A 57,671-nucleotide genomic window follows, 5' to 3' on the forward strand; every position below is an offset into this window, starting at 1 on the left:
ATCATCAGCTCCTGAATCAAACCCATTTATTTTGTCTTTGAGCGTGCCAAGTGCCGTGAGCATCAAAATGGGGGTCGTTATGTTTTCTTTGCGCAACAAAGCCGCGAGCTCAAACCCGTTTATTTTGGGTAAGTTGACGTCGAGCACAATCACATCATAATGATTTGACAACGCAAAACTGCTGCCTACTTGTCCATCATAAGCTACTTCTACTTCCCAAGACTGTTCCTCAAGACCTTTCTTGATAAACCCTGCGAGCTTAGGCTCATCTTCAACGACTAAAACTTTCATAGACAATATGTTGCGTGGAATTACTCACTTGATTGATGCTCAATGTTAAAGATAAGTATTTTTTTATTGAAATATCCTCGATGATTTTAACTAGGATTTAATTCGTATTCTTCGGTAATAAAACGCCACTCGTCGGCAACTTAGTGTTTTTTATCTATTGTACCCCGTTGATACAAAGAATGAAAAGTACATTTGGTGGTATAAGTTCAACTTTCTATAAAAATAATTACAAGACTAGCCTTTTTTCGATGAAGCAACTTTCCTACCTATCCCGTCTCTCTGCCGTGGGGTTGATTGCGAGTGCCGTTGTCATAACCGCACAAGCCCAACAGCCTACTCCTCCCGACGAAAATCGTTTCACCAAAAGCGTATTGACCGAAAAGCTCGACGAGCCGATGGAAATAACGTTTCTGCCCGACAAGCGGATTTTGTTTGTGGAGCGAAAAGGGAATTTAAAAGCGTATGACCCTAAAACGAAGGAAGTGAGTGTCTTGGCCACGATTCCTGTCAACACCAAATATACCAACCGACAAGGACAAGTGCGTGAGGCAGAAGAAGGGCTAATGGGGCTCATTGCCGATCCAAATTATGCCAAAAACAACTGGATATATATGTACTATGCTGATCCCAGTGAGAAAAAACACGTGTTGGCGCGCTGGGAGTTGAAAGGCAATGAACTGGTGGAAGCCTCTAAAAAGATAGTGCTGGAAGTACCTACGCAGCGCGAAGAATGCTGCCATACGGGTGGTGGAATGGTGTTTGACAAAGCGGGAAATTTATACTTAACGACAGGAAACAACACAAGTAATAGCAATTCTGATGGCTACGCACCCATTGATGAACGTCCCAACCAAAGTACTTGGGATGACCAACGGGGCGCTGCCAACACCAACGACCTTCGCGGAAAAATTTTGCGTATCAAACCGCTAGCCGATGGCAAATATACGATTCCAGAAGGCAATCTATTTCCCAAAGGTACTCCTCAGGCTCGTCCCGAGATTTATACAATGGGGCACCGCAATCCTTGGCGTCCAACGCTCGATAGTAAAACGGGCTTTTTGTATTGGGGAGAAGTAGGGCCTGATGCCTCCAAAGACTCGGAACGTGGGCCGCGTGGGTACGACGAACTAAACCAAGCCAAAGGGCCAGGGTTCTTCGGTTGGCCTTATTTTATTGGGGATAATAAAGTATATGGCGATTGGGATTTTGAAACCAATAAACTGAAAGCAGATTCAAAATTTGATCCAGCCAAACCCATCAATGACTCGCCCAACAACACGGGCTTGCGCGAGTTGCCATCTGCCCAAAAAGCATTTATTTGGTATCCTTATGCTAACTCGCCCGAATTTCCACTGGTGGGTAGCTCGGGACGAAGTGCCACGGGTGGGCCTGTATTTCGCAAAGCTGATTTCAAAAATGCGCCTCGTCCTTTCCCCGATTATTACGAAGGAAAATGGCTCGCGGTTGACTTTATGCGCGGCTGGATTATGGCGATTACCATGGACGAAAAAGGCGATTATAAATCAATGGAGCGTTTTATGCCCAGCGAAAACTTCAGCAGCGCCATCGACATGGATTTTAGCCCCGACGGAGATTTGTACGTACTCGAATACGGAAGTGCTTGGTTTAGAGGAAATGACAATGCACGCCTAGTAAAAGTACAGTACAACGCAGGCAACCGCACGCCTGTTGTTCAAGCTACTGCCGATCGCAAAGCAGGCGCGGTACCATTCAAAGTGGCATTCTCATCCGAAGGTACCAAAGACGCCGATAACGATAAACTCAACTACGAATGGAAAATTACCTCAAAAGCAGGGGTGTTGAAGACGTTAACGGAAGCCAATCCCACTGTTACTTTCGACAAACCAGGTACTTACAAAGCTACCTTGACAGTTACGGATGCCAAAGGAGCTAAAAATAGCCGTTCGATTGAAATCAAGGCAGGAAACGAAGCCCCAGAAGTGGTGTTTGAAGTAACAAAGGGCAATAAATCGTTTTTCTTTCCCAACGAACCCATTGAATACGAAGTAAAGGTCAATGACAAAGAGGATGGTAGCTTGGAAAACGGAAAGATTTCCTCCAATCAAGTCGCGGTAAACTTGGATTATATGCCAGATACCTTTGACCCCGTAGAAATCGCAGCCAATTACCATACCACCGACGCCTCCGTTCGATTTAACACAGGTTATAAACTGATGAACGCCAGCGATTGTAAGTCGTGCCATATTGTGGATAAAAAATCGGTGGGGCCGAGCTACCGAGACATTGCCCAAAAATACAAAGGTGATGCGGCTGCCGTAGAGAAGTTGGCCCAGAAAGTTATATCGGGTGGGGGAGGCGTATGGGGCGACCACGCCATGAGTGCGCACCCGCAAATTTCGCCCAATGATGCCACAACGATGGTGAATTATATCATGAGTTTAGGAGAAAAACCGCTCCAAGCCCCGTCGTTTGCGACCAAAGGAGCACACACGCCATCCGTTCCCAAAGGGGAAAACGGCCGTGGTAGTTATGTATTACGGGCTGCTTATACCGATCGGGGCACAAAGTTACTTTCGCCGTTGATGTCAGAAGATATTGTTCATTTACGCAATTCGTCGCTCGACCCTGCCAAGGCAGACAAAACCAAAGGTTCTGAGCTTTTGATTACGCCAAATAAATCGTTTAACCTCATTGGGACGGATTCGTACATTGCTTATAACCACCTCGACTTGACGGGTATCAAGCAAATCGAAGTTTTGGCCCAAGCAACGACCCGCGTTGGAGCAGTAGGCGGAACGATAGAAGTGCGTTTGGGCTCACCTACGGGAAAGCTAATTGGGAAATCTACGCCAGTTGTGGTAAAAGATCCAGTGATGGGGCCACCACCTGCCGCCACCAACAATGCCACGACTGCGGCGGGCGGAGCCAATGCCCAGCGCCGTCAAGCACAAGGAGCAGGTGGTTTTGATATGAGCGCCATGATTCGTCGAGGTGCTCAACAGGCTGTGGCCAAAATTGAGCCCACAGAAGGTTTTCAAGACGTGTATTTTGTCTTCAAAAATCCTGACGCAATGCCCCATCAAATTTTGATGTCGGTCATTATGATTCAATTTCAAAACGCAATACCTAACCAATAACCCCCACCATCGTTAAGCATTTCTCACACTACCTATGAATTTTGTTTGTCAAGCGCTTCGGCGTTGAATCGGTACACAAAAGGGGGTTTATGGGCTTTGCCTGTAAACTTCTTTTTGACCCGTTCCAAAATTCCCAAATTCAACATCTTGCGCTGAAAATTTGCCCGTAACAACTTCTTATCAAGCACGGTTTCGTACAAAGACTGTAACTCGTTCATGGTAAATGTCTCCGAAAGCAAGTTGAAGCCCACCAATTTATGATCAATGGTGAGCTGTAACGTTTCGAGGGCTTTGGCAACAATATGATTATGGTCTAAAATCAAGGGGGGAGTGTCGTGTACATCGTACCAATCACCCACGTCCGAAAAAATATCGGGGGTGGGTTTTACTTTAGAAAAGTCCACCAAGGCATAATAACCAACCGTAATAAAACGCTGCAATAACCAGTGCTCTTTCGTTAAATCAAATCCGTGGGAGGCCATGGTTGCTTTGTGTACATCCCAGTTGCCGCGATTGGGCTCTCCAAACGTGTAAAATTGTTCCAAATAAATATCTTTTACCCCTGTACGTTCCCACAAAATTCGTTTGGCAGCCTCGGCGGTGCTTTCATTTTTAAACACAAACCCGCCAGGTAGGGCATGGGCTTTGGTTTTTTTAAATTCGAGTAAAAGCACCTTTAGCTGTTGTTCGTGAAACCCAAAAATGACGCAGTCAACCGACACACTTGGGAGGTATTCGGGACCTTGGTCTAAAAAATCTTTTATGTTTTCGCTAGGAAGCATACGTGTAAATTTTGCACAAAAAAAAGAAAAAATTTGGAATATCGACGGTAACCCAATAAGTTTGTATCATAATGATATATACCAGTAAGCTGAATTCTTTACAATAACGTTTCAAAACTCTAAATCAAACAAAGACGCTCATTTTTCTTTCTTAGAATAATCCATTTTAGAGGTAAATAATACTTTCCTCCGAATAGCAATCGATAAAATTAAGAAAAATAAATGCACTAATTATCAATATGATACTTAGTAAAAATGTGTTTGATTTAGCCAAAAACAAAGATTTTTATTTTTTGGTAAGTATATAGTCATTTATAAACTCTTTTTGGTTGGATTAGCAGAGTTGTTCGTTTGTTAGTACCTATTAGTTGGCCATGAGGCCTTTCTCCACACGTTCGTTATCTATTTACTGAGTACGTTTCTAGAAGCAACCCAAGAGGTAGCTTTTGGGTGTTGCACAATTTCCCACGCATTATTGTCAATTTTTGAAACATAAACTGCTTACGTATGTAGCGTATTCTTATGTTTTTTTGCGCCTAGAAAATTTGTATTTTTTTTATATTTTTTGTTCACTTTTTAACCTATCAGTTTTTTCTTATGAGAACAAAGTTCTACTCACTGTTGACGTGTGTGGTGGCATGGATGTTCCTACTCCTCCTTGCACCCGACCCAGCACACGCCCAAGAACGTAAAGTTTCGGGGAAAGTAATGGCTTCTGATGGCCCTATTCCAGGAGCCACCGTGTTGTTGAAAGGTAGTAATGTCGGAACGTCAGCAGATGCTGATGGCGCTTTTACTATCAGTGTCAAAGGTGCCAATCCTGTCTTAGTCATTTCGGCGATTGGTTACAAATCGCTGGAAGTGCCAGTTGGGAATCAAACAACTATTAACGCTAAACTTGAAGATGAAGCGAATGCTTTGACTGAAGTGGTTGTCACTGGTTATACTGTAGATAAGCGCCGTGAGTCAACGGGGGCTATTTCTACCGTAAAAACCAAAGACCTTACCACTGTTCCTTCTTCAAGCGTTGAGCAACAATTACAAGGGCGCGTAGCAGGTGTGACCGTTGTGACTACCAGCCAACCAGGGTCAGGAAGCCAGATTCGGGTTCGTGGTTTTGGGGCATTTGGAGGTAACGAACCGCTCGTTATTGTGGATGGATACCCAGTTGGTAACGTAAACTTCTTAAATCCAGAAGACATTGAATCAACAACGGTATTGAAAGATGCCTCGGCTGCATCTATCTACGGAGCAAGAGCGGCCAACGGGGTAATTGTATATACGACCAAAAGAGGTAAAAAAGCAGCGAAGAAATTGAGCGTTACTTACGACGGCGTATATGGTCTTACTGACCCAGGTAAGGGACAAAAAATGATGAATCCACAAGACCAAGCAGATTGGACGTGGACGGCTCTTAAAAACTCAGGCTCGCCTCTTTCGCACCCGCAGTATGGTTCAGGTTCAACACCAGTGTTGCCAGATTACCTTAAAGTAGGCAGTAGAAGTGGTGTAATTGGAACTGTTGATTTGGCCGCAGAAAAACTAAAATATAACATTACTGGGCCAACTATCGGTGATTTTTACCAAGTTATCAAGGCAAATAAAGCAGGAACTGACTGGTATAAAGCATTGACCCAAACAGGAACAATTAGCCGTCACAGCTTAGGTTTTGAAGGTGGTGGAGATGCTTCTCGCTTCTATGTGGGCTTATCTATGCAAGATCAACAAGGTATTTTGCCAAGCCAGCGCGCAAAGCGTTATGCCATGCGTGTTAATACGGAATTTGATATTTTCAAAAACGTAAGAATTGGTGAAAACATCCAACTTACCTACCTCCAAATCTTAGGTCGTCAGGGAGGTAACGAAGGATTACAATCATCACAAGATGAAAACGATATTTTAGGGGCGTTTAGATCTCCTACCATTATCCCTGTTTATGACGAATTTGGTGGATATGCGGGTACTACGGCCTTAGGTTTCGGTCAAGGTTCAAACCCTGTTGCTAACCAACAGGCTAATAAACTCAATAAAAACTATAATGCTTTGGCATCAGGTAACTTCTACATCGAAGTTGATCCTATCAAAGATTTGACGTTGCGTTCATCAATTGGTGGAAATTTTGTGAATTTCTACGGCTGGGGATACGGTCGCCCAATTTATGAAACCCTTGAAAACAAAGGTGTAAACTGGTCTTACAACGAAAGTGGTGGATTCAGATTAGGCTGGACTTTCACAAACACTATTTCTTACAAGAAGAAGTTCGGTATCCATAATTTGGATTTATTGGTTGGACAAGAAGCACTTAACACAGGCTTTGGAAAAGAGTTACGCGCCGATGGTCGTAATCCATTCTCTGGTGATCCTAACTATATTACCATCTCTACGTTGGATATTAGAAACCCAGCAACCAGTGTTAAAGACAACGGGATTACGTTTAACTCCTATTTTGGTAGAGCGATCTACAACTTGAAAGATAAGTATATCATTACTGGGGTACTTCGTCGTGACGGTTCTTCTCGATTTGGTGCCAACACAAGATACGGGGTGTTCCCAGCGGTGTCTGCGGCATGGAGACTTTCGGATGAGCCATTCATGAAACAATTTGCTTGGGTGACTGATTTGAAAATTCGGGGAGGTTATGGTTTGATGGGTAACTCTAATAACGTTGCTCCTACCAACCAATTTAACCTTTATGCACAAAGTGTAGAAAACTCATCGTATGACATCAACGGTACAAATGGTGGCGTAGTAGGAGGTTTCAGACAATCACGCATCGGTAACCCTGACGCAAGATGGGAAACAAGTATTACCAAAAACATTGGTATTGATGGTTCGTTCCTCAACGGAAAATTGGATGTTATCCTTGATTTGTGGCAAAAAGATACCAAAGACTTGTTGTATCGCTTACCAATTACTCAGACTGTGGGTGGTGCTACACCTCCTTCGGTTAACGTAGGTACAATGGTCAATAAAGGTATTGATATTCAGTTGATTACGCGTGGTAAATTTGCGGGAAAAGTAGGCTACGAGTTTGACGTTACGGGTAGTTTCCTTAATAACAAAATTACCGAAATCGGTGGCGGTCTTACTTATTTGCAAGACGTAAACCCAGGCTTTAGAGGTGTAAACCCTATTCGTAACCAATTGGGCTATTCTCTTTCTTCTTTCTATGGATACAAAGTACAGGGACTTTTCCAAAGCCAAGAAGAAATCAAGAATGCTCCTACCCAAGACGGAGCTGGCGTAGGTCGTTTCAGATATGTTGATGTGGATGGAGATGGTAAAATAACTGCCTCAGACCGTACGTATTTGGGTAGTCCAGTGCCTAAGTTTACGGGTGGTTTGAACTTCCGACTTACTTACAAAAACTTTGAAGTATTGTCTTACTTCTATACTTCAGTCGGAAATAAAATCTTTAATATCTCAAAAAGATTTACTGATTTCTATCCATTGTTTGCAGGTTCTGCTATCTCAGAGCGCGTAAAACAATCTTGGACGCCGCAGAACACAGGTGCTACAATTCCAATCTTTGAAGCAAATGATGGTTTCAGTACTGGTTCTCAATCTAGCGACTTTTACGTAGAAGATGGTTCTTATTTGAGATTCCAGAACCTTTCATTTGCTTATAACTTCCCAATGGAAGTGGCAAATAAACTAAGATTGAGCAGACTTCGGGTTCATGCCGCTGTCAATAACTTATTTACAATTACCAAATATGGTGGGTTAGATCCTCAAGTAGCAGGTGCTGCGGATACTAACTTTGGGGTGGATTTAGGAAACTTCCCAATGACGCGTCAATTCACTTTCGGTATAAATGTTGGATTTTAATAGATGAACAACAAAATGAAAAAAATAATCTTTTCAATAGCAAGCATCATTCTTTTATTAGCGGGATATGCCTGTAAAGATAGCTTTTTAGAGGTGCCTCCAACGGGCTCACTTGCGAAAGAACAACTTACCAGTAAAGCTGGTTTGGACGGAAGTTTAATTTCTGCGTACGCTCAATTGAGCGCATTAGGTCAAACCCACTCAGGGCCTTCAAACTGGCTGATTGGAAGTATCAGAGGGGGAGATGCCAACAAAGGTACTGACCCAGGGGATGGTTCTGAAATGAACCCTATCCAAACATTCCAATACAACTCGACGGATCCTGTAGCCGCCAACGTGTATGCAAGTTATTTTGAAGGTGTTTCGCGCGCTAATGCTGTGTTGGCTTTGTTGAAAGAAGCACAGCCAAGCGTAAAAGCGGAAGATATCAAGTTGATATCTGCGGAAGCACGTTTCTTGAGAGGCCATTTCTATTTCCAATTGAAAAGAAACTTCAACTTAGTACCTTATGTTGATGAAACTAAGAATCTTTCAAACGGAATCGACAAAGTGAAAAACGATGTTGAGCTATGGCCAAAAATTGAGGATGATTTCAAAACTGCTTACAACGATTTGCCAGAAACATCATCTGCGGTTGGACGTGCCAACAAATGGGCCGCGGCTTCTTACTTGGCAAAAGTGTATTTGTATCAAAAGAAATATGCAGAAGCCAAAGCGTTGTTTGATTTAATCATTGCCAACGGTAAAACAACAGGTGGCAAAAAATATGCTTTGCTTCCTAAGTATTCAGATCTTTATCGTGTAGCAAATGACAACAATGCAGAGTCGGTGTTTGCAGTTCAGGCAACTGTTAAATCAGGAAATGGAAACAATGCCAACGCTGATTTGCAATTGAACTTTATTCAGGGGTCTGACCCAGGTACTTGCTGCGGGTTCTTCCAACCGTCGTTTGAATTCGTAAACTCGTTCCGTACCGATGCAAAAGGACTTCCACTTTTAGATGGTACTTACAATGCGCCAGCCAATGCGGTTAAAACGGACATGGGTATTAAGTCTGACGTGGCTTTCACGCCAGATGCTGGAACATTAGATCCACGCTTAGACCACACAGTAGGCCGTAGAGGTATTCCATTCTTGGATTGGGGCCCACACACTGGTTTTAGCATGATTCGTAACCAACCAAACGGTGGACCATACTCTCCTAAAAAATACTTGTTTACCAAAGCTGAAAAAGCAGCGGGCTTGACTGAAACAGGAGGTTGGGGACACCAAACTTACAATGCTTACAACGTTACTATTATTCGTTTTGCTGACGTACTTTTAATGGCGGCTGAAGCTGAAATTGAAGTAGGATCTTTGGCTAAAGCACTCGAATATACCAACATGGTAAGAGGTAGAGCAACCAATGCGTCTGACTACGTAATGATTGATGGCAAACCTGCCGCTAATTATAAAATTGCGTTGTACGATGCTTTCCCAACAAAAGAATATGCTCGGTCAGCAGTTCGCTTTGAAAGAAGAATTGAGCTAGGAATGGAAGGATACCGTTTCTATGACTTGGTTCGTTGGGGCGAAGATGTAGCGGCTATTAATAAGTATCTCCAATACGATCAGGTATTGTTGCCTGGCGCATTAGGCGGTGCTAAATATGACGCTAAATATGCTTTGTTCCCTATACCTCAAGGCCAAATGGACTTGTTGAATAGCAAAGAACAAATCTTAAAACAAAACCCTGGCTACTAATCCTCGGTTATTTCTTGCAACTCAAAATCGGCAAGTCGTTCGACTTGCCGATTTTGTTTAAATAGAACAGTCGTAATCTTGTATTTTTATCCAATCATTCACATAAAATCTGAGCGTATGGTTGTCGCACGCCTTGCTGTTATTAGTTTGTTGGGTCTCTTCTTGTTGAGCTCTTGTAAAGACAAACCCCTCTTTTCGAAATTAGAAGTCAGTGATACAGGCATCGACTTCTCGAACCGAATCGTTGAAAACGATACCCTGAATATTCTTGACTTTGAGTATGTCTATAATGGTGGGGGAGTTGGGATTGCGGATATGAACGGCGATAGCTTACCCGATATTGTTTTTTCGGGAAACCAAGCCGATAGCCGTATTTACCTCAACAAAGGCAATATGAAGTTTGAGGATGTTAGTAAAAAAGCAGCATTTTCAAATCTAGGACGCTGGTGTTCGGGGGCAAGTTTGGTGGACATAAACGCCGATGGCCGCATGGATATTTATCTTACTGCCACCACAAAAGGCGTAGAATCCCAACGTACTAATTTACTCTTTGTGAATCAGGGAAATGACAGCGACGGTGTACCTACATTCAAAGAAATGGCGCATGAGTACGGCATCGATGACCGTGGACATTCGATGAATGCCGCTTTCTTTGATTATGACAATGATGGAGACTTGGATTTGTACGTTTTGACGAATACCATCGAGAGCAATCCCAATAAGTTTCACGAAAAACGCCGCGATGGCTCGTCGCCCACTACCGACCGCCTATACCGCTGCGATTGGCCTGAGGGCTCCAATCACCCTGTTTATACCAACGTGTCGAAAGAAGCGGGTATTCAAATCGAAGGGTATGGGCTGGGGATTAACATTTGCGATTTTAACCGTGATGGATTCAAGGATATTTATATTACGAATGATTACCTGACCGACGACTTGCTGTACATCAATAACGGAAACGGTACTTTTACCGACAAAGCGGCAGATTATTTTAAGCATACCAGCAACTCAGCCATGGGAAATGACGTGGCTGATATCAACAATGATGGTCTCGTTGACATTGTGGCGGTGGATATGTTGCCCAAAGACAATGCCCGCAAAAAACGCCTCATGGGGCCCAATAGTTACCAAACGTACCTTAACAACGATTTGTTTGGTTTTACGCATCAATATGTTCGCAATACACTTCAACTTAATCTGGGAAATAAACCCAATAGCAATGAGCCTGCTTTTGCCGAAATAAGTATGCTTTCTGACGTGGCAGAAACGGACTGGAGCTGGACACCTATGCTTGCTGATTTTGACCACGACGGTTTTCGTGACCTCATTATTACCAACGGTTTCCCAAGGGATGTGACCGACCGTGATTTTGGGCAGTTCAGGGCAGAAAGCAGTTCTATTGCGCCTAAAAGCTATTTGTTGGGGGAAATTCCCATTGTTAAAATTCCTAATTACGCTTTTAAAAACAACGGTGATCTTACCTTCAAAGATGTTTCAGAAACATGGGGGCTAAACCAAGCATCGTTTAGTAACGGTGCCGCTTATGCTGACCTCGACCGCGACGGTGACCTCGACCTCGTGAGCAACAACATCAATGATTCTGCTTTTGTATATCGTAACAATTTGGTGGAATCTACACCCGAAAAAGCCCATTATTTGCGGGTCGTTTTCAAAGGGGAGGGATACAATCTCAACGGGCTTGGTGCTAAAATGACGCTTTATTACGACGGGAATCATACCCAAGTGTATGAACATTCTCCGTACCGTGGTTATTTGTCAACGGTAGAGCCCGTAGCTCATTTTGGTTTGGGCGATTACCAAACGATTGATTCTGCTACGGTCGTGTGGCCTAATGGAAAACAACAAGTGTTGAAAAACATTAAGGCTGACCAAGTTTTGACCGTATCGCAGTCGAACGCAACGCAAAACTATGTGGCGCCTGTGCGGAATCAGAGGTATTATTTTACGGATTTAAACGATTCTTTACACCTCAACTGGAAGCACGAAGAAGTAGAGTACATTGACTTTAACGTTCAAAAACTACTGCCTCATAAGCTTTCTCAATACCCACCAGCCGTATCGGCGGGCGATATTAACGGTGATGGCCTTGACGATTTCTTTGTGGGCGGTTCGCGCCAGTACAAAGGGCGTTTCTTTTTACAAAATCCTTCGGGTAGCTTTGCCCTTGCCGACCTTTTGCCCGACAAAGAAGGAATAGACAAAATATCAGAAGATTTGGGTACGTTGCTTTTTGATGCCGATGGCGACGGCGACAATGATTTATACATTGCAAGTGGTGGAAATGAATTACGTCCCAATGACTTGGGTTATCAAGACCGCCTCTACATCAACGACGGCAAAGGCCATTTTTCGCTTGCGCAAGGTGCGCTACCTGCATTACTAACCAGCAAGTCTTGCGTACGTGCGGCCGACTATGACCGTGATGGCGATTTGGACATGTTTGTTGCGGGGCGGGTCATTCCTGATCAGTATCCCGCGCCTACAAGTAGTTATATTTTACGTAATGATACCAAAGAAGGCTCGGTGAAGTTTACTGACGTGACAGCCCAAATTGCGCCTGCGCTGCAAAACCTTGGTCTTGCCTGTGATGCTCTTTGGACTGATGCAGACAATGACGGCTGGCTTGATTTGTTGATTGCGGGAGAATGGATGCCGTTGACTTTACTCAAAAACCAAAAAGGTAAATTCGACATCTTACACTCCGAACTCGACACTAAAAAAGGATTTTGGGGAAGCTTAGTAGGCGCTGATTTCGACCACGATGGTGATACCGACTACATCGCAGGAAACCTTGGGCTGAATACCCTCAACAAAGCCTCTGACACCCATCCGTTGAGTATATTGGCGGGCGATTTTAACCAAGATGGTAGCTACGACGCCATTCCATTTGTGTATTTCCCAAATCCCGAAAACCAGCTTGTCCGCGTGCCTTTTCATGGACGCGAAGACCTTATCAAGCAGTTTATTCAAACAAGAATGCGCTTTCAGAAATACGCTGATTTTGTCAATGCAACGTTTGATAATATACTGACGGAAGAAGAACGTAAAAAAGCGCTGCAATTGGATGTTACCTATTGCCAATCTGTCTATATCGAAAATACAGGGAATGGAACATTCAAAACCAAGCCTCTACCAATATTAGCCCAAATCGCTCCAATTAACGGAATGATTGTTGAAGATTTTGATACCGATGGTTTCTTGGATGTTTTGTTGGTGGCCAACGATTTTGGAAATGAGACAAGCTCTGGCCGATACGATGCGTCTAATGGACTGTTGCTCAAAGGAAATGGTAAAGGCGATTTTACGCCAGTACTTCAAACTCAAACGGGCTTTTATGTACCGGGCAATGCCAAAGGATTGGCGCAGTTGACCAACAAAGCAGGGCGTAGAATTTTGATTGCTACGCAAAACCGTGGTTCATTGCGGAGTTTTGGCCAAAACGGTGCTTCGCTTAAATGGGTAGCACTACAACCCCACGATGCGTACGCGCTCATTCGTGACAAAAAAGGAACGGTACGCCGCCAAGAACTTTATTATGGCGCTTCGTTTTTATCACAATCGGCGCGTAAGTTGGCACTAACGACACATGATGCTTCCGTCGAAATTGTTGATTTTCAAGGGAAGAAGCGGAAGGCTTTGTAGAAGAATTTCCGTCGGTTAATCGTTCAAGATTAACTGACGGAAATAACTATACGTCAACCAGATAAACTTTGTTAGGCAGCCAACGAAAGAGGCTGTTCAAATGCTTTTTCACGTACTTCAGTGCCGTGCTGCGACGCCCAAAGTTGATAATAGGCTTCTCTTTTTGCGAGTAACTCAAGGTGGCGTCCTTCTTCAATTACTTTGCCAGACTCTACCACCACAATTTTATTGGCGTTCATAATGGTACTGAGGCGATGGGCAATAATGATAACCGTTCTTTCTTCTTGGCGTAGCCGCTGCACCATCGCTTGAACTGAACGCTCCGAAAGAGAATCCAAAGAAGAAGTAGCTTCATCTAAAATGAGTATTTCTGGATTTCGTGTTGAGGCACAACGCTCACCAATTGCCGAAGGCTTTGATTACTAATGTGTTTGATGTCATAGTCACCAATAAAAATCGCACCCGACTGGAGCGGGTAAATATTTTGCAAAAGCGATAACATCGTCGATTTACCCGAACCACTTTCGCCCACAATCGCCGTAATACTTCCTTTGGGAATCGTGAGATCAAGTTGGTCAAACACTTGGACGCGTGTCCCGTAACGAAACGACACCTGTTGAAACCGAATGTCACTGACCATCGTGGGAGTGAGGTCAATTTTATTTTCAGAAACTTCACGTTCCAAATCCAAGATTTCAAAAAGGCGGTCGGCGGCGATAAGCGCATCCTGTACAACCCGATTGGTACCAATAAGGCTACTCGCAGGACCTGTAAAATAGCCAATAAGCGCATAAAAAGACAACAATTCGCCAGGGGTGAGTTCTTTGTCTAATACAAATCCCGACCCCGCCCAAAGCAAAAGAATCGTAAACAAACGAGACACCAATTCCGAAGCTGTACCCGACCAAACGGAGTTTTGGGCCGACGTAAAAATAGTCCCCAATAAACGCACAAATCGGGTTTCGGTTTTGATATTGGCAAATGCCTCTAAACCAAAACGTTTGATAGTTCCCATGGCATTCAGCGACTCGACCAATTGTGATTCGAGGTCGGCGCTTTTTTCCATCAATTGCCGTTGGTGCTTTTTATTGAGTCGGTTCACAACCCAATAATTGAGGGCGTAAAACGGGACAATCGCCATCATAATCAACGCCAATTTCCAATCGTACGTAAACATCATCCCAAATGAAAACAGAACGATAAACACATTGACGACCAACGTAAGCGCTGTATCGTTGATAAAGGCCCGAATTTTGACGGCATCATTGATTCGCGAAATAATTTCCCCTACTCGCATCGTATCAAAGAACGATTGGGGGAGCTTCATTAGGTGTTTATAATACCCCAAAATCAACTGAGCATCAATCCGTTGACCCGTACGTAGGGCAAAGAACGTTTTCATGGAACCAATGACCAACTGCAACAACAAAATCAAAATCATGCTTACACTCAGCAAATTGAGCAAATTACGATTGCCTTCTACCAGTACATTATCGACGATTTTTTGCATATACACCGAAGAAGAAAGCCCCAACACAGTGTATATCAACGCCCCAAAAAGCGCCTGAATCATCACCGATTTATGGGGCTGAATTAACTGCCAAAATCGCCCAAGCACAGATTCTTTGGTATTGCCAGTTTCAAAGGTTTCATCGGGTAAAAGTAACACCAATACTCCCGACCAAATCTGCTGAAATTCGTCGTGCGTTTTCTTCTCAAATTTGCCAAAGGCAGGGTCCATCACCACCACGTGCTTATTGGTCACTTCATAAATAACAACATAGTGATGTAGCCGCTCTTGAATAATCACGTGGGCAATAGCGGGCATCGGGATTTTCAATAAACTTTCAAATTTTCCCTTTACCCCTTTTGCCTGAAAACCAAGCTTTTGAGCCGCTTCTATCATTCCCAACACATTCGTTCCTTTTTTGTCGGTACAGGCATATTGGCGAATGCGAGCAATGGGCAAAATTAACTGATAATGAGCTGCTATCGAGACCAAACACGCTGCCCCACAGTCGGTAATATCGTGTTGTTTAACTTCCGTCTTTTTCTTTCTTGAAAACATGGCTGTTGTGATTTTGAGGTTTAGACTTTCCAAGTTTGGTAATAATCGTAATCAAAACTTGGAAAGTCTTGAATTGTCGTGGGATTTTGAGGTTTAGACCTTCCAAGTTTGGTAATGGATGTATTCACAACTTGGAAGGTCATTTGGATTTAGACCTTCCAAATTTGGTAATAATCGTAATCAAAACTTGGAAGGTCTGATGGTGGGGGCTTTTGGATTGAGCCAATCGTCGGCTTTGTCGTACAGTAGGTCAAAAAGGCTGCGTTCGGTCACAATAAAATGGGTTCGAAGAGTCATTCCCTTTTTAAGTTGTCCTACATATCCATTGGGTAAAGACAAATGGGTTTGCAGCAACCAACACTTCACTTTGAAGAAAGGTTGCTGGTTTTCCGCTACGTTCAAATCGTTTGAAATTTCCTGAATCACCCCTTCGGCAAACCCCCACTGATTGTAATCAAACGCATCCAGTTGCATTCTTGCTTTCATGCCTTTGTGCAGTAAACCAATGTCTTTGGGTGCTACATAGCACTCCACGATGAGGTTAGAGTCAGGAGAGATTATTCCCAGTAGTTCCCCTGATTGGAGGTAACTTCCAGCATATTTTCCTATCCACTGGTGTATATGCCCTTCCACAGGCGCTTTTATGGTATATAGTTCGCGTTCTTGGAGGTATTGGCGTTCTTGGGCTTTCAGTTCTTCCACCGCCATTTGGTGTTGCATGAGTGCCGTTTGCCACTCACTTGGCGCTCAAAGGCCGTTTGATACTGCGCCTGTACGCTCTCGTAAGCAAAAGCTTTATCTTCTACGTCGAGGGCAGCGACTACTTTTTCGTCGAGTAGTTTTTGGTTGATGTCCCACTCTCGTTTACGCTTTCGCTGCATTTGTAGATTTTCAGTCATTGCCCAGCGAAATTGCTCGTATTGTTGACGATACAACGGCGACCCCAGATTCGACAGTAATTTAAGGCTTTGTTTATCTAACTGAACCAGTTCCCTCAAATCGCTGATATACAACTCTTTTTCGCGTTTTTGTGTCCGATTAAGGCGTAGCTTAGTGTCCAGCATATCCGTTTGCAAACGTAGTAGAGGTTGTCCAAGTTTAACCCGCTGATTGTCCCGAACATATACCTGCGCGACTGTCCCAGCCACTAATGATTTCAATTCGTTACGCTCGGCAGCGGGGCGTATCATTCCCGTGCTTTGTACCGACACGTCCACCTTAATAAATGGCAAACTCCCCAACGCCAGCACCAACGCTAACAAAACCAATACATAAATCAGTTGGCTGCGAACAGTGACTTTGGGTAGATAGGCTTCGGCCGTAAAAGGAGCGATTTCGGCGGGAGGTAATTGTAAAGGTTTCATGGGCATTTAAGTTTTTTACAAAAATGCACTCCGTCTTTACCTCTTTTCAACAACTTTTCTGACTAATTTATGAAGAAAGGTTATAATGTTTTCAACAACGCCACTACCCCATTAATCAACATATGTAATAAAATAGGCCACAGAATATTCTGATATTTTACAAATAATGTCTCACAACAAAAACGTAAAAATTGTGAAGAAGATGAACTGAAAAAGTTGCCCAGAAACGATAACTTTTCTTTATCTTGGCGATTAAGAAAGTATAACCGAGAATTAAGTCAATGAAAAAGGCATCAATCATGTCTCTCCCGTTATGCCACCTATTGCTGCAAAAATATTGGATATTACTATTGACAATACTGCCATATAGGCTATTATCAACAACATAGAGATTTTTTCAAAAAATGGATTATTCTTGTCATTACTTATCCATTTAAATAAAAATACTAAATATTATTCTTTTTTGAAAAACCAAAAAAAGTATCCAGTGGAATTAAGTTTACACAAAAAAATTTCTTTATTAAATATTTTATTATGTCAATTTACATACTATCAATATATTTAGCTATTAACAAAGTAAAGTTGAACCAAAAATGCGATAGTACGCAGTAAAAAAAAACCGTATTTCAGTCGAATGAAGCCTAAAAATATTCCTCCTAAAAACTGAGCCGTTAGTAGTACATGGAAAAGAATTAATGGTGTTTTTCTGTAATCAAAGTTTGTAAGATGAATTAAAGAAAAGGCAAATACAATAGAATAAAAAATAACAAAATAGTATCTTTTATAAACGTTTCTTAAAAACTGATTAGAAAATAAAAATGAAGATATACTTATAAGAAATATACTAAATAAAATTGGAAACTTTGAATTAAAATTAACTATAATAACTTCAAAAACGAATAGTATGCCACAGACGATAGAGGATAAACATGCAACAATGCTCCATCTTGGACTTGCTAAATGAGAGCGAAAAATAACCTCTTCGACAAACGGAACCGCTAAACATATCAAAAATAAATTTTCAAAAAAATCAGTTTTCGTGTTTAACTTATTAGAATTTTCAGGTAGTAATCCATAATAATTCAATACAGCAAGGGCTGCAATTACAGGAAATAAAAAGATAATTTCCCACAAATAATATATAAAAACGCTAAGTGCCCTCTCTTTGACCGTTTTGTTACTATCATAAATAGTCGGTGAAGGTTTATGAATAAAAAGCGATAAATCTTTTATATAGTACAACATAAAATGAGTAATGAAAAATGGAAATAGACCCCCATAACAAGAGTATGGGGGTGCTGATTTAATTATTTAGAACCAACTTACTACTTTATTGTAAGCAGCTTCTACATATGAAGAAACTACTTTTGCTCCGCATATCAAAGCAGCAGCCGTAGTTCCAACAAAATCCCCTAATTAATTAGCTAAAGAGGTTTTTGTCGTAGGGAGGTTTCTTTGAATATCCTTCGCTGGAAGGTGGTTTGTGTGAGTTTGAGAAGTTGTGGCTAAGTTGACGATGGAAGTCAGCATTTTTTACCTCTAACTCTTCGATACGAAGCAGTAAGCGGCTGACTAACGCCTTCAAGTCTGATACTTCTTTGATCAACTCTTCCATAATTTCATTTATGCAAATAGCGTGCCTAAACAGTTGCCTTTTTGAAAAAAAGCCTGAAATAAAGTGCCAAGTAAAATCAAGTTTACATAAAAATAACTTTCTTGGTAAATTCCAAAAAATAAATTAGATATTATAATAATAATTAATAAAAAAATGACTTAATTAGAGTATTTTTGATAAATAATTCTATGAAAATAGTAATATTTAAAATAATGGGTTCTAGCTTCATATAATCTTTTAATAAGACATCAAAACTACTTGTAAGTAATAATTTCCGAATAAGAAAAATTTCAATAAGAAATCAAACAAAAAAAGGTAAAAAGTTCTTTTTTTGTTTTTGAGTTAAAAAAATAGTCTCTCAATTGTCGCTTCAATTTGCTACTTTTAAAATATTGATAATTAATTGGTTGTCTCTATTTATTCAGTAGTATCAATTTGGAGTCATAATAAATCCTATTTTAGGATTCTCCAATTTTATTAAAAAATATTATTAGTGCAAAAAACACTTAAATATAGTTAAGTACTATACTTAAGCGTTTTGATTAATCCATAGAGTTAGCGAATAGCAGCTCCTACTCCGACAGAAAGTGCTCCTTGTGAAGCATATGCTTGTGATGCCCCTACAAACTCATCAACAGCATAATGAATATAGTAAAAAGTCCACTGTACAATCCCTTTAGGAGAATCGGCTCCGCCCATTGTTAGAGATAATTCCAAATCTGTTAAATTTAACAGATTATTATTTTGTTCGAAAAGTTGCATTTTTATTTATTTTTAAAGTAGAAAAAAAATAAATTTACAAAGAGTAAAATAATTAAAATAATTTTAAACATAGAAAGTTTGTCTTTTTGAAAGTTCCACATAAATAGAAGAACTAACGAAAGCATAAACATACCACCCATGTATTTGCTTGATGTAACCGTGCCTCCCTGTAATAAGATGCTTAGATAGTTAACATTCAGTAAAGCAATCAAAATGGCAGCAATCAAAAGTAGCTTTTGCATAATATCAAATAGTTTTCTATGTTTAAAAATAGTAAAATTACCTTAGAAACTCATATTTTTAGGCTTGTATGAATTCCAACCTGCCTGTGCATCTTTGGACATTTCATTAATTGCCCAAATGGCGCCAATAATTCCACAAACTACACCTACTGTCACTGGATCTAAGCCGCCATTAGATTCGTTCTTTTCATTTGAAGTCAATTCACTGACGCCAAATCCACTCAATTCCAAATTTGTCATTGTTTTCAAGCTGGTTAAATTGTTAAAAAAATTGATTTATAATCATCTTGTGCCTACCCGGGATGGCACAAGGGAGATTCGACGATTAATAATACACTGCCCCCGTAGTCAGTTTCAATAGCTCTTCGGCGGCTTGTTGAGGAGTTGGGTCAGTGACGCCTTGAGCTTGGCTTGAAGGTGCATAGCCATCACCTCCCGTAAGGTTTGTTAATTCTACTTGAGTCAGTTCTACTGTGTTTGTTTGCGTTTGCATGGCTGAAAAAATGGTTAAAGTGAAAAAATAAATTAAAAAATTCTTGAGATCACAGGCCGTGGAGCTACTCACTTACCGTCGGTGGGTGGCATTTTGCCGATATTCTCATGGAGATGCAGTTGGAGCCCTCCACGGCTTGTTTCTCAAGGTGGTACTTTGTCAGCGTTCGTGGGTAGCTTGTGGCTGTGGCATCATCGTTTGTACGGGAGCATTGTCAGCTACGCTCTTAGGCTCTGGCTGCGGTGTTTGCATCACCGTCACTGCCGACTCTTTTGGCTGAACGGTGGTCTTTTCGGAGCAGGCACTACAAAGCGCGATTCCTACCAAGGCAATTACTTTTTTTGATGTTTTCATGGCTGTTGTTTGATTTGCTGTGACAAAGATACTCTACTAAAATACTGATTTTCAACAACTTTTGATTGTACTTTATAACTCTTCGTTAGATTACTTTGGGTTTCGTAACGAGAGTCCACCGTTTACCTGATACTCCTCGTGAGGGTCGGGCAATGGCTTGGGCGAACCAACGGGCGCAGCTACTATTACTGGTTGAGACTTTTCGGGTTGGACGTCGTTTTCTTCGCTGCGGCAGGCCGTTGTCAGGCCTATGGTTGCCACTGCTACGACCCAAATTCGACGTGTGTTCATGGCTTTCTTTTGTTTCGTGTTTGTTTCATTGACCGTAACAAAAGTAGTACCTCACCCCTCCCGAACTCAATAACCAAAAGTTGTAGTTTATAACAGTGTTGATTACGCTGCCAAGCGATCCGTATTTCTAATGGCCCGTATCAAGAGCTCTTGGGCAGGTAAACTCACGAGTTCCATCAGCGAAAACCGATATAAATCGGCTAGTTTTTCTAGGCATTCGAGCGTGAAGCGGGTTCGTCCACTTTCTTTTTTGCTGTAAGCCGCTTGGCTAATTCCCATTTCGAAGGCTACATATTCTTGAGAGTAGCCATAAATCTCGCGAAGTTTACGAACTTTGATGGTAATTTTTTCCATTGGACAAAAGGAGTTTAAAGGTGGCTGTGTTGGTTTAATTAATTCATCAAACGACCCTACAAACTTGCACTCAAACCCCTATCTATCGCAAATAAAATAGGTAAAACTACCTTTGCCAATGACAAAACTGGCTTTAGAAGTGATGAAATAAAAGAAGGTAATACTATTTCCGTTGAATCAGCGCCAGGAATTGCTCGCGATACATGGCCCCAATCGGGATTTGAACGTCTTTTTTGTCGGTACGGATGGTAACCTCATTGCCATCTACGGCCACCACTGAGTCGTAAGAGATAATATACGATTTGTGAATCCGAATAAACGCAGGATGGGGGAGCCGTTCTTCTAATTCTTTGAAAGTAATGAGCGCCAATAAGAGTTCGTTTTTGGTACAAAAGCCCGCATAGTTGCCCATGCCTTGTATGTAATAGATGTCTTCGAGACGGAGGCGGATCAGCTTGCTTTTATTCTCGCCTTTCAAAAACAAGTCGCCCGATACCTTCACGGGCGAGGGCGTGGTCTCAACGGTGGTTTCTTGCCTGATTTTTTGATAGTCAAGTGCTTTTTGAACGGCATTTTCAAACCGCCCGTAGCCGAAGGGTTTCAATATATAATCCAATACCCCCTCTTCAAAAGCACCCAAGGTATATTTGTCGGAAGCGGTTGTAAAGACGATTTTCTTTTTGTCTTTGATCACTTTGGCCAACTCCACCCCCGACAACTCGTCCATCTGAATATCCAGGAAAATCAGGTCGGGGTCATGGGCTTTGATATAGTTCATGCCTTTGATGGGGTCGGTGGTCGAAAACTCTAACTGCAGACCTCCGTGCTGCTGGATAAAACCTTGAAGCTTCTCTATATTGTAAGCTTCGTCGTCAATAATGATACAATTGAGCATTTTTTTGATCGATGTGTACGAAGAATTGATAGCGAACGTATTAATTATTCCCCCATTGGGGGGCAGGGGGCTTTTATTTCCAGATTTGTATAAAAATACTCGTCTTCAATACGGGCTTTGAGCGTAGCTCGACCCTCGCAAAGCAAATCAAGCCTTCGTCCCAAATTTTTGACCCCAATCCCCGTAGATGGCTCGCTAGTTGAGGATTTGATTTTGTTTTTGGTCGAAAACCACAGCTGCTCTTGCGTTACTTTGAGGTGCAACTGGAGGGGAGCTTGTCTGACCGCACCGTGTTTGAAGGCATTTTCTACCAATGTAAGGATACACAAGTGCGGGATTTTCCAGGGCTGTTCTAAGTTGCCTTCTATATCAAAATTAACCTCCACTTGGTTGTCCAACCGCTGCCGATTGAGGGCAATCAGCATTTGGGTGTATTTTATTTCTTCACTCAGGGTCACCATCGTATTTTCGTGCTCTTTCACGGAGTAACGCATCAACTCCGACAACGACAAAATCCCATCGGCCAACTGCTCAGAGTACTTGGAAGCTTCGGTATGAAACCGATTGAGCATGTTGTACGTAAAGTGTTCGTTGATTTGTGATTTTAAAAACGACACCTCTATCTCGTGACTGCGTTTTTCTAATTCTACCTTTTCTTTTTGCTGTTCATAAAATCGGTTGTAAAACCAATACATTGTCCCATAACCAGTGAATTGGACTACATCACGTAGGTAGGCCAGCAAAAGAGTATGAAGCTGGAAATAATACTTGGGAACTTGGTCATAAAATCCTGCAAAGTAAGCCCAAATTACTCTTGATGCTTCTGTCCCATATAATATAGAAGCATTAAGAAGAAAAAATCCTATGCCTATCCAGATAGTTTGTTTATTGAATAAATACTTTGCGGTAACACTAATAAAAAAGTAAAAAAATAAAATATCAGATAAAAAGTACAAGCTCATATCTATGATATACCACTCATACTTAGGATTACGGACATATTGAGCTATAAAAAAATTCCCAATATAAAACACCCACCAAGCCAGATGGAGAAGTAGTTGGCGATAGGTAGGGGATATTTTCATCCTGTGGTTTTCCAGTTTTGTCATTAGCAAAGGGAGTTTCGTCAGCTGCAAATACAGTTTCACCTAAAATAGTCACAAAAGTTATAATCTGTCTTGTATGTTTGCTGGGCAAATATAAAGCAAAAAAACATGAAGCCACTATACCTGCTATTTTCTTTACTCTCCATATACCATAGTTCAATATCCCAAAATAAGAGCAAAAAAATAAATGGCATAGTTTTAGATTCTCTATCGAATCAACCCCTGCCACATGCTACTATTCAACTTACAACAATAAACGAAAAACTCTATACAACCTCGGATATAAACGGAAAATACACCTTCAAAAAACTTACGCAAGGCGACTATGAAATCACTGGAAACTATGTAGGATATCGTAGTAAAAAAATACAGATTACCCTTGGTGAAACCGACGAAATCACTGTACCCACAATTGCTTTGAGTTTAGAAAATATCAATCTAAAAGAGGTAAAGGTACGGGCATTAAAGCCCTTGTTCACGGAGGAATCGGGTAAAACCATCGTAAATGTGGCTGAAAGTGTGATGGCCAATGCGGGGACGATTGTCGATGTTTTAAAATACGCTCCCTCGCTCATCGTCAACGAAAATAGCATCAGTATTCGGGGCAAAGAAGCGATTGTTTTGATAGATGGCCGCCAAACCAACGTCTCTGGCGAAAGCCTTGAAGGCATCTTAAATGCAATGCCGAGCAACAGCATCGAAAAGATTGAACTCATCAGCAATCCTGGGGCTAAATACGACGCCACGGGTAAGGCCGTGATTAATATCCGTACCCTAAAAATGAAAAACTTAGGCACTACGGGCACTTGGACGGCAGGTGTTGGCACAGGCCGACTTCCGCGCTACAACGGCGGGCTATTGCTCAACCACAAAGGCCAGAAATTGAGTTTTACAGGTAATTATACCCATCAATTTATCCAACAGTACTTTAATCTGGAAGCAACCCGTACCCTTAAAAACCCGCTTGCCACCTCGTTTCTGGATACCGATTTTGACAACCGCAAACGCACTATTCAGTTTCTAAAATTGAGCTTAGACTATAACATTACTTCTCAAACAACGATAGGGGTACTACTCCAAGCCGACCAAAACATTCGAGGACGCAACGCCAACGGGGCTACCGAAATCAGTAACCAGGCGCGGTTGGATTCTGTCATTACGCTGCAAACCAAAGGTAACGTCCGCTACCAAAACCTCAATGCCAACTTGTTTTTTAAGCACAGTTTCAAACAAAAAGGGCGAGACCTTGCCATTGATGCCGATTATGGCTACTACCATACGGACTTTCAAGAGACCATTAACAATCAGTTTTTTAATGCCACTCGCTTACTTACCTACCGCCCTGCGCTTGAAGTAAATCTTCCGTGGACACAACCCATCCAAATTCAATCGTTGCGCGGTACTTACGTTCATCCAACCCAAAAAGGTAGCCTAGAATCGGGCTTTCAGTTACGACACACCAAAGTAAATACTGATTTTAAGTACCAACAGCAAACCGACAATCAGTGGGCTGCCGACCCGAAGAAAAGTTTCGTTTATGACTATACTGAGACTGTTAATGCAGTCTACGTAAACTATACAGCCAAAATCAAAAAGCTTGACTATCAGTTAGGAATACGTTTAGAGGATAGCTATGCCGAAGGCCAAACCCAAAATAGTACCAAAGCCAACCAACAGAACTATTTACAATTGTTTCCAAGTGCTTCTTTGCAATATAACCCTTCTGCCCTTAATCAGTTCTCAGTCAGTTATAGTCGAAAGATTACAAGACCAAGCTATAGTAACTTAAATGATCAGATTATTTATACCAATCCATATAGGGTTACGATTGGAAATCCTCTCTTAAGGCCTACCCTTACCACCAATATTGAACTCAGTTATCTGTACAATAAAACTTGGTCATTTATATTGTCTTACAGCGGTGTCATCGATGACCAGACTTCAGTTTATTTTTTAAGAAATAACGTTGGAGTTATTCAAGTTGTAAATAAACCAAAAGAAGAGCTCTTTTCATTAGACGTTAGTTATCGAAAATCAATTAACGATAGGTGGCGGACTGTCAGTGGTCTAAATTTATTTCAGATTCGAAATCAATTAGGAGGTATTGAAGGAATTGGGAATAGAAATGGAAATGGTTTATATGCTTATACCAACAACTTTTTTACTTTCAATAATGGCTGGCGTGCCGATTTTACTGCTTCTTATGTTTCACCTCAAACATTAGGAATATATGTCATAAGTCCTTTTGTTCAAACAAATATAAGTATTCAGAAAAGTGTATTTCATAAAAATGGAGAAATTAGATTAAGCCTTTCTGATATTTTTAATACATTTTATGTAGGCCAAGATTATGACACGAATGTCCAAAAGGGATTCAATAAACGCAAAGCAGAAACGCGATTTCTGTTATTTTATCTTAATTATAAATTTGGAAATAAAAATGTAAAAGTAAAAGAAAGGAAAATGGGGATTGATAAAGAAGTCTCTAGAATTGATAAAAACCAGTAATAAATTTCAAACCAACTAAAAGATGAAAATAGCAAAACAACCAATCCTCATATTGAAAAAATCAACTATTACTAAACTAAATGAAAATACAAGGCATAAGGGAGAAATTAGAGGGATTACGGATTCTGAACTAACACATGAAGGGGGGCGTTCCTGTAGGCCTACTGTGTAATTTCACCCGTCCAAACGCCTATTTCGTCAGGGGCAAACACGGTTTGGTATATTTTTTTTGTAAAGAGATAGGTTGGCGGTGTAGTTTGCATCAAAAAACAACGATATGGAACACACCGCTGCTATTCATCTCGACAAAATGCAAGCTATTACCTCACAGGTTCAGTACGAAAACGATGGGCTGTTTGGGGGAAAGCTCGGGGTAGTCTGGCAATACTACTATCAGTGGCAAGCCACCCACGAGTACGCCCACAAAGAGGAGTGCTTACGGGTACTTGGCGAGGTGTTTGACAATCTCAACAACGATACCCCTCAGCTCAGTGGCGCGGCTATGAGCGTAGGAGCCGCAGGGTTTTGCTACGTAGTCACGATGCTACATCGCCAAAAGTGGCTAGAGTTTGACCTAGACGAAACTTTGGCCGACTTAGACACCTTTGCGTATGAGTCGGCCTTAGAAATGATTACAGAGCGCAAGTTGGATTTTTGGCACGGAGCTTTTGGCATACTTTTCTATTTTTTGGAGCGGCTTTCCAACCCCCTCTTCCGTGAGCGTGCCGAAGTGTTGGTTCAAAAAATTGTAGATGAAGTGCAGGGAGATGACGACGGACTTTGGTTTCCAAATATCCTCTCTCCCCAAGACGAAACAGTTATTAACCTTAGCCTATCGCACGGGCAAACGGCTTTTATGATTATTCTGATGCAAGCTGCCCAAAAGGGAGTACAGGCCGAATTGGCAAGGTCGGTGGTAAGGCGTGGAGTCAATTTTATACTCAAACACCAAAGAACGGCGAATCAGGAAACCGATTTTTCGCTCTTTCCGCTCACACTCACCGCAGAGACAGAAGAAGGCAAGTTTAGCAATCGGCTGGCTTTGTGCTACGGAGACCTCAACATCCTTTTGCTGATGTATCGGGCAGCGGCGTTTTTGGAAAGCCCCGAACTGCGCCGCCGAGCCGACCTTTGTGGAGTGAGTACCCTCCGCCGCCAAACCGAAAAAGCTACCCTCGTGAGCGATTCACGCCTCTGCCATGGAGCGGCAGGTGTGGCACACTTGTATCATACCTTGTACAAACTCACTGGCAACGACGGCTACTATCGAAACTACCAAACATGGATTGATAAAACCATTGCCTTTCTCGACCACGACCTCCAACATGAGACGTTCAAAGGCCAAGAAGGCTCACTCCTCAATGGCTACGTAGGCGTACAGCTTGTCTTATTGGGGTATATCTATCACAAACGAGAGCAGTTGGATTGGGCAAAGGTATTTTTATTAGCCCCCTAACCCTGCAAGCGTCCTGCGCCAATGGGAATTTTCTTATGACTATGCTAAAGCACTATACGTTTCACCCTACGGTCGTTGTACGTACCCCCTTTTTACCTTTTAGTCCCCAAAACCTGACGGAGGCCCACCTTCGGATGGTACTGCACGAAGATTGGTTTTTGGAGGCTATTTTTCTGGCCTCTCCTTCTCTTTACCGCACTGCTATTGCCTGGCGCGACGGGGCAATGTTGGAGAAACGTAAAGAAGAGAAGCTCTGGGCATCGCTCACCAAATACTACAGCCGTATGATGAGCCGCTGCACGCCTTTTGGGCTATTTGCCAGTTGTACGGCTTTAAAATGGGGAGAAGCCACCCCTATTTCACTGTCTCAGCAAGATACCCAAAGGCATACCCGCCTCGACATGCACTTTTTGTGCGCTTTGGCCTTGTCATTGGCGCAGAACCCCAACATTCGTCCTTATCTTACTTATTTTCCAAACAGTAGTCTTTACCCCATAGGCAACGAACTCCGATACGTAGAATATGTCTATGTAGAAGGAAGGCGAAACCATCAAATCAGTGCGGTTGATACTACCGACTACTTAGAAAGCGTCATAAAAACCGCTCAAACTGGGGCTTGCTATGGTGATTTGGTTGGGGTGTTGGTCAACGATGAAATCACTACCTCCGACGCCCAACTTTTTATTGACGAACTCATCGCCGCCCAGTTGTTGGTTTCGGAATTGGAGCCAACCATCACGGGCGGGTCTTTTTTGCAGCAAATTGTACAGGTGTTGGAGAAGGTATTTGCCCAAACCCAATCTTCCGAGCTAGGATTTATTATTAACCAGTTAGACCAAATTAATCAATCTCTTAACGGGTTAGATAATCAGAAAACCAACTCCATTTCTGATTATGAGCAACTGATTGAACTCCTCAAAACACTCAATGTAACAATAGAAGAAAATAAACTGGTTCAAACGGATTTGTTTCGAGAACTACCAGAAGGACAGCTCCCCTTGGCAAGTCAACAAGACATCCAAGCGGCTTTAGAAGTACTCAATCGCCTATCGACAAAAAGAAAAAACAGTCATTTAGACGCCTTTGCCCAGCGTTTCTTGGCTCGTTACGATACCCAAGAAATACCGCTACTGGAGGCATTGGATACCGAGATAGGCATCGGCTACCTTTACCGTTAATGACATTACCAAGGCCGAACAAGCCCAAAACTCCGAAGTGGTATTTGCGGAAATCATCCATTTGCCCGAAAGCCGAACAGGAAATATATTGCTTCATCCTGCGTTTCGAGCGTATGAGATTCCATTTTTGGGTCAATCGTCATTGCCTTTAGAGAACCAAATTTCGGTACAAGATTTGTGCGTTTCGGTACGGCAGGGGGAAATTATCTTACGTTCACAAAGGCTCAACAAAATAGTCGTACCCCGCCTTAGTAATGCGCATAATTATAGTCACAATAGCCTGCCCGTATATCAATTTTTGTGCGACTTACAGCATCAAGGCAAGCGCAGTCGTTTTGGTTTTGATTGGGGCAACTTAGCCGAAAAGTTTCTGTTTTTGCCCCGAGTTACTTACCAAAACACCCTTTTGCACCCCGCCACCTGGCAACTTCAAAAAAAGCAAATTGATGCCCTTCTAGCCGATCAACCTTTACTTGACGTTCCGCCGTTTCAAAACCGCTTGCTGACGTTGGCCGACGGCGACAATGAATTGGTTGTTGATTGGGCAAACCTGTTAAGTGTCCGAGCGTTCAAAGATGCCATCAAAAACCGAACTCAACTCCAATTGAGGGAGTTTTTGTACGAACACACGCAGCCTACTTTTCGAGCCCCTCTTTCCCAGAATGGGTTTGTAAATCAAAGCATTGCCCTACTGGTTCGGCAAACTTCGTCTTATGCTTCCTCTCTCCCCAAGCGTCCTACGCTTTTCCCTACACGCCACTTTTCCATCGGTTCTGAATGGCTTTACTTCAAATTGTACGGCGGAGTAAAAGTGGCCGATAAAATAGTAGTGGCTTTTATCAAACCACTCTGCGAAGAACTACAACGGCGCCATTTGATTGATAAATGGTTTTTTATTCGGTATTCCGACCCCGATCCTCATTTACGGATTCGGTTTCATCTCACAGCTATTGCTCAAATTGGGGAAGTGATTCAATTATTCAACCATTTTTTGCAACCCGCTTTGCTGTCTAAATACCTTTGGAAAATACAAGCTGATACTTACGAGCGAGAGTTGGAACGGTATGGTTTTGAGACGATTGAGCTTGCTGAGGAGCTTTTCTACCACGACAGCGAAGCTATTTTGGCTTTTCTTGACCAAACCGAAGGCGACGCCCGCGAAGAAATCCGTTGGTTATATGGGATTCGGGCCATTGATGCGCTTTTAGATTCGTTTGAGTTCGATTTTCAACGAAAGCTTGATTTATTGAGCTCATTACGCAACAGTTTTGCGCAAGAATTCAACATGGATGTAGCGCTAAAACGGCAATTAGACCAAAAATACCGCACTCATCGCGCTATGGTACAAGACATTCTGTCTGACCAGCATCCTACCATTACTCCCTTTCTTTTTGACATTCTCTCAGTTAAATCAGCAAAAATTGCCCCTATTGCTTATAAAATCCTGTATTCATCTTCACCTTCACAAGTGAATCATTGGTTAGGCAGCTACATCCATATGTTGCTCAATCGCCTTATTCCTGCGCATCAGCGCCTACACGAGTTAGTGATATACGATTTTCTTTGTCGACAGTATCAGTCGAGGTTGTATTTGGAGCTATGCCTGAAATAAAATTATACAGGGGCACAAATCTGGAGCAATAGCTACTAGTTTTCCGTTTTAATGCGCTCAACCTGATTTTTCAATACGTATGCCTTAAAAATCTTTTTTCTTTCTGTATCTAGCTGCAAGGCCCGCAACTATGATGATGATACAAATGATGAATGTTGAATTATTCATTTTTCTTTCGTGTAAAATTGGACCATATAATCAAAAAACTTGTGATGGCAGCAACGAGCTGTGAAGTTCGCCGAATCTGTACATTGTCAGTCCATATAAAAACAATGGCCGCATTAATACAAGTAACTGCTAAAATAATACCTAAGACTCGTTTCATGGGTTAACTGTTATACGCCTATTCTGGCAGCTTTTAGGTAGTTGTTTTGAGCATCTCCCGAAGGGTGCGAACTTTTATTGTCAATTCGTCCATTGTTTCAGCGGCTTGTTAGGTTCAACAAAAATCAAAAATCGCGGGTAACTGCCCAAAAATAATACACGAAATAAGCCCCAAGCTGGGTGAACATGGTTTTGCGTCGGATGAAACTAAAAAAGCTCCGCAAATCAGGCAAATCCTGACTTACGGAGCTTCGTATTTTTAAAAGGTTTCCTACGCCTTTGGCGTCAAAAACCTAACCTTGACAAACTGCCATACCATTGGCAATACCGAAAGGCCAATGATACCAAATATCACTAATTCAAAGTTTTTCTTCACAATGGGCAAGTTACCGAAAAAGAAGCCCAGCATCGTCAAAGTCGGTACCCACAAAAGTGCCCCAACAACGCAGAAAAGAATGTAACGCGAGTAGGTCATGCTTCCTGCCCCTGCCACAAACGGCGCAATTGTACGGACAATCGGGATGAAACGCGCCATAATCACCGTTTTGCCTCCGTGTTTTTCGTAAAACGCTTCGGTTTGTTCTAAATATTCACGTTTGAAAAATAAAATCCGTTCTCGTTTTTTGATGGTTGAGCCTAAAAACTTACCCACAAAATAATTGACGTTGTCGCCCAGCAGCGCCGCCACAATCAACAACGGAATCACAATCCAAGGGTTTAGCGCCCCCGTAGAAGCCGCCAATGCCCCCGTGGCAAATAGCAACGAGTCGCCTGGGAGCAAGGGCATTACCACCAAGCCTGTCTCGGTAAAGACAATCAAAAACAAAATCAAGTACGTCAACGTACCGTATTCGGTAATAATGTCAGCAAGGTGCTTGTCGAGGTGCAGAAAAAAATCTACTACTTGTGCGAGAAATTCCATTTTTATCGTTTTTGGTTTACATTTTTATTTAGTCCACAGTCGATGGTCAATAGTCCATGGTTAATGAGCCACAGTCGGCGGTTAGTGGTCTATGGCCTATCGACTATTCACTCCAAACTACCCAAGTGAATTTCGGAGAGCTTGAGTCATTTTGATAATTTGCTCTATCTCCGAATAAAGTTTTTCGAAGTCAGATTTATTGATGATATTTCGTCGTTGTCCAACATACAGGCATGAAACTACTTCAATACTTGAACGTATGGCGTACCCTAAAAATCGCCCAAATTCAGCGTTAGACTGTCCCGTTGAACCTTCAGCAATATTGAGAGAAATAGAGTCAGCTGCACGTTTTATTTGAGATGTAAGAACAAATAACTCATCTTTTGGAAAGGAAAGTGTAAGCTCATGAATAGCGCCACTAAACTCCACAGCTTTCTGCCAAACTACTAACTGTTCAAACTTAAAGGCCATTTTGTTTTTTTTAGTGTATTGTCGGGGGTTAACAGTTGATGGTTGATAGTTCTATGGTCGATGGTCCACGGTCGATAGTTAGTAGTCGATTGTCAATAGTACATGGTTTTGGACGATACTAGCGTCTATGGACTGTCAACTATGGACTACAGACTATTTCGACAACTTCCAGCGTTTGCGGGTTTTGTCGTTGAGGTAATTGGCGAACGTATCCCCACGTAGCCCCAAGCGAATGGTTTCGAGCGGAATGATTTCGTTAGGAGCGATGTTTCCAAGGTTGACATTTGCACCTATCAATTTGACAAACCACACCTGTTGGGCTTTCTGCGGTGCTTCCCAGATGATGTCTTTGTTGGGAACTTGGGTCAAAATTTCTTCTACTAACCCTTGACGAACCTCTCCGCTTGAACGAAAAAGACCTACGTTGCCCGATTCGCGCGCTTCGCCGATTACTTTCCAAGCGCCTGCTTCCAACTCCGCTTTCATGAGCTGAATCCACTTGTAAGGTGGAATAATCTTGGTTTCGTCTTTGGAACCTACTTCCGACAATACCTTTACTTGCTCGGCCAAAACACGAATGAAATCACACTTAATTTCGGCAGGCATTTCGATTGATCCATCGGATACTTCGGCGTACTCTAATTGGTATTCGTCGATAAGGCGGCGGTAGTCTTCAAATTGATTTCTTACGACAAAAGCCTCAAACAACGTCCCGCCAAAGTAAACGGGAATGCCTGCACTTTTATAGACGGCGATTTTATCTTTGAGATTAGGCGTAACAAAGGAGGTAGCCCATCCGAGTTTAACAATATCTATATGAGGAGCCGAAATGTCGAGCATATCTTCGACTTGACGAATGCTCAACCCTTTGTCCATGACCATTGTTAATCCGTACTGACGTGGTTTGGAAGTGCGGTCGGGGACTTGCGATAGTTTGAAATTCATATCGTTTGGTTAGGTATGTCTTTGAAAGTAAACCGCAAAATTAGCGATTCCAACCACAACCTACTAAAGTGCCTAAGAAAATAACCTGACTTTCATCAATCTTTAACAAAAAACCCGCAGAATACTCTGCGGGTAAAAGCACGGGGTTTGGAAGTCAATATAGGTCAGTACAGCGCTGGAAATTGCTGTGGATTTGCTTCGTGAAGGAGGCTATACGCTGCCTCTACAATGTCTTCAACGTTGGGTTTTGAGTAATAATCACCGTCTGAACTGTAGGCTGGGCGGTGAGGTTTAGCCGATACACATCTTGGTGCCGAATCAAGCCATTGATAGGCATTCTGGCCGTCCAAAACTTGTTGCATCATGTAAGCCGACGCCCCGCCAGGCATATCTTCATCGGCAAATATCACCCGATTAGTTTTCTTGATAGAATCCACAATCGAATGATGAATATCAAAAGGTAAAAGTGTTTGAATGTCAATTAGTTCTACGCTTATGTCGAGCTGAGAAAGCTGTTCGGCTGCCTCTTGTACAATGCGACACATCGAGCCGTAGGTGACAATGGTGAGGTCGGTACCTTCACGCAATACTTCAGGCTCGCCGAGCGGTACACAAAATTGCCCTAAATTAGAAGGAAGGTATTCTTTGAGGCGATAGCCGTTGAGAGGCTCGACAACGAGGGCGGGGTCATCGCCGCGCAGTAGCGTATTGTACATTCCTGCGGCTTGTGTCAAATCGCGTGGTACGCAAACGTGCAAACCGCGTAAACTGTGAATCACCGAACCCATTGGCGAACCTGAGTGCCAAATACCTTCTAAGCGGTGCCCGCGTGTACGAATAATAAGCGGTGCTTTTTGCCCACCTTTGGTACGATAATGCAGCGAAGCTAGGTCGTCGGTGAGGGTAGCTAGTGTATAAAAAATATAGTCAAAGTACTGGATTTCAACAATAGGCTTGAGACCTCGAATGGCCAAACCAATGCCTTGGCCAATAATGCTTGTCTCTCGAATGCCCGTATCCGTAATGCGAAGTTCACCGTATTTTTCTTGAAGTCCCGCAAAACCTTGGTTAACGTCGCCGATTTTTCCTACATCTTCACCCATCGCAACGATGCGCGGGTCTTGTTCAAACAAGGCGTCAAAGTTGGCGCGAATAATTTGGTAGCCATCTAATAGGGGAGAGTCTTCGAGGTATTGGGCAGCTACGGGCGTAACTTTCAGGGGAGATTCGGGCGATTCGCTGTATAAGTGCGAGCTAAAGCGGTCGTGGTTAACTTCTGCATTTTTGGCCAACCATTCTACCAGGGAGTTTCGACTAGCTGAAGGTTCAAAGCGTAAAAAACGAAGTGCTTTGCGTATGGCTGATGTATTGTGGCGGTGCAAAGGAACAATTTCTCGTTTTAACTCGTCGCTCATTTTGAGCAGCTCAGAAGTAAATCGACTTTCGTGAGCGGCTGTTTGTAGCAAGGTTACTACTTCATTTTGTTCGTGGAGGATTGCTTCACTATATACTTTCCACGCATTGTTTCGTTCTTGTCGAATGAGCTTTCTAGCATTGTCATCAATTTCTTCTAGTTCATCCGCAGAAGCGTAGCCATTAGTCAGAATCCACTCTTTAAACTTCAGATTGCAGTCACCTTCTTGTTCCCATTGGAGGCGCTTGGGCGATTTGTAACGGGTGTGCGAGCCTGAGGTAGAATGGCCTTGCGGCTGGGTGACTTCCTCTACGTGTACCAATACTGGAATGTGGTGGGTACGACACAGCTCTGCGGCTTTTTGGTAGGTTTCTATCAGTCCTACATAATCCCAAGCTTTGACTGTAAAGATTTCAATGCCGTTGGTTCCTTCTTCTCTTTGCAGCCCACCGAGTGCTTTAGAAATACTGGCTTTTGTGGTTTGATATTCGACAGGCACCGAAATCCCAAAGCCATCGTCCCATACCGACATTAAAAGAGGTACTTGCAATACCCCTGCGGCGTTCATTGTTTCCCAAAACATTCCTTGGGAAGTAGAAGCATCTCCGATGGTTGCAAACGTTATTTCATCGCCATTGTGCGAGAAATCCGTCATTTTATGCAAACTTTCGTTGCCACGATAAAGCTTAGAAGCGTATGCTAACCCTACTGAGCGCGGAATTTGTCCAGCCGTAGGAGCAAGGTCATTGATATGATTATAGGTAGTTGTTTGGGGTTTCCACAAACCATTTTCGTCCAAATAACGCGTGGTGTAGTGGTTGTTCATCGAACGGCCTGCGGTGTGAGGCTCAAATTCGACGTCGGCATGGCCATAAAGTTGGGAAAAAAACTGCTGCCACGTGAGTCCTCCAAGGGCTGCCACGACGGTTTGGTCGCGGTAATAGCCTGAACGAAAGTCACCTTTTCGGAATGCCTTGGCCATAGCAACTTGGGCCAATTCTTTTCCATCACCAAAAATTCCGAATTTCGCTCGACCTCCCATCACATCTTTTCTTCCCAACAAGCTTGCTTGACGACTCTCACATACCAAACGATAGTCGTCCAGAATATTTTGGCGCGTTAGCGCAATAAGGTCGGTGGCGAGTTCGTTTTCTATCACGTTTCTTGATGAGTGTTTTTTGTTAAGTTTCGTTGTTTTGGCAAGTAAATATACAGGAAAACAACGGATGTTTCAAAATACAACTTTTTTGAGTTTCTTTGTTCTAAAATTTTGAACAAAAATAACATTTGGCAAAACTTTTGCTCCTACAATTTTTGTTAGACTAGCAACCAACTTTCACAAAACTTAATTTTACACACAACATGAAAAAGGTTTTTTCACTATTCGTAGCAATTTTAGCATTTAGCGCAGTTAGCTTCGCCCAAAAAGGAGTAATCAAATTCGCTAAGAACGAAAATGATTTCGGTAAAATCGAGCAAGGAAAGCCAGTTACTTACGTATTTGAGTTCACAAACACAGGTACAGACCCAATCGTATTGGGTAACGTAGCGGCTTCTTGCGGATGTACAACTCCTGAGTGGACGCGTGAGCCAGTAATGCCAAACAAAAAAGGAACGGTAAAAGCTACGTTTAACGCTGGCGTGATGGGACCTTTCAACAAGACCGTGACTGTACCAAGCAACGCTGAAAACGGAACCGTTTACTTAACACTCAAAGGAGAGGTGGTTGCCAATAAAACAGCTGCCCCTGCGAAAAGCGGTAAATAATCGTCCTTGAAAGTGTTCTTCAAACGATAAACTTTCATTCCTAAAAAGGCTTTGGCTTGGCTGCCAAAGCCTTTTTATTTATATTTGCAATAGAACTGTGGGTAGAATAGTTGTGTGTAATGTATTGCGTACTTATTCTGCTCAATACATTTCCCTCTCTCGTTAACCCACTTTAGAATGATTAGAACCATTGCATTTCTTGCCTTAGTGGTTGTTTTTTCCTGCAACAACACGAGCGATAATCAACACCAAGCGTCCCACCTTCACCACACATTAGTAGATTGTGCCTCGGACAAACCGCTTTCTCCCGAAAAACTGACCGAACTGCGCAAACGTATCAAAGCCGATGAAAAAGCTAGGCGTTTGGATTCGCTCTTTCAGCGAAAATTCAAGCTAGAACGGTTCAACGGAAATGTGCTCATTGCCCAACAAGGCGTTGTTTTGTATCGGAACTCTAACGGATACGCCCAAGTGGAGAAAAAAGACACCCTTCGACCTGATTCAAAGTTTCAGTTGGCGTCACTTTCAAAAACATTCACTGCGGTAGCTATTCTCAAACTTTATGAAGCGGGTAAGCTTAGTTTGGAAGATTCCGTCAAGAAATTTATTCCCCAGTTTCCGTATTCGGGTATCCAAGTCAAAAGCTTGCTTTCTCACCGTAGCGGTTTGCCCAATTATGCTTATGTACTCACCGACAGCGTGCGTAAACGCAATCCTTATCCGACCAACGATGACATCGTGCGCTGGTACTGCGCCGTAAAACCAAGACCTTATAATACCCCCAATACGTATTTTAGTTACAGCAATACCAATTACGCTTTGCTGGCCACCATTGTGGAAAAAGTGTCAGGAAAAACTTTTGAGGCGTTTCTTCATGACTCGATTTTTAAGCCCCTAGGCATGAAAAATACGTGGCTTGTCACAACTCAAAACGATTCCCTAAACCAGTTGCGCACCGCAGGCTATCAGCACAATCGCCGCTTGCCAAAAGACAATTTTGACGATGTCGTGGGTGACAAAGGAGTCTATTCTACCATGGATGATATTTTTCGCTGGTATGCAGGTTTGAGCGGAGGCTGTGTGTTGCGCCCCGAAACGTTGAAAGAAGCTTTCACGCCTCGTAGTTTTGAGAAAAGAGGCATCCGAAACTACGGCTATGGCTTTCGGATGCACGTGGACGAAGCAACGAAACAACCCAAATATGTCTATCATACGGGTTGGTGGAAAGGCTACAATACCTTGATGTGGTTTAGCCCAAAAGACAAATTTGTCATCATCCTCCTGAGCAACCGCTACAATCGAAGCATTTACCAAATCAAACCTATTTTGCAGATTTTGGAAGGAAAAGGCGAAGTCGATGCTGAAATTGAGGAGGGGATGTTTTGAGAAAAAGGGAGAATAGGTGGCTCCTCACGAACCACCTATTCTAATAATATACGAATTTACTCGTCAATCAAGCGCTTTGTAATTGGTTGATAACTGTCGATGCGGCGGTCGCGGAGGTAAGGCCAGGTGGTGCGATAATACTCCGTTTTGTCCAAATCGAGTTCAATTACCTTCGTTTCTTCTTGGTCGTGAGAAGCCAAGTACATCAGACTTCCGAAAGGATTGGAAACAAACGAACCTCCCCAAAACTGCTGATCGGCTTCGCGCCCTACGCGATTGACCGAAACGACATATACGCCGTTGGCAACGGAATGGCTTCGCTGAATGGTTTGCCAGGCATTGTATTGTTCTTGGCTAATGGCAGGGTCTTGTTCGTTGACATCCCAGCCAATGGCTGTTGGGTAAAACAAAATTTCCGCCCCCATCAAACTCGTGATACGGGCTGCTTCGGGATACCATTGGTCCCAACAAATAAGTACGCCCAATTTTCCAAATTTGGTTTGAAACACTTTATACCCCAAATCGCCTGGGGTAAAATAGAACTTCTCGTAGTAGCCTGGGTCATCGGGAATGTGCATTTTTCGGTATTTTCCCAAATAACTTCCGTCGGCGTCCAGAACGGCGGTGGTGTTGTGGTATAAACCTGGCGCTCGTTTTTCAAATAAGGAAGCGATAATCACAATACCGAGTTCTTTGGCTAATTCGCTAAGAACGTCGGTGGTAGGTCCTGGGATGGCTTCGCCGAGGCTAAAATTGGCGTGGTCTTCTACGTCACAGAAATAGAGCGACTTAAACAATTCTTGAAGGCAAACGATTTGAGCACCTTGCGCAGCGGCCTCGCGGGTTTTGGCGATGGCTTTCGCTAAATTATCGTTGACATCGGCGGTACAGCTCATTTGTACCAAACCTACTTTTACGTTTCGCATTTGAAAATGATTTTAGACCGCAAAAATAATGGGTAGCTAGGTATCTACAACCTGAAAGGGATTTTTGTCAATTTTTTATAAGTCTTCAAAAGTCTGTACTTTCGGACAAAAATCAACAAACCCTTCATTATGCGTTTATTTACTAACCTAACAAGCGCTTTTCTACACTGCGCTCTTTTGATAAGTATATCGTTTGGGAGCGTGGCCCAAACCAAAGAAAAAGTGGTCGCTTCTGACCTCACTCGCATCAAACAACTGGGCAACGTCGCGATTTCGCCCGATGGAAAACGTATCGTTTACAACGTAAATACCATTGAACCTAACGCTGATGGCAGCGATTATGACTACAAATTGCACATTTGGGTGGCAGATGCAGACGGGAAAACAGCGCCTCGTGCCCTCACCCGTGGCAGCGAAAGCGCCGTGGGACCTGTTTGGAGCCCCGATGGAAAAAGTATTGCTTTTACCCGAAGCGTAAAGGGGAAATCTCAGATTTTCGTGATGCCACTGGATGGAGGGGAAGCGTGGCAGTTGACGGACTACAAGCATGGAGCAGGCGGGCCGCAGTTTTCACCCGATGGCGCTAAAGTTTTGTTTTCGACCTCAGTAAACTTTGCTACTTTGATGACAGATTCGATTCTGAACCCGTCAAAAGGTGGGCCTGCATGGAGTTTGGAAAAAGCAGGTTTTTTGAAAAACGAACAACTCAAGAAAAACACCGCTAAACCTAATCCTGATGGTACAATTGAAGAAATCAGAGCGTATCTTGACAAAGATGTGGAGGATAAAAAAGCAAAAGTAATCAACCGCCTCAATTTCCAAGGGGAAGCCTCAGCGGGTCAGGAGTTGAGCTTTTCGCATCTGTTGGTGATTGACGTAAAAGAAGGAGCAAAGCCATTGCCGTTGACGAAAGGGTTTTATTCTTACAGCTCAGGCGCATGGTCGGGTGATGGAAAACAAATTTGGTTTGCCACGCGTACCGATACGCTGATTCACCCCGACCGCGACTTGGCAAACCGCATTTGTGTGATGAATGCTGACGGAAGTGGTGTTCGTACTGTTTTGACGGACAAAGCCCGTAGTTTTGGACAGCCTACGCCTTCGCCTGATGGACAGTGGTTGGCGTTTACAACGTCGCAAGCAGCTATAAAATCAGGTACGCTTGACCAATTCCATTTAGGCTTTTTGAACTTAAAAAATGCGGGTGCTACTTTCAGTATCAATCCCTTCGACCGTTCGCCAGGCAATTTGAAATGGGTGACGCTGACATTCCCCAAAAACAAAAAAGAAGTAGGCAAAGTCGAGTACGTTTACTTTACAGCCTCGTCAAACGGCGGAGCGCCGTTGTATCGTGCGGTGCCTACGGTAGATAAAGTAGAGCAACTTTCTGACTATGACACAGGGGTAACTGATTTTGACGTACAGCCCAATCAAGTAGTTTTTGCCAAAACTGAAATTATGAATCCATCCGAGTTGTATCGTGCGGATGTGTTGATGAAAAATGCTCAAAAACTGTCTTCTCATAACGATTGGGTTGCCAAAAAAGCCTTGAGTATTCCGACCAAACATACGTTTACGAACTCGAAAGGCCAGACGGTGGAGTACTGGATTATGAAGCCAACGGTGGTGGAAGCGGGTAAAAAGTACCCTTTATTGCTCAACATGCACGGTGGTCCAACCGCCATGTGGGGGCCAGGCGAAGGCTCTATGTGGCATGAGTTTCAGTATTTCTGTGCCCAAGGTTACGGAGTTGTTTATGCCAACCCTCGCGGTTCGGGAGGCTACGGCGTAGAGTTTATGCGCGCCAATTACCGTGATTGGGGAACAGGCCCTGCCGAAGACGTATTGCGGGCTTGTTCGGAAGCAGCCAAAGAATCATGGGCTGATACGTCGCGTCAGGTGATTACGGGAGGTTCGTATGCGGGCTATTTGACGGCTTGGGTTATTGCGCACGACCAACGTTTTAAGGCGGCTTTTGCGCAGCGCGGTGTGTATGATTTGACGACTTTTATGGGCGAAGGAAACGCGTGGCGTTTGGTGCCTAATTATTTTGGAGGCTACCCGTGGGAGGCCGAAACCAAGGCGTCGATGGATGCGAATTCACCTTATACCTTTGTGGATAAAATAAAAACACCGTTTCTGATTAAACACGGTGAAAACGACTTGCGCACGGGCGTGATTCAAAGTGAGATGATGTACAAGTCGTTGAAAATCATGGGGAAAGAAGTCGAGTATGTGCGTATGCCAGGCGGGACGCATGAATTGAGCCGTAGCGGAAATCCTCGTCAGCGCATCGACCGTATGTTGCGGATTTATGAGTTTTTTGAGCGGTATGTTGGGAAGAAGTAAAAATACTTCCACGACTGCCTTTTGAAGATTAAAAAGAAAACCCATTGAAGTGTGATGATTTTGCTGTCAACTTCAATGGGTACGTATAAATAATTACAAACCCTTTTAAACTAATTACATGAATAATCGTCGCTCGTTTATCAAGCAATTAGGGGCTGTGGCAGGGGCTGCAGCGCTTGCTCCTGAAGTGTTGGCCTTTGAGCCCCAGAAAAAATTATGGTTTGAGATTTCATTAGCGGAGTGGTCGTTGCACAAAGCCATTTTTAATGAGAAAAAACTGACCAACTTAGACTTTCCCGTGGTAGCTCGTAAAGAATTCGGGATTGGAATTGTGGAGTACGTCAATCAAATGTTTAAGGACAAAGCCAAAGACACTGCCTATCTGAACGAACTTTTGATGCGTTGCAAAGACAACGACATCAAAAACCACCTCATTATGATTGACGGCGAAGGTGGCCTGGCCGAAACGGATGATGCAACGCGTAATAAGGCCGTTGATAACCACAAAAAATGGGTAGAATGTGCCAAATACTTGGGTTGTAAGACGATTCGGGTAAACTCATTTGGCCGTGGTACAGCCGAGGAGGTAGCCAAAGCTGCCGTTGACGGATTGGGTAAATTGGGTGAATTTGCCGCTCCTGTGGGCATCAACGTGATTGTGGAGAACCACGGAGGTTTTTCTTCTGATGGGAAGTGGTTGTCGGGAGTAATGAAGCAAGTGAACATGAAAAACGTAGGTACCCTTCCTGATTTTGGCAACTTCTGCATTAAGCGCAGTACAGGTGGTGAGTGGGGTGGAAGCTGCACCGAAGAATACGACCGTTATTTGGGCGTAAAAGAGTTGATGCCATTTGCCAAAGGTGTAAGTGCCAAAACCAACGATTTTGATGCCAATGGCAATGAAGCGAAAATGGATTACGCGAAGCTTCTCAAAATTGTGAAAGACGCGGGCTTCCGTGGCATTGTAGGTATCGAATACGAAGGAAACGTAACGTCAGAATACGACGGCATCAAAGCCACAAAGAAACTTCTTGAGCGCGTAGGCGCAAGTGTTTAAGGGAATGTCGAGGGTAGAATGCAGAATGTCGAATGGGGTATTCTTGTTCGACATTTTGCATTCTACACTCGACATTTTGCTGAGGGTTTCTCAAAACCCGACTTTATTGCGAGCGTCGGGGTATAAGTGCCCCGACGTATAGTGCTAAGATGCGGAATAAAAACTCGGGTTGTGAGCAACCCTTTGCATTTCATTCGACATTCTACCCTCGACATTCTAAACTTATTTTTCTTCCTTCTTATGTAACATCAAGCCTGCCATCATAATGAGGGCAGTGAGAATAATGATTTGAATAATCAGAGATTTGTTGATTAGGGGAATGATTTGAGTGGCAGGAATGCTCAAAAAAAGAAGAATGGTGATCAAACCACGCGGCGCGACAAACACCAAAGGCGAAAGTGGAATACCGTATATTTTTAGGGCAGCGGCTCGGGCGACAAAAATCCCCGCAACGATACCAATTGCCCAGACAAAGGTATTGGGGTTAAAAATTTCGGCACTTTCCATTAGGTAACCAAACAATAAAAAGAATAAAACCCGAATCACAAACGTCGCTTCTATGACAATTTCCTTGAACTTCGCAACTTCACGGTCAAGCACGTTGGGTTTAAGCTTCTCTATCCAGCCAAATCGCTTGATTTCGTCTAAATTCCCCAGAAACAATCCAAAAATAAGAATAAAAATTAGGGCAGGAAGGTGATAAATTTTTGAAACATTATAAATCAAAATGATGAGCAGAATAATGGGCGCAAACTTGATGTGGTGGTCGATTTTGCTCAATAAGTAGGACAGCGCTCCCGTAGCTATAAAGGAAATGAGAATAATGGCCAGCAACTGACCAATAAATTGCGTAAGCGAGCTAAAGCCGAAGGTTTCGTTGAAGGCTACAAAATTAAAAAATACCACGCCCAAAATGTCGGAAAGGCTACTTTCATAAATGACAAATTCTTTTTGGGTATTCGGTAAATTTTTGACGCTCGGAATGGCAATGGCGCTACTAATGACGCACAACGGAAGGACGTTTAATAGGGTATCCTTAAAAGATGTACCACCCCAATAGACAAAAGCGGCAGTCGCGCCAATGGCTAAAACCACCATAGGAAGCAGTGCTACCATGAATGATTCTTTGACAGACCCAAGTTTTGAACCATTGAGTTGTAATTCCAGTGAACCTTCTAAGACAATAAGAATTAGTCCAATAGTCCCCAAAATTGGGAGTACAGGTGTGAGATTTGGAATAAAAAGCCCCGTTGATATCGAAAGCTGACGAACTCCCCAACCCATGAGGAGCAATAAAATAACGGATGGTATTTTGGTTTTTGAAGAGGTAATGTCAAAAATATAGGCAGCTAAGATTAATAGACAAATGGTGATAATAATCGCGGTTGTCATAGTAGAAAATGGTTGGGAGAACAAGCAATAATAACTAAACCTCTGAAAAAAACAAAGGGTTAGGACTTTTGCAGCCCTAACCCTTTAAGTGATAAATCAAAGATTATAAATTAAATCCGAACGAGTAAACGTCTTCAGGATAATCGAGATACAAGCCTTCCATTTGTACACGTCCTCCGTTTTTGTCTGCCAAGGCCGCTTTCAGTTCTTTTACCGAACGAACGGGTTTGTCATTGACTTTCGTAATCACAAAACCTTCTTCTACACCTACTCGGGCAAGTTTTCCGCCTTGCATAGCCGTTACTTTTACCCCGCCACTGATGTTGGCACGTTGAAGACGTTGTACTTCGCGTGAGTTGAGGTCGCCAAATTGAGCACCAAGCGAACCAAGGGCTGCATCTGCTTCATCGGTTTTGATGATTTCTTTTCCACCTTCACGGTTACGAAGAATCACACTATAATCTTTCACCGAACCATTGCGGTTAACGGTCAAGTTGACGGCTTCACCTGGGCGCTTACGAGCCACAAGTTCGCGGAATTTAGGGTCAGAGTCCACCTCAATGCCATCGACTTTTGTGATAACGTCACCTACTTTTAAGCCAGCATCTTTGGCGGCACTACTGCCATCGCCAAATCCTTTGACATAAATTCCCGTTGCTACTCTAACGTCGTACTGGTCAGCTTTTTTGCTGTCGAGTTCGTCAGGGATGATACCAATGTATCCACGTTGAACCCCACCGAACTTAATAATATCGCTTGATACTTTCTTCACCAAACTAGCAGGTACGGCAAACGCATAGCCTGCGTAGCTTCCTGTCGGGCTGGCAATGGCGGTATTGATACCCACCAATTCACCTTTGAGGTTTACCAGTGCACCTCCTGAGTTACCAGGGTTAACAACAGCATCGGTTTGAATAAACGACTCAAGTGGTGTGTCACCTCCTTGGCGGTTAGCCGATTGGCGTTGGTTCAGAATTCCAATTCCACGACCTTTGGCACTGACAATGCCCGCCGTGACGGTTGATTCCAAGTTGAAGGGGTTTCCTACGGCTACTACCCATTCACCCACTTTGATGGCGTCGGAGTTGCCAAACGCAAGCGAAGGAAGGTCTTTGGCAGGGATTTGAATGACCGCAATGTCCGTAGAAGGGTCAGTCCCAATCACTTTGGCTTTGTAGGTGCGCTTGTTCGACATTACTACTTCGAGTTCTTCGGCACCTTCTACCACGTGGTTATTGGTGACAATAAACCCGTCGGCGCTAACGATGACCCCCGAGCCTGATGACTCTTGCTTTTGAGGCCCGCCACGGCGAAAACCGAAGTCTTCTCCAAAGAAATCGAACAAATCCATGCCTCTTTGCTGGGCTTGACGCATGGCCGATGCTTTGATGTGAACGACCGCAGGCGTTGAAACTTCGGCCGCATAGGTAAAATCAACGGCTGCCCCCGCAGGAGGAGCCGAAGTGAAGCGCGCCAATGGGCTGTCGGCTTCTTTGAAAATAACGTCTTTGGTATCGTCAAGACCTCCAATAAGCTTGTAACCTCCGATGGTCGCTGCACTTGAAATAAGTCCAACCAATGCCAATGATTTCCAATTCTGATTCATGACTTTTATGAGCTTTTGGTTATGGTTTTTTTGAGTGATTGCTTGTAAAAAAAGTACCGAGATAACGCGTTTTAAAAGCATTCCGTGCCCCAATTTCTAACTTTTAACAATATTTAACAAGACATTGTTTGGAGAACACTTTCTTCTATAAAATAATAATGCGAGCGGGCGAAAACTGTCAAAATGTCATTCTGTTGGGGTGGCTTTTCAACATTTTTCCCCAAAGAGGCTGACGAATTTTCTGCTATATTTGCAGCTTAATTGATTCGTAAACCTTATAGGTTTTAAAAACTTATAAGATTTCGATTAGAAACAACGAATAAATGGCGCGAATCATTGCGATTGATTACGGAACCAAACGAACGGGTATTGCGGTAACAGACCCGTTGCAGATCATTGCAACGGCGCTTGATACAGTTCGCTCGCACGAATTAATCGACTTCTTAAAGCGTTACACTGCCGCAGAAGCCGTGGAGTCGTTTGTGGTAGGAATGCCCCGAAAATTAGACAACACCGATACCAACAACACGCCGCACGTGAAGGGCTTTATAAAACAACTCAAAAAAGCTTTTCCCGAAACACCCGTTTACGAACACGACGAGCGTTTTACCAGCAGTATGGCACTCCAAACGATGATTTCGATGGGAACCAAAAAAAGCGACCGTCAGGATAAATCCAACATCGACAAAATGAGCGCGACCATCATTTTACAATCGTATTTAACCACGAAAAAATAATTTCCATGATATTTCCCATCGTAGCATACGGCGATCCCGTTTTGCGTAAAGTGGCTCGACCCATTGAAAAAGACGAAATCAACTTGGCCGAATTTGTAGCAAATATGTACGAAACCATGTACGAATCGTCGGGCATTGGGTTGGCAGCGCCACAAGTAGGACAAAGTATTCGTGTGTTTGTCGTAGATGGTACTATTCTCAACGAGGACGAAGAAGAAGAGGACAAAGATCCAAGTTTGGAAGGGTTCAAAAAGGTGTTTATCAATCCCCAAATTTTGGAAGAAACGGGCGACGAATGGGCGTTTGAAGAAGGATGTTTGAGTATTCCAGGGGTTCGGGCGGATGTATATCGTCCCGAAAAGCTCAAAATAAAATACCGTGACCCTGAGTGGAACGAACACATCGAAGAATATGATGGCATGGCGGCTCGTATCATTCAACACGAATACGACCACCTAGAAGGTAAATTGTTTACGGATTATTTGCCGATGCTCAAGCGCCAAATGCTCAAAAAACGCTTGGCCGACATTACCAAAGGTGCCGTGAAGGTAGATTACCGAATGCGCTTCCCGAAATAAACGAATCGTCGGGTTGTGAGCAACCCTCCACACGGGTGGTTCAGGTTGCTCACAACCCGAACATAGCGTACAAGCGAGATTGCTCACAACCTGACTTCTGATTATCATTTTACAACACATATAACATAATAGAATAAACACATAGAAAATCGCTTGGTTTTCTATATGAAAAATCTAAGTGAGCTATGTGATTACTTGCAGTTTTTCTCTGTACCAACGGTTTTACTGTTCAAATTATCAAACTTCACAGCCATGGATCTCCGCAAAAAAGCTAAAAACGTACTTTTTATCGACATCGAAACGGTTTCGTCGAAAGCTTCCTTTGACCAGCTTGACGAACGAATGCAGGAACAGTGGGAACGCAAAGCGTCGAATATTCGCAACGATGACCACGTGGCTCCTTTCGACTTGTTTTACCGTCGGGCGGCGATTTATGCGGAGTTTGGCAAAATCATTTGTATCGGCGTTGGGGCGCTGTATTGGAATACCACCGACGAGCAGCCACGTTTTAAAGTAAAATCCCTCGCGGGCGACGACGAACGTGCCCTGTTGTTGGAATTTAAAGAGTTGCTTGAAAAATACCCCCAAAACCAACTCATTCTCTGCGCTCACAACGGCAAGGAGTTTGACTTTCCTTACATCTGCCGACGGATGTTGGTCAACGGCATCACCCTTCCCGAATCACTCCAACTTTCGGGTAAAAAGCCGTGGGAAATCCTTCACCAAGACACGCTTGACATGTGGCGTTATGGCGATTACAAGAGTTTTGCGCAGTTGGATTTGTTGGCGGCGCTTTTTGGTATTCCGAGTAGTAAGTCGGACATCAGCGGCGAAGACGTAACGCGGGTGTATTATGCCGAAAAAGACCTCGACCGTATTCGGCGCTACTGCAAGGAAGACGTTGTGGTGTTGGCCCAGCTGTGGCTGCGTCTCAATCAATTCGAGACCGTGAAACCCGAGTACATTGTGCGGGCGGAGTAGTGTTGTGAAAATTCTATGGATTTGTCGTCACAGTTTGTTTTCTTTGAGTTGCCTTTTCAAACAAAGACCAAATCCCAATGAAAAAAATCTACCTCTTGGCGGGTGCGATGGCGCTCGCTGCTTCCTCTTCATTGTACGCCCAACGTACCCTTATCCACTGCGGAAAACTCATCGACGGCTTGGCTGATGCGGCCCAAGACCAAATGACGATTGTGGTGGAGAAAAACCGCATTACGGCCGTGGAAAAAGGCTACACCAAAGGCCAAGGCACCGACAAAGTGATTGACCTAAAAAACAAAACGGTTCTGCCTGGCTTGACCGACATGCACGTGCATATCGAAAGCGAAACCAGCCGCGACCAGTTTGCCAAACGCGTCAGCTACACGCCCGCTGATATAGCTTTTGAAGCCCAAAAATATGCTTATATCAACCTCATGGCGGGCTTTACGGCCGTGCGCGATTTGGGTGGAAGCGGCGTCAATATTTCGCTACGCAATGCCATCAACAAAGGCTTGGTCGTTGGGCCGCGCATTTTTACGGCAGGTCAAACCCTCGCAACAACGGGTGGTCACGGGGATCCTACCAACGGTCTCGGCAACCACTTTACCGCGCCCGAAAAAATGACTGATGGCGTCGTGGATTCGCCTGAAGCAGGCCGCAAAGCCGTGCGCCAACGCTACAAAGACGGAGCCGATTGCATCAAAATCACCGCCACGGGTGGGGTATTGAGTATCGCCAAGAGTGGTAAAGCTCCTCAGTTTACCGACGATGAAGTGTCGGCCATCGTTTCTACGGCCAAAGATTACGGCTTTCACGTGGCTGCCCACGCCCACGGTGCGGAGGGGATGAAGCGGGCGTTGCGCGCGGGCGTGACGACCATCGAACACGGAACGTACATGGACGATGAGGCGATTGAGATTTTCAAAAAAACGGGGGCGTATTATGTGCCTACCATCATTGCGGGGCGTTCGGCAGCTGACTCGGCCAAAATCATTGGGTATTTCCACCCGTTCGTACGGGCCAAAGCGTTGGAAATTGGGCCATTGATTCAGAAAACGTTTGAAAAAGCCTACAAAGCGGGTGTGAAAATCGCTTTTGGAACCGATGCAGGTGTATTTGCTCACGGTAAAAATGCCAAAGAATTTGAGTACATGACCGAAGTAGGAATGCCACCAATGGAGGCTATTAAGTCGGCGACCATCGTACCTGCGCAGATTTTGGGCGAGGAAGCCAATATGGGTAGCATTAGCAAAGGAAAATACGCCGATATTATTGCGACCGACGAAAACCCTCTCCAAAACATCAAAACGCTTCAAAACGTCACGTTTGTGATGAAAGACGGCGCGGTGGTGAAACAGTAATTTTTTAACTTTTTTGCGTATATTCAAAAACCGTTGATGGGGTTTGCGAGTTTAGTTACTACATTCATCACGGAAGAACAATTTATACGTTGAAAAAAGTAATCGTCATAGGAGCAGGCTTTGCGGGGCTTTCGGCCGCCACTAGCCTTGCCAATAAAGGTTTTGAGGTCACTATTTTAGAGAAAAATTCCGTGCCTGGTGGACGGGCACGGGTTTTTCGTGAAAAAGGCTTTACGTTTGACATGGGCCCCAGCTGGTACTGGATGCCCGACGTGTTTGAGACGTATTTTGGAAAATTTGGCAAAAAGCCTTCTGATTACTACCAACTTGTGCGGCTAGATCCTTCGTATGCCGTTATTTTTGATGCCGCATCAGCAGTCGATATTCCTGCGGGAATTGACAAATTAAAACAACTTTTTGAGCAAATAGAGCCTGGCAGCGGGCAACGCTTGGAGGCGTTTTTGGAACAAGCTGCGTACAAATACGACGTGGGCATGAACAAGTTCGTTTGGAAGCCAAGCCGAAGTATTTGGGAGTTTGTAAGCCTCAAACTGCTCTATGATTTGGGCCGAATGGACGTGCTTCAAACCTTTGCGGGGCACATCCGTAAGTATTTTTCTGATCCAAAGTTGCTGCAATTAATGGAGTTTCCCATTCTATTTTTGGGGGCAACGCCCGAAAATACGCCTGCTATGTATAGCCTGATGAACTACGCCGAAATTTCGATGGGGACGTGGTATCCGATGGGTGGCATGTACGAAATCGTCAAAGGAATGGTGGCATTGGCGGAGGAAAAAGGCGTAAAACTTTTACTCAACCAAAACGTTACGCGCATCGACGTAGTGGGAGGGGTAGCCAAACAAGTGGTGACAGACAGTGCTACTTTCGAGGCCGACGTAGTAGTGGCAGGGGCAGACTACCACCATGTGGACACTAAATTGTTGGGACAATATCGAAACTATTCGGACTCCTATTGGGATAAAAGAACCCTTGCTCCGTCTTCATTATTATACTATTTGGGTATTAATAAACGTATCCCAAAACTACAGCACCATAATTTATTTTTTGACGAAGATTTCAAGCAGCACGCCCACGAAATATATACCCAACCACAGTGGCCAAGCAAACCGCTGTTTTACGTGTCGGCTCCTTCCAAAACCGACCCTTCGGTCGCGCCTGAGGGCTGTGAAAACTTGTTTCTTCTCATTCCCGTCGCGCCTGATTTAAAAGATGATTCGGAAGAAATTCGTGAGCGGTATTTCAACGTAGTGATGGAACGCTTGGAGACATACGTTGGGGAAGACATTCGCCCGTATATCGTTTATAAACGCACTTATGCCCACCGCGATTTTATGTCGGATTACAATGCCTTCAAAGGCAATGCCTACGGTTTGGCAAACACGTTGTTTCAAACGGCATTTTTAAAACCAACACTCAAAAACAAAAAGGTGGCTAATTTGTTTTATACAGGACAGCTTACTGTGCCTGGGCCAGGGGTGCCGCCGTCGTTGATTTCGGGCTTAGTAGTGGCCGATGAAGTTGAAAAAGCATAAAGAAACCAAACCATTCTCCATGATACAGTTATTTAATCAGACAGCCTTGGAATGTAGCAAGCTTATCACGGAGCGCTACAGTACTTCTTTTACATTGGGTATCAAGACATTAGATGCTAAGTTTCACTTGCCCATCTACGCCATTTATGGTTTTGTTCGCTGCGCCGACGAGATTGTAGATACGTTTCATGACCATGATAAAAAGTTTTTGCTAGATAAGTTTCGGCATGATACTTATGAAGCCATTGAGCAGCGTATCAGCCTCAATCCCGTGCTTCACGCGTTTCAGTTGGTGGTGAATGAGTACCAGATAGAACGTGATTTGATTGATGCGTTTTTGCACAGCATGGAAATGGATTTGGCTCCTTTGGATTACAATAGAAATTTATACGACGAATACATTTATGGCTCGGCAGAGGTGGTTGGGTTGATGTGTTTGAGGGTATTTTGTGAAGGAGATGTCAAGATGTTTGACCACTTAAAAGAAGGAGCGAGGCGCTTGGGTGCGGCTTTTCAGAAGGTTAATTTCTTGCGCGATTTGAAAAGCGATTATGTAGAACGAGGGCGCGTATATTTTCCAGAAGTCGATTTTCAGTTGTTTTCTAAAGAAGCGAAACGAAAAATCGAAGCCGACATTCAGGCAGACTTTGACGCGGCCAACGTTGCCATTCAGCAGCTTCCAAAAAGCGCCCGCATGGGAGTGTATTTGGCGTACGTGTATTATTTGAAGCTTTTTACCAAAATCAAAGAAACGTCGGCCAATCGGATTCAGGAAGAGCGCATTCGGGTGCCAGATTTTCAGAAAATGGCACTTTTAGCCAAAACATACCTTCAATTTAGGCTCTCCTAAACTCAATACCAATACCCTACTCTAAGCATTATGGCGGCTTCCAACTTACGGGAAAGTAGGCTGAAAGTCGCTTTTTTATTCTTTATCCAGCATTTTTAGCCAGCTACTTATACTAATTTTAAAGATTAATTGCGTATTTTGATGTAAGGGTATTTAGTAAGTTTAATTACATTTTCTAAGTTGTCAGCAACCTTCATTAGGGCCTCACAGACACGCTCTTGTGCTTGTTGGATAGTGTCAAAAACTTTGTTAGCAAGTTCTTTTCTCATCTCTTGAAAAAACCTTTCAACAGGGTTCAACTCGGGACAGGCCGTAGGCAAGTGTTGTAAAACTACTAAAGTATCTTTTGTTACTTTGCTTTGATGGGTTGTTGCTCTGTCAGCAATCAACAAAGTAGTTCGGTTAAGGCATTGGTTAAATTCTTTGATAAATAGGGCAAAACATTCCATGTTCATGTAAGGCAAAATCATCGCAAAAACCTCTCCCGTATATGGCTTGAGGGCTAAATAAAGATATGAAAACTCATAACCTATTTTCACGGGGGCCTGCGGCCGATGCCCTTGTGGTGTCCATTTTCGTTTGTTTTCGGTACGAGTGCCAAATCGCATTTCGTCCTCAAAAAACACGGCTTGTTTATAATCACTGGTCAGTTCATGGAAGTTTTTTTAAAAGCTTCCATGCCTTCTTTGTCTTGACGGACATTGCTAGGACGACCTGTTTTTAGTTTGATTTTGAGCCTTTTGCACAGTAAACTGATACCACCAAGGGTGTAAGTTACTTGCAGGTTATTTTCAAGCCACTCTTGAATATCGGCTAAACTATTGGCTTGGTCAGTCTTTAAATAAGTTCGTAAAAGACTCATTTGAACACTACTGAGTTTGCCGAAATAGGTTTGACGACTCAAATCCAGAAGAAGGGTAAGCCCTCCTTGTCTGTATAATTGCCATAAATTTTGGCTCTGACGTTCTTTCAGACCTATTAATGCTCCTGCTGACTTTTGAGATTTTACTTCTTGCGTCTTCAGAGCATAGAGATACTGCAAGCGATCCCGATGAATCGTTAGTTTTTGTTTGCCCATCAACTCTTTTAATGTGTCGGGGCTTTCTGATATTGCTGTTGCGTAGTCCATAAAACAAAAATATAAATACGCAATCAAAATTTAAAATCAGTATTAGGCGAAGTTTGTAGGTGATACCTATTTCAATGGCTTTGTCGTCGATGTAGAGGTTTTTCTTATCAAAGCTGGTGATTTTATTAATATTAACAATGTACGATTTGTGGACACGGATAAAGTTTTTGACGGGAAGCTGGTGCTCAAGGTGAGTGATTACGTCGTTGACTACCAGTATTTTGCCGTTTGTTTTATGGATTTTTGAGTACATACCATAAGCTTCAATAAACATAATGTCGTCGTAAAGGATAGCGTGCATTTTACGACCAATCTTTACCATTATTTTGTTTTTAATCGCCAAATTTGAACTGTTGGCGGTATTAATATGTACTGCCCGAAAACACGCTTTGTGGAAACGCAAAGGAGTTAAAGGGGGCATTAAATAATCGAGTGCTCCCACATCAAATGCTTCAAGAGTAAAATCTTTGGAAGGGCTGACAACCACCACGGGTGGGAGATTTGGCCTGAGCTGAAATAATTCGAGTCCCTTGACGTCGGCAAAATCTGTCCCCCAGAAAATGATACTAACATCGTTAGTGGTGAGCACCGCCATTAGCTCCACGCCTGAGCAACAGACGAGAGGCGAATGCATAAAAGGAAGCTGGGTTATATATTCTTTTACTTGATTCACAAGGTTAGAATCAGCAATGGCAATGACTGGGGTTAGGCTATTCATAACGAGTTTAGAATGGAGTACACATAAATTATCTAATAAATGCCAATTAAGAGATTTGCGAAACTACAAAAACTACTATAAACGAAAAACTGGCTAGTGCGTGATTGTTATTGGACATAACAAAAAGCGTGCTATTTTTTGGTATGTATATTTTTCTATTGGCATATTAAATGTAAATTAATAGAAAGAAATGTGGATTTCATATAGGTGATATTGTTATTTTGTATAGTTTTTTTCTTTTGGTATGTATTATTTTGGCGCTACCTCCCAAAAACGCAAATTCGTCTTGTCATTTTCGCAATTAGCCTATACCAAAATGCTAATTGATTAGGTAAAAAAAAAGACATAGGTGCCTTGTTGCTTCTTGGCCTAAAAATTGATGCTTTGCTCTATAATTAGTGCAAACACACTTCTACCCTCATTGCGAAAAATAGTCCTTTAAAATTGCTTGTTCTCTCTATTTTAGGGAGGGTGAGAGCTCGTGGGCTTTTTAGAAACGCAACTCATTTCTAATGCCTTCTTAGATTGCCACAATAAGCAGGGTCAATGGATGGCCAAGCTATAGATAAAAGAGTAGTTATAAACAGACACAATGATAAAACAGGAAGTTAAAAAATAATAATAATAAAACAGGAGGGAAAGAAGCCCTAGTACCGACCAAAGTAATCAAGCTTTCTTTCGCCTCCTTCGTTGGCTAAACCCCGTAAAAATTAGGTTAACACCATGCAAAGATACTGCAAAAATGGTGAATGGGACTTTTACGTCCTAATATTTTCACCGTCAGTGAGTTATTCACGATTTTTTGAGCGACAATGGCCTGCATGGTGGGCCTTGGCTGCCTCTTGTTTCCTTCTTCCATTGTTAATCCCTTTTTTCCGATGAAACATTTTATACGACTGTTGGCAGCCGTGGGGCTGCTATTGGTGTCGATGGCGACCCAAGCACAGAAAGGTTCATTTGCCGTGCGACTGAGCCTCAAATCGTTTGATTGCGTTACCAAAAAACTGGTATTGCAAGTTCAAGTCAAGGCGAATAATGCAGACAGTACCTTCCTGATGGGAGATGCCAATTATCGGTTTAGGTACAATACCCAACAACTCGCAAATCCAACGATTGTAAGTGAAGAGAACTTCTCAGGTAATGCGCCTGCCAGCCAAACGGCTTACCAGTCTCAAAACCTTGAAGGAAGTACCGCTGGCGCTACTGTTGGTATAGTTTCTCTCAATACCATTTTTGCGGGAAGAGCAGGTGCAAAGCAAGTGACGACCGACTGGACAACGGTAAGTAGTTTGTCATTTGATGTACTCACCACTACAAGTTGTTATACCCTGACGTGGCAGAAAGATACCGATTTCCCAAGAACAGGGATGAGTGAGGTGGTGGTCACTACTACGACGCCTTTTGCATATACAACCAATAACGTAAAAGCGGCCAAAGTTTTTGAAAACCTTACAGTATGCCCCGATCAATACTGCCAAACAAGCAAGGCAAAATACGGCGTTCGTTTGTCGGTAAAAAGCTTCGATTGTACGACCAAAAAAGCGGTCTTCAGGGTAGAAGTTAGAGCGGCGGATGCTGCAAGTACGTTCTTGATGGGAGATGCTAATTTCCGTTTCAACTATAGTGCTACGCTGCTTACCAATCCACAAATTGTTTCACAAGAGGCATTTTCTTCTATGGCACCTGCCTCAGATAACCGCTATACAGCTCAAAACCTAACGGGAAGTACCGAAAATACGACGAGCGGGGTGGTGTCATTGAATGTCAAATACAGCCCATCGGGTACACCAACCGCCCGCCAAGTAACTGAAGCATGGACAACAGTTTCGTGCATTTCGATGGACTATAAAGGGACTTTAGCTAATCCTTGCTTCGACTTAAACTGGCAAACTGGCACCGACTTCCCCAAAACAGGGATGAATGAAGTTGTAATTAATGGTGCTCAATACACGCTAACCGATGTACCGACAGGCGTAGAATATACAAAAGCCACGCTCTGTCCAGCACTTCGCTGCTCAGACAAATCGGCCGATTTAACCTTGTCGAAAAAGCGACTGTCGGCGGCTCAAGCAACGGTTGGAAGTACGGCTAGTTTTAAAATTACGGTGAAAAACGAAGGCCCTGATTCAGCGACCAACGTTGTAGTGACCGATTCCCTTCCTAACGCTTTGAAGTGGTTAAGTTCAGTACCAGCACTTACTCCAGCAGGACAAGTATTGACATGGAACATCGCAAGCATTGCTCCTGGCGACAGCGTGGAGTTAGTTATCAATACCCAAATACTGGCTGAAGGCGTACATTTTAACCGTGCTCAAATCACATCAGCAGACCAAGAAGACCCCGATTCGACGCCAAACAATAATCAGGTTTTGGAAGATGATATCGCCCATGCGTGTGTGAGTGTCCCCATCAAACTATGCTCTAATCAGCAAATTACGGTCACAGTACCAAGCTTCTTTACCAACGTAAGGTGGTTTAAAGGTGCCACGCAGGTTGGCACAGGAAATACCATCGACTTATCAGATGCGGGCTCCTACAGTATCAGTGCCGATGCGGGAAGTTGTCCCGCAGAAGGGTGTTGCCCCATCGTGATTGAGGCCATCGACTGTTGTCCACCAGATTTGTGCTTACCGTTTACGATTAAGCAAACCAAAAAAGCAGGCAAGCCTATTTAATAGGCTTGCTTTTTCCCTTTAGAATAATTCCAATATACCCCTTATTTAAATAAACTCTATTAATTATGAAAACGTCTATTTTGAAACGATTAAACGCCCAAAGGCCGCTGGTATGGCTTTTGGGGTGTTTGGTGGGCATTGTGACGGAAGCGAATGCACAAAGCCCAGGTGGCGTATCGGCGAATCTTAAAGCATGGTACAAAGCCAACGCAGGTGTGACGGGTGTCTCTGCCGTCACAGCCTGGAATGACCAGACGACCAATGCGCTGAACGTAACCCAGGCCACGAGCTCTCATCAGCCTTCTTTGGTGCCTGCTTCGAGGTTGTTCAATTTCAACCCCTCTCTGACTTTTTCTGGGACAGATCAGTTGGAATACAAAGGCGCGCGGTTTATGACTACGACAAGCTCGGGGACAATGTTTGGAGCGGCTTCAAACAAACTTGATGGCGGGTACGAAAACTTGGGTGACTTGGGGATAGACAATCCACACATGGGTACGCTTACTGACCAGCACATCATGTGGATGAATAGCTCAAGCCCCGTTCAGATTATTCATCCAAGCAAATTGACGAAGGACAAAACACATTTGTTGGGGTATTTTTGGAATGGTGGTGGACCCAACGTAGGTAGTGGGTTGCGCCAAGATGGCGTAGAGTTTTTTGAAGCAAATACAGAAGCTACACAAGTAGGAAGCTCGGGTGTAGTAGATGGTATGTGGACGATTGGGGGCTATCAGTATGTCGAAAACTGGCACGGAAACATCGCCGAAATTGTTTTGTTTGACCGTAATTTGACCGCCAATGAAAAAGAGAAAGTGGAAAGTTATTTGGCCATAAAATATGGGACAACATTACCCCACAATTATCTATCTAGTGATGGTACAGCCATTTATAACGTAGCTACTTACGGCACCAATGTAGCAGGTATTGGTCGTGATGACGCCCAAGGTCTTAATCAGAAGCAATCCAGTTCTGTCAATGCAGGCGGCTCGTTTGTTACCATTGGTTTAGGAACAACCGTTGTGACGGATCAGTCAACCATCGGTGCTAGTTTTGCGGCCGATAAGAGTTTTGAGATGATTGGTGATAATGGCCAACCCGCTAATTACGCAAATCTATACGCCCAAAGTTTTGTATCAGCCATACCATATTATTCTATGCAACGAGTGTGGCGGGTACAAGAATCAGGAACAGTCGGAACCATTACAGTGAGTATTCCTAACACAGGTTCGGCAACCTACCTGTTGGTAAGAACGGCAGATGCTACCTTTACCTCCAATGTTGGTACCACTGAAATCTTAATGACCCCCGACGGGAACGGTAACCTGACGGCCCAAGTTGATTTTACCAATGGTCAGTTTTTTACCTTTGCTGCCGAAATCAATGCCCCAGGTGGTGTTGCCAATGGATTAGATTTTTGGTTTGATCCCGCTATCAATGTGACTAAAGTTGGGTCAACGGTAACTGGCTGGACTGATTTATTTACGGGTGGTAACAACCCTGCTTTGACTCAGCCTACTGCGACCTTGCGTCCTACTTATTCAGACGGAGACGCTTTGAGTAACTTCAATCCTTACATCAATTTTGTGGATAATACTCGCCTTAACCAAGATCAAGGCACAGGCACAAGTCCCTATTCCCAAGACCATACCATTTTTGGGGTAGTCAATCAGTATGGGGAAAAAGGAAGTTATAACAACTGGATTCGATTTTCGGATACTGATAACTCAGATGCTGGTACGCACAACTGGGGTTTTGGGTACTCTGATAATGCCCAATATTATGTAACCCTCCATTATATTTCAGCGCCCTTCCATGACCCTGCTGGGCTTTCAAATGTCTGGAATAGGGTGAATGAAAATAAAAAGATTCTCAACAGTATTTCTACGCTTTACAGTGCTGCACTGACAGCGAGCACACGCACCACAGCGGTGGGGCATAGTGGCAATGAAGTAGTCCAAACAGGGGGAGCAGGAGGCACTTTTGTACCATACAGGTACCTCACTGTAGGTGGAGGAAATAGCTTTGGGATGAACAATAATAAAACACAAGAAATTATTGAATATTCTCGTACGCTTACCATCGCAGAACGCCAAAAAGTCCAGTCCTATCTGGCGATTAGACATGGTATTACGCTCGACAAAGAAGATAATGACAACACGATTGTAGAAGGGAATTATGTATTGAGCGATGGTACTGTCGTTTGGGATGCCGTTACCAACAGCACCTATCACAACGATGTCACGGTCATCGGCCGTGATGCCTCATCCAGCATCAATCATCGCCAATCAAAATCGGTAAATGAAGGTAGTTTTCTTACCATTGGTCATGGAACAGGCATTGCCGCTACCAACGCGGCCAATGGAAATACATTCTCGGCCAATAAAATGTTTGAAGCTGTTGGTAGCAATGGCCTAACAACCAACTATGGTACAGTATATGCACCTAATTCTTATACGCCTACACGCGGGTTTTACCGCATGACGCGTATTTGGAAAGTACAAGAAACTGGCGCCGTGGGACAGGTGACTATCAGTATCCCTGGTAGTGGTGACGTGTATTTGTTGGCCAAAACCTCCAATGATAACTTTAGCACCAGTGCGGGGGTGACGGAAGTAAAAATGACTCCTGATGGCAATGGCAATATGACTGCTACCGTTGACCTTACCAACAATGAGTATTTTACATTTGGGGCTGAACTTACAGCGCCAGGTTGCGAGCCTAATGGTCTTGCGGTATGGTTAAAGGCAGATGCAGGTACAAGTACGATAGCGCAGGGAGCGGATGTAAATTCATGGCAAGACGT

At 43.3% G+C, this 57,671-nt stretch carries 45 protein-coding genes and 1 pseudogene (2 of these 46 running past the window's edge); 20 read left to right on the top strand and 26 right to left on the bottom strand.

Going from position 1 to position 57,671, the window contains the following annotated elements:
* Positions 1 to 291 carry the 5' end (the start) of a response regulator gene (locus tag K339_RS0115225; RefSeq protein WP_028524365.1) on the bottom strand. The gene continues 396 nt to the left of window position 1, outside the view, so 291 of the gene's 687 nt are visible here — the first part of the coding sequence; it begins with the start codon at positions 289 to 291; the stop codon falls past the left edge of the window.
* Between the two features lie 248 nt (positions 292 to 539).
* Here K339_RS0115225 and K339_RS0115230 point away from each other — a divergent pair, with 248 nt between their 5' ends.
* Entirely contained in the window at positions 540 to 3,410 is a 2,871-nt protein-coding gene (locus K339_RS0115230; protein ID WP_028524366.1) for a PQQ-dependent sugar dehydrogenase, read from the top strand.
* A 32-nt stretch (positions 3,411 to 3,442) separates the two neighbouring features.
* On the opposite strand, the gene K339_RS0115235 is transcribed toward K339_RS0115230, so the two are convergent.
* The gene (locus K339_RS0115235) at positions 3,443 to 4,192 is read right to left on the bottom strand and encodes an NUDIX hydrolase (RefSeq protein WP_037300417.1); all 750 of its coding nucleotides are present in this window, start codon (positions 4,190 to 4,192) and stop codon (positions 3,443 to 3,445) included.
* Between the two features lie 597 nt (positions 4,193 to 4,789).
* Between K339_RS0115235 and K339_RS0115240 the strand changes: the two genes are divergently transcribed.
* The 3 genes from K339_RS0115240 to K339_RS0115250 all read left to right on the top strand — a co-directional run bounded on the left by K339_RS0115240 (position 4,790) and on the right by K339_RS0115250 (position 13,426).
* Positions 4,790 to 8,020: a SusC/RagA family TonB-linked outer membrane protein gene (locus K339_RS0115240; RefSeq protein WP_028524368.1), complete on the top strand. Its 3,231-nt coding sequence runs from the start codon at positions 4,790 to 4,792 to the stop codon at positions 8,018 to 8,020.
* 15 nt (positions 8,021 to 8,035) lie between these two features.
* Positions 8,036 to 9,763, top strand: a complete 1,728-nt coding sequence (locus tag K339_RS0115245; protein WP_028524369.1) for a RagB/SusD family nutrient uptake outer membrane protein — start codon at positions 8,036 to 8,038, stop codon at positions 9,761 to 9,763.
* Between the two features lie 117 nt (positions 9,764 to 9,880).
* Positions 9,881 to 13,426, top strand: a complete 3,546-nt coding sequence (locus tag K339_RS0115250) for a VCBS repeat-containing protein (protein ID WP_028524370.1) — start codon at positions 9,881 to 9,883, stop codon at positions 13,424 to 13,426.
* Positions 13,427 to 13,497: 71 nt separating this feature from the next.
* Here the strand turns inward: K339_RS0115250 and K339_RS33765 are convergent.
* From K339_RS33765 to K339_RS0115320, 14 genes and pseudogenes are all read right to left on the bottom strand, one after another.
* A pseudogene (locus K339_RS33765) lies at positions 13,498 to 15,494 on the bottom strand (peptidase domain-containing ABC transporter).
* Positions 15,495 to 15,674: 180 nt separating this feature from the next.
* A complete protein-coding gene (locus K339_RS37885) occupies positions 15,675 to 16,214 on the bottom strand; it encodes an HlyD family secretion protein (protein ID WP_229598741.1) in 540 nt (179 codons plus the stop codon).
* The gene (locus K339_RS37890; RefSeq protein WP_229598742.1) at positions 16,184 to 16,858 is read right to left on the bottom strand and encodes an HlyD family secretion protein; all 675 of its coding nucleotides are present in this window, start codon (positions 16,856 to 16,858) and stop codon (positions 16,184 to 16,186) included. The genes K339_RS37885 and K339_RS37890 overlap by 31 nt, the downstream gene beginning before the upstream one ends.
* A gap of 561 nt (positions 16,859 to 17,419) precedes the next feature.
* A complete protein-coding gene (locus K339_RS0115270; RefSeq protein ID WP_028524371.1) occupies positions 17,420 to 18,103 on the bottom strand; it encodes a hypothetical protein in 684 nt (227 codons plus the stop codon).
* A gap of 175 nt (positions 18,104 to 18,278) precedes the next feature.
* Positions 18,279 to 18,473 (bottom strand): DUF6444 domain-containing protein, encoded by a 195-nt coding sequence (locus K339_RS0115275; protein WP_028524372.1) that lies wholly within the window; start codon positions 18,471 to 18,473, stop codon positions 18,279 to 18,281.
* A gap of 555 nt (positions 18,474 to 19,028) precedes the next feature.
* The gene (locus K339_RS0115280) at positions 19,029 to 19,235 is read right to left on the bottom strand and encodes a hypothetical protein (protein WP_028524373.1); all 207 of its coding nucleotides are present in this window, start codon (positions 19,233 to 19,235) and stop codon (positions 19,029 to 19,031) included.
* A gap of 2 nt (positions 19,236 to 19,237) precedes the next feature.
* Positions 19,238 to 19,477 (bottom strand): hypothetical protein, encoded by a 240-nt coding sequence (locus tag K339_RS0115285; protein WP_028524374.1) that lies wholly within the window; start codon positions 19,475 to 19,477, stop codon positions 19,238 to 19,240.
* Positions 19,478 to 19,519: 42 nt separating this feature from the next.
* Positions 19,520 to 19,717 (bottom strand): hypothetical protein, encoded by a 198-nt coding sequence (locus K339_RS0115290; protein ID WP_028524375.1) that lies wholly within the window; start codon positions 19,715 to 19,717, stop codon positions 19,520 to 19,522.
* Between the two features lie 85 nt (positions 19,718 to 19,802).
* Entirely contained in the window at positions 19,803 to 19,970 is a 168-nt protein-coding gene (locus tag K339_RS37160; protein ID WP_157607601.1) for a hypothetical protein, read from the bottom strand.
* Positions 19,971 to 20,129: 159 nt separating this feature from the next.
* Positions 20,130 to 20,324: a hypothetical protein gene (locus K339_RS0115300; protein ID WP_028524376.1), complete on the bottom strand. Its 195-nt coding sequence runs from the start codon at positions 20,322 to 20,324 to the stop codon at positions 20,130 to 20,132.
* 90 nt (positions 20,325 to 20,414) lie between these two features.
* Entirely contained in the window at positions 20,415 to 20,615 is a 201-nt protein-coding gene (locus tag K339_RS0115305) for a hypothetical protein (protein WP_028524377.1), read from the bottom strand.
* A gap of 102 nt (positions 20,616 to 20,717) precedes the next feature.
* Complete coding sequence (locus K339_RS0115310; RefSeq protein WP_028524378.1) at positions 20,718 to 20,969, bottom strand: helix-turn-helix domain-containing protein; 252 nt, start codon at positions 20,967 to 20,969, stop codon at positions 20,718 to 20,720.
* Between the two features lie 163 nt (positions 20,970 to 21,132).
* On the bottom strand, positions 21,133 to 21,864 hold the full coding sequence (locus K339_RS0115315) for a LytR/AlgR family response regulator transcription factor (RefSeq protein ID WP_028524379.1): 732 nt from the start codon (positions 21,862 to 21,864) through the stop codon (positions 21,133 to 21,135).
* Positions 21,865 to 21,908: 44 nt separating this feature from the next.
* On the bottom strand, positions 21,909 to 22,949 hold the full coding sequence (locus K339_RS0115320) for a sensor histidine kinase (protein ID WP_028524380.1): 1,041 nt from the start codon (positions 22,947 to 22,949) through the stop codon (positions 21,909 to 21,911).
* Between the two features lie 129 nt (positions 22,950 to 23,078).
* On the opposite strand from K339_RS0115320, the gene K339_RS0115325 reads away from it, so the two are divergent.
* From K339_RS0115325 to K339_RS0115345, 4 genes are all read left to right on the top strand, one after another.
* Positions 23,079 to 25,478 carry a TonB-dependent receptor gene (locus K339_RS0115325; RefSeq protein ID WP_028524381.1) on the top strand — a complete coding sequence of 800 codons (2,400 nt, stop codon included), beginning with the start codon at positions 23,079 to 23,081 and terminating at the stop codon, positions 25,476 to 25,478.
* 277 nt (positions 25,479 to 25,755) lie between these two features.
* Positions 25,756 to 26,934, top strand: a complete 1,179-nt coding sequence (locus K339_RS0115335) for a lanthionine synthetase C family protein (RefSeq protein WP_028524382.1) — start codon at positions 25,756 to 25,758, stop codon at positions 26,932 to 26,934.
* Between the two features lie 41 nt (positions 26,935 to 26,975).
* Positions 26,976 to 28,112, top strand: coding sequence for a lantibiotic dehydratase family protein (locus tag K339_RS0115340; RefSeq protein ID WP_028524383.1), 1,137 nt, complete (start codon positions 26,976 to 26,978; stop codon positions 28,110 to 28,112).
* A 4-nt stretch (positions 28,113 to 28,116) separates the two neighbouring features.
* Positions 28,117 to 29,724 carry a thiopeptide-type bacteriocin biosynthesis protein gene (locus K339_RS0115345; protein WP_374754642.1) on the top strand — a complete coding sequence of 536 codons (1,608 nt, stop codon included), beginning with the start codon at positions 28,117 to 28,119 and terminating at the stop codon, positions 29,722 to 29,724.
* 595 nt (positions 29,725 to 30,319) lie between these two features.
* Here the strand turns inward: K339_RS0115345 and K339_RS0115355 are convergent.
* The 4 genes from K339_RS0115355 to K339_RS0115370 all read right to left on the bottom strand — a co-directional run bounded on the left by K339_RS0115355 (position 30,320) and on the right by K339_RS0115370 (position 34,959).
* Positions 30,320 to 30,970: a DedA family protein gene (locus K339_RS0115355; RefSeq protein ID WP_028524385.1), complete on the bottom strand. Its 651-nt coding sequence runs from the start codon at positions 30,968 to 30,970 to the stop codon at positions 30,320 to 30,322.
* 117 nt (positions 30,971 to 31,087) lie between these two features.
* Positions 31,088 to 31,441: a four helix bundle protein gene (locus K339_RS0115360; RefSeq protein ID WP_028524386.1), complete on the bottom strand. Its 354-nt coding sequence runs from the start codon at positions 31,439 to 31,441 to the stop codon at positions 31,088 to 31,090.
* Positions 31,442 to 31,594: 153 nt separating this feature from the next.
* On the bottom strand, positions 31,595 to 32,386 hold the full coding sequence (locus tag K339_RS0115365) for a phosphosulfolactate synthase (protein WP_028524387.1): 792 nt from the start codon (positions 32,384 to 32,386) through the stop codon (positions 31,595 to 31,597).
* Between the two features lie 164 nt (positions 32,387 to 32,550).
* A complete protein-coding gene (locus K339_RS0115370; protein WP_028524388.1) occupies positions 32,551 to 34,959 on the bottom strand; it encodes an alpha-ketoacid dehydrogenase subunit alpha/beta in 2,409 nt (802 codons plus the stop codon).
* Between the two features lie 203 nt (positions 34,960 to 35,162).
* Between K339_RS0115370 and K339_RS0115380 the strand changes: the two genes are divergently transcribed.
* Both K339_RS0115380 and K339_RS0115385 read left to right on the top strand, forming a co-directional pair.
* Positions 35,163 to 35,567: a DUF1573 domain-containing protein gene (locus K339_RS0115380; protein WP_028524389.1), complete on the top strand. Its 405-nt coding sequence runs from the start codon at positions 35,163 to 35,165 to the stop codon at positions 35,565 to 35,567.
* A 177-nt stretch (positions 35,568 to 35,744) separates the two neighbouring features.
* The gene (locus K339_RS0115385; RefSeq protein ID WP_028524390.1) at positions 35,745 to 36,953 is read left to right on the top strand and encodes a serine hydrolase domain-containing protein; all 1,209 of its coding nucleotides are present in this window, start codon (positions 35,745 to 35,747) and stop codon (positions 36,951 to 36,953) included.
* 56 nt (positions 36,954 to 37,009) lie between these two features.
* Here K339_RS0115385 and K339_RS0115390 read toward each other — a convergent pair whose 3' ends face one another.
* Entirely contained in the window at positions 37,010 to 37,879 is an 870-nt protein-coding gene (locus K339_RS0115390; RefSeq protein WP_028524391.1) for a carbon-nitrogen hydrolase, read from the bottom strand.
* Positions 37,880 to 38,008: 129 nt separating this feature from the next.
* On the opposite strand from K339_RS0115390, the gene K339_RS0115395 reads away from it, so the two are divergent.
* Together K339_RS0115395 and K339_RS0115400 are read left to right on the top strand one after the other, a co-directional pair.
* Positions 38,009 to 40,228: a S9 family peptidase gene (locus K339_RS0115395; RefSeq protein WP_051398025.1), complete on the top strand. Its 2,220-nt coding sequence runs from the start codon at positions 38,009 to 38,011 to the stop codon at positions 40,226 to 40,228.
* Positions 40,229 to 40,346: 118 nt separating this feature from the next.
* A complete protein-coding gene (locus tag K339_RS0115400) occupies positions 40,347 to 41,285 on the top strand; it encodes a sugar phosphate isomerase/epimerase family protein (protein ID WP_028524393.1) in 939 nt (312 codons plus the stop codon).
* 222 nt (positions 41,286 to 41,507) lie between these two features.
* On the opposite strand, the gene K339_RS0115405 is transcribed toward K339_RS0115400, so the two are convergent.
* Positions 41,508 to 42,677: a cation:proton antiporter gene (locus tag K339_RS0115405; protein WP_028524394.1), complete on the bottom strand. Its 1,170-nt coding sequence runs from the start codon at positions 42,675 to 42,677 to the stop codon at positions 41,508 to 41,510.
* A 103-nt stretch (positions 42,678 to 42,780) separates the two neighbouring features.
* Complete coding sequence (locus K339_RS0115410; RefSeq protein ID WP_028524395.1) at positions 42,781 to 44,283, bottom strand: trypsin-like peptidase domain-containing protein; 1,503 nt, start codon at positions 44,281 to 44,283, stop codon at positions 42,781 to 42,783.
* Positions 44,284 to 44,606: 323 nt separating this feature from the next.
* Between K339_RS0115410 and ruvX the strand changes: the two genes are divergently transcribed.
* The 6 genes from ruvX (at position 44,607) to K339_RS0115440 (ending at position 50,343) form a co-directional block, all read left to right on the top strand.
* A complete protein-coding gene (gene ruvX, locus K339_RS0115415; RefSeq protein ID WP_028524396.1) occupies positions 44,607 to 45,020 on the top strand; it encodes a Holliday junction resolvase RuvX in 414 nt (137 codons plus the stop codon).
* Positions 45,021 to 45,025: 5 nt separating this feature from the next.
* A complete protein-coding gene (gene def / locus K339_RS0115420) occupies positions 45,026 to 45,598 on the top strand; it encodes a peptide deformylase (RefSeq protein ID WP_028524397.1) in 573 nt (190 codons plus the stop codon).
* Between the two features lie 252 nt (positions 45,599 to 45,850).
* Positions 45,851 to 46,579 (top strand): ribonuclease H-like domain-containing protein, encoded by a 729-nt coding sequence (locus K339_RS0115425; RefSeq protein WP_028524398.1) that lies wholly within the window; start codon positions 45,851 to 45,853, stop codon positions 46,577 to 46,579.
* 77 nt (positions 46,580 to 46,656) lie between these two features.
* On the top strand, positions 46,657 to 47,940 hold the full coding sequence (locus K339_RS0115430; RefSeq protein WP_028524399.1) for a metal-dependent hydrolase family protein: 1,284 nt from the start codon (positions 46,657 to 46,659) through the stop codon (positions 47,938 to 47,940).
* An 89-nt stretch (positions 47,941 to 48,029) separates the two neighbouring features.
* Positions 48,030 to 49,493: a bifunctional phytoene desaturase/3,4-desaturase gene (gene crtID, locus K339_RS0115435; protein WP_028524400.1), complete on the top strand. Its 1,464-nt coding sequence runs from the start codon at positions 48,030 to 48,032 to the stop codon at positions 49,491 to 49,493.
* 19 nt (positions 49,494 to 49,512) lie between these two features.
* The gene (locus K339_RS0115440; RefSeq protein ID WP_028524401.1) at positions 49,513 to 50,343 is read left to right on the top strand and encodes a phytoene/squalene synthase family protein; all 831 of its coding nucleotides are present in this window, start codon (positions 49,513 to 49,515) and stop codon (positions 50,341 to 50,343) included.
* A gap of 125 nt (positions 50,344 to 50,468) precedes the next feature.
* On the opposite strand, the gene K339_RS0115445 is transcribed toward K339_RS0115440, so the two are convergent.
* From K339_RS0115445 to K339_RS0115455, 3 genes are read right to left on the bottom strand one after another with little or no spacing between them, the layout of a single operon-like run.
* Entirely contained in the window at positions 50,469 to 50,969 is a 501-nt protein-coding gene (locus K339_RS0115445) for an IS630 family transposase (protein ID WP_157607516.1), read from the bottom strand.
* Between the two features lie 20 nt (positions 50,970 to 50,989).
* Positions 50,990 to 51,205 carry a helix-turn-helix domain-containing protein gene (locus K339_RS37560; protein WP_028524402.1) on the bottom strand — a complete coding sequence of 72 codons (216 nt, stop codon included), beginning with the start codon at positions 51,203 to 51,205 and terminating at the stop codon, positions 50,990 to 50,992.
* Positions 51,206 to 51,212: 7 nt separating this feature from the next.
* Positions 51,213 to 52,190, bottom strand: a complete 978-nt coding sequence (locus K339_RS0115455; RefSeq protein WP_028524403.1) for a LytR/AlgR family response regulator transcription factor — start codon at positions 52,188 to 52,190, stop codon at positions 51,213 to 51,215.
* Between the two features lie 878 nt (positions 52,191 to 53,068).
* Between K339_RS0115455 and K339_RS0115465 the strand changes: the two genes are divergently transcribed.
* Both K339_RS0115465 and K339_RS0115470 read left to right on the top strand, forming a co-directional pair.
* On the top strand, positions 53,069 to 54,865 hold the full coding sequence (locus K339_RS0115465) for a DUF11 domain-containing protein (RefSeq protein ID WP_169731855.1): 1,797 nt from the start codon (positions 53,069 to 53,071) through the stop codon (positions 54,863 to 54,865).
* Positions 54,866 to 54,930: 65 nt separating this feature from the next.
* Positions 54,931 to 57,671: the start of a DUF8202 domain-containing protein gene (locus K339_RS0115470; protein ID WP_028524405.1), read on the top strand. 3,544 nt of this gene lie beyond the right edge of the window; the window shows 2,741 of its 6,285 coding nt (coding positions 1–2,741); the start codon lies at positions 54,931 to 54,933; its stop codon lies beyond the right edge, outside the window.

The sequence above is a fragment of the Runella limosa DSM 17973 genome (assembly GCF_000482465.1).
GTDB classification, from domain to species: Bacteria; Bacteroidota; Bacteroidia; order Cytophagales; family Spirosomataceae; genus Runella; species Runella limosa.

What these genes read in the sequence shown, in the direction of transcription:
- K339_RS0115230 (WP_028524366.1), top strand. Translation starts at nt 540, where the DNA reads ATGAAGCAACTTTCCTACCTATCCCGTCTCTCTGCCGTGGGGTTGATT.
- K339_RS0115235 (WP_037300417.1), bottom strand. Translation starts at nt 4,192, where the DNA reads ATGCTTCCTAGCGAAAACATAAAAGATTTTTTAGACCAAGGTCCCGAA.
- K339_RS0115240 (WP_028524368.1), top strand. Translation starts at nt 4,790, where the DNA reads ATGAGAACAAAGTTCTACTCACTGTTGACGTGTGTGGTGGCATGGATG.
- K339_RS0115245 (WP_028524369.1), top strand. Translation starts at nt 8,036, where the DNA reads ATGAAAAAAATAATCTTTTCAATAGCAAGCATCATTCTTTTATTAGCG.
- K339_RS0115250 (WP_028524370.1), top strand. Translation starts at nt 9,881, where the DNA reads ATGGTTGTCGCACGCCTTGCTGTTATTAGTTTGTTGGGTCTCTTCTTG.
- K339_RS37885 (WP_229598741.1), bottom strand. Translation starts at nt 16,214, where the DNA reads ATGCAACACCAAATGGCGGTGGAAGAACTGAAAGCCCAAGAACGCCAA.
- K339_RS37890 (WP_229598742.1), bottom strand. Translation starts at nt 16,858, where the DNA reads ATGAAACCTTTACAATTACCTCCCGCCGAAATCGCTCCTTTTACGGCC.
- K339_RS0115270 (WP_028524371.1), bottom strand. Translation starts at nt 18,103, where the DNA reads ATGTTGTACTATATAAAAGATTTATCGCTTTTTATTCATAAACCTTCA.
- K339_RS0115275 (WP_028524372.1), bottom strand. Translation starts at nt 18,473, where the DNA reads ATGGAAGAGTTGATCAAAGAAGTATCAGACTTGAAGGCGTTAGTCAGC.
- K339_RS0115280 (WP_028524373.1), bottom strand. Translation starts at nt 19,235, where the DNA reads ATGCAACTTTTCGAACAAAATAATAATCTGTTAAATTTAACAGATTTG.
- K339_RS0115285 (WP_028524374.1), bottom strand. Translation starts at nt 19,477, where the DNA reads ATGCAAAAGCTACTTTTGATTGCTGCCATTTTGATTGCTTTACTGAAT.
- K339_RS0115290 (WP_028524375.1), bottom strand. Translation starts at nt 19,717, where the DNA reads ATGACAAATTTGGAATTGAGTGGATTTGGCGTCAGTGAATTGACTTCA.
- K339_RS37160 (WP_157607601.1), bottom strand. Translation starts at nt 19,970, where the DNA reads ATGCAAACGCAAACAAACACAGTAGAACTGACTCAAGTAGAATTAACA.
- K339_RS0115300 (WP_028524376.1), bottom strand. Translation starts at nt 20,324, where the DNA reads ATGAAAACATCAAAAAAAGTAATTGCCTTGGTAGGAATCGCGCTTTGT.
- K339_RS0115305 (WP_028524377.1), bottom strand. Translation starts at nt 20,615, where the DNA reads ATGAACACACGTCGAATTTGGGTCGTAGCAGTGGCAACCATAGGCCTG.
- K339_RS0115310 (WP_028524378.1), bottom strand. Translation starts at nt 20,969, where the DNA reads ATGGAAAAAATTACCATCAAAGTTCGTAAACTTCGCGAGATTTATGGC.
- K339_RS0115315 (WP_028524379.1), bottom strand. Translation starts at nt 21,864, where the DNA reads ATGCTCAATTGTATCATTATTGACGACGAAGCTTACAATATAGAGAAG.
- K339_RS0115320 (WP_028524380.1), bottom strand. Translation starts at nt 22,949, where the DNA reads ATGAAAATATCCCCTACCTATCGCCAACTACTTCTCCATCTGGCTTGG.
- K339_RS0115325 (WP_028524381.1), top strand. Translation starts at nt 23,079, where the DNA reads ATGAAGCCACTATACCTGCTATTTTCTTTACTCTCCATATACCATAGT.
- K339_RS0115335 (WP_028524382.1), top strand. Translation starts at nt 25,756, where the DNA reads ATGGAACACACCGCTGCTATTCATCTCGACAAAATGCAAGCTATTACC.
- K339_RS0115340 (WP_028524383.1), top strand. Translation starts at nt 26,976, where the DNA reads ATGCTAAAGCACTATACGTTTCACCCTACGGTCGTTGTACGTACCCCC.
- K339_RS0115355 (WP_028524385.1), bottom strand. Translation starts at nt 30,970, where the DNA reads ATGGAATTTCTCGCACAAGTAGTAGATTTTTTTCTGCACCTCGACAAG.
- K339_RS0115360 (WP_028524386.1), bottom strand. Translation starts at nt 31,441, where the DNA reads ATGGCCTTTAAGTTTGAACAGTTAGTAGTTTGGCAGAAAGCTGTGGAG.
- K339_RS0115365 (WP_028524387.1), bottom strand. Translation starts at nt 32,386, where the DNA reads ATGAATTTCAAACTATCGCAAGTCCCCGACCGCACTTCCAAACCACGT.
- K339_RS0115380 (WP_028524389.1), top strand. Translation starts at nt 35,163, where the DNA reads ATGAAAAAGGTTTTTTCACTATTCGTAGCAATTTTAGCATTTAGCGCA.
- K339_RS0115385 (WP_028524390.1), top strand. Translation starts at nt 35,745, where the DNA reads ATGATTAGAACCATTGCATTTCTTGCCTTAGTGGTTGTTTTTTCCTGC.
- K339_RS0115390 (WP_028524391.1), bottom strand. Translation starts at nt 37,879, where the DNA reads ATGCGAAACGTAAAAGTAGGTTTGGTACAAATGAGCTGTACCGCCGAT.
- K339_RS0115395 (WP_051398025.1), top strand. Translation starts at nt 38,009, where the DNA reads ATGCGTTTATTTACTAACCTAACAAGCGCTTTTCTACACTGCGCTCTT.
- K339_RS0115400 (WP_028524393.1), top strand. Translation starts at nt 40,347, where the DNA reads ATGAATAATCGTCGCTCGTTTATCAAGCAATTAGGGGCTGTGGCAGGG.
- K339_RS0115405 (WP_028524394.1), bottom strand. Translation starts at nt 42,677, where the DNA reads ATGACAACCGCGATTATTATCACCATTTGTCTATTAATCTTAGCTGCC.
- K339_RS0115410 (WP_028524395.1), bottom strand. Translation starts at nt 44,283, where the DNA reads ATGAATCAGAATTGGAAATCATTGGCATTGGTTGGACTTATTTCAAGT.
- ruvX (WP_028524396.1), top strand. Translation starts at nt 44,607, where the DNA reads ATGGCGCGAATCATTGCGATTGATTACGGAACCAAACGAACGGGTATT.
- def (WP_028524397.1), top strand. Translation starts at nt 45,026, where the DNA reads ATGATATTTCCCATCGTAGCATACGGCGATCCCGTTTTGCGTAAAGTG.
- K339_RS0115425 (WP_028524398.1), top strand. Translation starts at nt 45,851, where the DNA reads ATGGATCTCCGCAAAAAAGCTAAAAACGTACTTTTTATCGACATCGAA.
- K339_RS0115430 (WP_028524399.1), top strand. Translation starts at nt 46,657, where the DNA reads ATGAAAAAAATCTACCTCTTGGCGGGTGCGATGGCGCTCGCTGCTTCC.
- K339_RS0115440 (WP_028524401.1), top strand. Translation starts at nt 49,513, where the DNA reads ATGATACAGTTATTTAATCAGACAGCCTTGGAATGTAGCAAGCTTATC.
- K339_RS37560 (WP_028524402.1), bottom strand. Translation starts at nt 51,205, where the DNA reads ATGAGTCTTTTACGAACTTATTTAAAGACTGACCAAGCCAATAGTTTA.
- K339_RS0115455 (WP_028524403.1), bottom strand. Translation starts at nt 52,190, where the DNA reads ATGAATAGCCTAACCCCAGTCATTGCCATTGCTGATTCTAACCTTGTG.
- K339_RS0115465 (WP_169731855.1), top strand. Translation starts at nt 53,069, where the DNA reads ATGAAACATTTTATACGACTGTTGGCAGCCGTGGGGCTGCTATTGGTG.